Origin of the sequence: Corallococcus sp. CA047B (assembly GCF_003612065.1) — a bacterium.
In the GTDB taxonomy this organism is placed as follows: domain Bacteria; phylum Myxococcota; class Myxococcia; order Myxococcales; family Myxococcaceae; genus Corallococcus; species Corallococcus praedator.
In genome coordinates this window covers 1-51,631 of the sequence record NZ_RAWD01000023.1, presented here as the reverse complement: position 1 = coordinate 51,631, position 51,631 = coordinate 1, and the positions used below count along the sequence as shown (strand labels likewise).

41 protein-coding genes are annotated in these 51,631 nt (G+C 69.9%); 28 read left to right on the top strand and 13 right to left on the bottom strand.

What is annotated here, in order from left to right; all coding sequences use genetic code 11:
- Window positions 1-810, bottom strand: an 810-nt coding sequence (locus tag D7X74_RS06485; protein WP_147446487.1) for a triacylglycerol lipase, incomplete at its 3' end; no start/stop codon positions are given.
- Window positions 811-921: 111 nt separating this feature from the next.
- Window positions 922-1,683, bottom strand: coding sequence for a glutamine amidotransferase (locus D7X74_RS06480; RefSeq protein ID WP_233595404.1), 762 nt, complete (start codon window positions 1,681-1,683; stop codon window positions 922-924).
- A gap of 89 nt (window positions 1,684-1,772) precedes the next feature.
- Between D7X74_RS06480 and D7X74_RS06475 the strand changes: the two genes are divergently transcribed.
- The 4 genes from D7X74_RS06475 (at window position 1,773) to D7X74_RS06460 (ending at window position 6,559) form a co-directional block, all read left to right on the top strand.
- Window positions 1,773-3,260, top strand: a complete 1,488-nt coding sequence (locus tag D7X74_RS06475; RefSeq protein WP_120532039.1) for an aldehyde dehydrogenase family protein — start codon at window positions 1,773-1,775, stop codon at window positions 3,258-3,260.
- 66 nt (window positions 3,261-3,326) lie between these two features.
- Window positions 3,327-4,790: a glutamine synthetase family protein gene (locus D7X74_RS06470; protein WP_199741778.1), complete on the top strand. Its 1,464-nt coding sequence runs from the start codon at window positions 3,327-3,329 to the stop codon at window positions 4,788-4,790.
- Between the two features lie 14 nt (window positions 4,791-4,804).
- On the top strand, window positions 4,805-5,989 hold the full coding sequence (locus D7X74_RS06465; protein ID WP_120532038.1) for an iron-containing alcohol dehydrogenase: 1,185 nt from the start codon (window positions 4,805-4,807) through the stop codon (window positions 5,987-5,989).
- Between the two features lie 156 nt (window positions 5,990-6,145).
- Window positions 6,146-6,559: an ATP-dependent DNA helicase gene (locus D7X74_RS06460; protein WP_120532037.1), complete on the top strand. Its 414-nt coding sequence runs from the start codon at window positions 6,146-6,148 to the stop codon at window positions 6,557-6,559.
- A 95-nt stretch (window positions 6,560-6,654) separates the two neighbouring features.
- Here the strand turns inward: D7X74_RS06460 and D7X74_RS06455 are convergent, their stop codons facing one another.
- The 7 genes from D7X74_RS06455 to D7X74_RS06425 all read right to left on the bottom strand — a co-directional run bounded on the left by D7X74_RS06455 (window position 6,655) and on the right by D7X74_RS06425 (window position 14,245).
- Window positions 6,655-7,215: a hypothetical protein gene (locus D7X74_RS06455; RefSeq protein ID WP_120532036.1), complete on the bottom strand. Its 561-nt coding sequence runs from the start codon at window positions 7,213-7,215 to the stop codon at window positions 6,655-6,657.
- A 135-nt stretch (window positions 7,216-7,350) separates the two neighbouring features.
- Window positions 7,351-9,204 carry a glycosyltransferase family 39 protein gene (locus D7X74_RS06450; protein WP_120532035.1) on the bottom strand — a complete coding sequence of 618 codons (1,854 nt, stop codon included), beginning with the start codon at window positions 9,202-9,204 and terminating at the stop codon, window positions 7,351-7,353.
- Window positions 9,201-10,151, bottom strand: coding sequence for a hypothetical protein (locus tag D7X74_RS06445; protein WP_120532034.1), 951 nt, complete (start codon window positions 10,149-10,151; stop codon window positions 9,201-9,203). The genes D7X74_RS06450 and D7X74_RS06445 overlap by 4 nt, the downstream gene beginning before the upstream one ends.
- Complete coding sequence (locus D7X74_RS06440) at window positions 10,138-10,650, bottom strand: hypothetical protein (RefSeq protein ID WP_120532033.1); 513 nt, start codon at window positions 10,648-10,650, stop codon at window positions 10,138-10,140. The genes D7X74_RS06445 and D7X74_RS06440 overlap by 14 nt, the downstream gene beginning before the upstream one ends.
- 91 nt (window positions 10,651-10,741) lie before the next feature.
- Entirely contained in the window at window positions 10,742-11,641 is a 900-nt protein-coding gene (locus tag D7X74_RS06435; protein WP_120532032.1) for a CarD family transcriptional regulator, read from the bottom strand.
- Between the two features lie 78 nt (window positions 11,642-11,719).
- Window positions 11,720-11,935, bottom strand: coding sequence for a hypothetical protein (locus tag D7X74_RS06430; protein ID WP_120532031.1), 216 nt, complete (start codon window positions 11,933-11,935; stop codon window positions 11,720-11,722).
- Window positions 11,936-12,031: 96 nt separating this feature from the next.
- Window positions 12,032-14,245 carry a serine/threonine-protein kinase gene (locus D7X74_RS06425; RefSeq protein WP_120532030.1) on the bottom strand — a complete coding sequence of 738 codons (2,214 nt, stop codon included), beginning with the start codon at window positions 14,243-14,245 and terminating at the stop codon, window positions 12,032-12,034.
- 52 nt (window positions 14,246-14,297) lie between these two features.
- On the opposite strand from D7X74_RS06425, the gene D7X74_RS06420 reads away from it, so the two are divergent.
- Both D7X74_RS06420 and D7X74_RS06415 read left to right on the top strand, forming a co-directional pair.
- Window positions 14,298-15,203 carry a hypothetical protein gene (locus D7X74_RS06420; RefSeq protein WP_120532029.1) on the top strand — a complete coding sequence of 302 codons (906 nt, stop codon included), beginning with the start codon at window positions 14,298-14,300 and terminating at the stop codon, window positions 15,201-15,203.
- 185 nt (window positions 15,204-15,388) lie between these two features.
- Window positions 15,389-17,197: an acyl-CoA dehydrogenase family protein gene (locus D7X74_RS06415; RefSeq protein ID WP_120532028.1), complete on the top strand. Its 1,809-nt coding sequence runs from the start codon at window positions 15,389-15,391 to the stop codon at window positions 17,195-17,197.
- A gap of 27 nt (window positions 17,198-17,224) precedes the next feature.
- Here D7X74_RS06415 and D7X74_RS06410 read toward each other — a convergent pair whose 3' ends face one another.
- Complete coding sequence (locus D7X74_RS06410; RefSeq protein ID WP_120532027.1) at window positions 17,225-17,935, bottom strand: PilZ domain-containing protein; 711 nt, start codon at window positions 17,933-17,935, stop codon at window positions 17,225-17,227.
- Window positions 17,936-18,171: 236 nt separating this feature from the next.
- On the opposite strand from D7X74_RS06410, the gene mraZ reads away from it, so the two are divergent.
- The 18 genes from mraZ to ftsZ all read left to right on the top strand — a co-directional run bounded on the left by mraZ (window position 18,172) and on the right by ftsZ (window position 45,540).
- On the top strand, window positions 18,172-18,624 hold the full coding sequence (mraZ, locus tag D7X74_RS06405) for a division/cell wall cluster transcriptional repressor MraZ (protein WP_120532026.1): 453 nt from the start codon (window positions 18,172-18,174) through the stop codon (window positions 18,622-18,624).
- A 61-nt stretch (window positions 18,625-18,685) separates the two neighbouring features.
- Window positions 18,686-19,069 carry an STAS domain-containing protein gene (locus D7X74_RS06400; protein WP_120532025.1) on the top strand — a complete coding sequence of 128 codons (384 nt, stop codon included), beginning with the start codon at window positions 18,686-18,688 and terminating at the stop codon, window positions 19,067-19,069.
- A gap of 7 nt (window positions 19,070-19,076) precedes the next feature.
- Complete coding sequence (rsmH, locus tag D7X74_RS06395) at window positions 19,077-19,991, top strand: 16S rRNA (cytosine(1402)-N(4))-methyltransferase RsmH (protein WP_120532044.1); 915 nt, start codon at window positions 19,077-19,079, stop codon at window positions 19,989-19,991.
- Window positions 19,988-20,380, top strand: a complete 393-nt coding sequence (gene ftsL / locus D7X74_RS06390) for a cell division protein FtsL (protein WP_120532024.1) — start codon at window positions 19,988-19,990, stop codon at window positions 20,378-20,380. Before rsmH ends, ftsL begins: the two co-directional genes overlap by 4 nt.
- Window positions 20,377-22,398: a penicillin-binding protein gene (locus D7X74_RS06385; protein ID WP_120532023.1), complete on the top strand. Its 2,022-nt coding sequence runs from the start codon at window positions 20,377-20,379 to the stop codon at window positions 22,396-22,398. The genes ftsL and D7X74_RS06385 overlap by 4 nt, the downstream gene beginning before the upstream one ends.
- A 51-nt stretch (window positions 22,399-22,449) precedes the next feature.
- Window positions 22,450-23,988, top strand: a complete 1,539-nt coding sequence (locus D7X74_RS06380; RefSeq protein WP_120532022.1) for a UDP-N-acetylmuramoyl-L-alanyl-D-glutamate--2,6-diaminopimelate ligase — start codon at window positions 22,450-22,452, stop codon at window positions 23,986-23,988.
- A 30-nt stretch (window positions 23,989-24,018) separates the two neighbouring features.
- Complete coding sequence (gene murF / locus D7X74_RS06375) at window positions 24,019-25,419, top strand: UDP-N-acetylmuramoyl-tripeptide--D-alanyl-D-alanine ligase (RefSeq protein ID WP_120532021.1); 1,401 nt, start codon at window positions 24,019-24,021, stop codon at window positions 25,417-25,419.
- Complete coding sequence (gene mraY / locus D7X74_RS06370; protein WP_120532020.1) at window positions 25,420-26,598, top strand: phospho-N-acetylmuramoyl-pentapeptide-transferase; 1,179 nt, start codon at window positions 25,420-25,422, stop codon at window positions 26,596-26,598. It begins immediately after the preceding gene.
- A gap of 24 nt (window positions 26,599-26,622) precedes the next feature.
- Entirely contained in the window at window positions 26,623-28,002 is a 1,380-nt protein-coding gene (murD, locus tag D7X74_RS06365; protein ID WP_120532019.1) for a UDP-N-acetylmuramoyl-L-alanine--D-glutamate ligase, read from the top strand.
- A 5-nt stretch (window positions 28,003-28,007) separates the two neighbouring features.
- Window positions 28,008-29,171, top strand: a complete 1,164-nt coding sequence (gene ftsW / locus D7X74_RS06360) for a putative lipid II flippase FtsW (protein WP_120532018.1) — start codon at window positions 28,008-28,010, stop codon at window positions 29,169-29,171.
- Window positions 29,168-30,337, top strand: a complete 1,170-nt coding sequence (gene murG, locus D7X74_RS06355; protein ID WP_120532017.1) for an undecaprenyldiphospho-muramoylpentapeptide beta-N-acetylglucosaminyltransferase — start codon at window positions 29,168-29,170, stop codon at window positions 30,335-30,337. Before ftsW ends, murG begins: the two co-directional genes overlap by 4 nt.
- A complete protein-coding gene (gene murC / locus D7X74_RS06350; RefSeq protein WP_120532016.1) occupies window positions 30,334-31,755 on the top strand; it encodes a UDP-N-acetylmuramate--L-alanine ligase in 1,422 nt (473 codons plus the stop codon). The genes murG and murC overlap by 4 nt, the downstream gene beginning before the upstream one ends.
- Before the next feature lie 3 nt (window positions 31,756-31,758).
- A complete protein-coding gene (murB, locus tag D7X74_RS06345; RefSeq protein WP_120532015.1) occupies window positions 31,759-32,691 on the top strand; it encodes a UDP-N-acetylmuramate dehydrogenase in 933 nt (310 codons plus the stop codon).
- Window positions 32,688-33,644 (top strand): D-alanine--D-alanine ligase, encoded by a 957-nt coding sequence (locus tag D7X74_RS06340; RefSeq protein ID WP_120532014.1) that lies wholly within the window; start codon window positions 32,688-32,690, stop codon window positions 33,642-33,644. The genes murB and D7X74_RS06340 overlap by 4 nt, the downstream gene beginning before the upstream one ends.
- Before the next feature lie 132 nt (window positions 33,645-33,776).
- Window positions 33,777-34,634, top strand: coding sequence for a cell division protein FtsQ/DivIB (locus tag D7X74_RS06335; RefSeq protein WP_120532013.1), 858 nt, complete (start codon window positions 33,777-33,779; stop codon window positions 34,632-34,634).
- A 41-nt stretch (window positions 34,635-34,675) separates the two neighbouring features.
- On the top strand, window positions 34,676-35,911 hold the full coding sequence (gene ftsA / locus D7X74_RS06330; protein WP_120532012.1) for a cell division protein FtsA: 1,236 nt from the start codon (window positions 34,676-34,678) through the stop codon (window positions 35,909-35,911).
- A 405-nt stretch (window positions 35,912-36,316) separates the two neighbouring features.
- Entirely contained in the window at window positions 36,317-43,972 is a 7,656-nt protein-coding gene (locus tag D7X74_RS06325; RefSeq protein ID WP_233601998.1) for an Ig-like domain-containing protein, read from the top strand.
- A gap of 338 nt (window positions 43,973-44,310) precedes the next feature.
- Window positions 44,311-45,540, top strand: a complete 1,230-nt coding sequence (gene ftsZ, locus D7X74_RS06320) for a cell division protein FtsZ (protein ID WP_120532011.1) — start codon at window positions 44,311-44,313, stop codon at window positions 45,538-45,540.
- Window positions 45,541-45,548: 8 nt separating this feature from the next.
- Here the strand turns inward: ftsZ and D7X74_RS06315 are convergent, their stop codons facing one another.
- Window positions 45,549-45,893, bottom strand: a complete 345-nt coding sequence (locus D7X74_RS06315) for a hypothetical protein (RefSeq protein ID WP_233595403.1) — start codon at window positions 45,891-45,893, stop codon at window positions 45,549-45,551.
- A 173-nt stretch (window positions 45,894-46,066) separates the two neighbouring features.
- On the opposite strand from D7X74_RS06315, the gene D7X74_RS06310 reads away from it, so the two are divergent.
- The 3 genes from D7X74_RS06310 to D7X74_RS06300 are packed head-to-tail and all read left to right on the top strand — an operon-like array spanning window position 46,067 to window position 48,471.
- Window positions 46,067-47,416, top strand: coding sequence for an acetyl/propionyl/methylcrotonyl-CoA carboxylase subunit alpha (locus D7X74_RS06310; protein ID WP_120532009.1), 1,350 nt, complete (start codon window positions 46,067-46,069; stop codon window positions 47,414-47,416).
- Window positions 47,417-47,466: 50 nt separating this feature from the next.
- Window positions 47,467-47,679 (top strand): biotin/lipoyl-binding carrier protein, encoded by a 213-nt coding sequence (locus D7X74_RS06305; protein WP_120532008.1) that lies wholly within the window; start codon window positions 47,467-47,469, stop codon window positions 47,677-47,679.
- A gap of 27 nt (window positions 47,680-47,706) precedes the next feature.
- Window positions 47,707-48,471, top strand: coding sequence for an enoyl-CoA hydratase/isomerase family protein (locus tag D7X74_RS06300; protein ID WP_120532007.1), 765 nt, complete (start codon window positions 47,707-47,709; stop codon window positions 48,469-48,471).
- Here the strand turns inward: D7X74_RS06300 and D7X74_RS06295 are convergent.
- Together D7X74_RS06295 and D7X74_RS06290 are read right to left on the bottom strand one after the other, a co-directional pair.
- Complete coding sequence (locus tag D7X74_RS06295) at window positions 48,468-49,061, bottom strand: response regulator (RefSeq protein ID WP_014398871.1); 594 nt, start codon at window positions 49,059-49,061, stop codon at window positions 48,468-48,470. The genes D7X74_RS06300 and D7X74_RS06295 overlap by 4 nt on opposite strands.
- A 45-nt stretch (window positions 49,062-49,106) precedes the next feature.
- A complete protein-coding gene (locus tag D7X74_RS06290) occupies window positions 49,107-50,912 on the bottom strand; it encodes an FHA domain-containing protein (RefSeq protein ID WP_120532006.1) in 1,806 nt (601 codons plus the stop codon).
- Between the two features lie 240 nt (window positions 50,913-51,152).
- Here D7X74_RS06290 and D7X74_RS06285 point away from each other — a divergent pair.
- The coding region (locus tag D7X74_RS06285; RefSeq protein ID WP_304984908.1) for a rhomboid family intramembrane serine protease at window positions 51,153-51,631 on the top strand (479 nt) is incomplete at its 3' end.

Below are 51,631 nucleotides of genomic sequence, written 5' to 3'. Positions count from 1 at the left end.
GGGCAGGGCCACCGGAAGGGGAGGGGGCGGGGCCGTGGGAAGCGCGGTCACCGCGTCGGCGCCAGCATAGCCCAGGGCCAGCTCGCGCTGGATGACCTCCCACACGGAGCGGCGGGTGAGCAGCTCGCCGTGGGCCACGCCGGAGACCTCCACGTTGAAGACGTTGGGCTGGCCGTTCACGTCCAGCACGGAGGAGGGGAAGAGCGCCACCGCGTCGTCGCGCGAGTAGATGGACGTGAGGCGCACGTGGCGCGGGAAGGCGCCTTCACCCAGGCGCTTGATGAAGGGCGACACGGGCGTGAGCTGCCACATGCTGCGGCTGAACCAGCCGAGCGTCGCGCACCCCAGGTAGGCCATGCGCGTGCCCCGGTGCGGCGTGCCCAGCGTGATGAGGCTGCGCACACGGGTGTCTCCGCCCAGGCGCTTCACGTAGTACGTGCCGATGAGGCCGCCCTTCGAGTGCCCGATGATGGTGAGCGGCCCCATCTCCGGGTGGCGCTCGTAGAGCCGGTCCACCTTGCCCTGGACCTTGCGCGCCAGCTCGTCGATGCGGTGCGTGTTGAAGCGGTCCATCGTGCCGCCCAGGTGGATGGACCAGACGCAGTAGCCCTCGCGGCGCAGGCGGTGCTCCAGCACCTCCAGGACGCGGCGGGTGCTGAAGAAGCCGTGCAAGAGGAGCACCGGCCGGGGACAGCGCTTGAAGTCCGTGCGCCGCACCACCTGGTTGCCGCGCGGATCCAGGTCCAGGTAGCTGGTCAGGTACTTCAACTGACACTTCATCTTCCGGTACTGCATCACGAACGGATTCATGGCCGCCCCCGTCCCGCCCTGGCGGTGCGTGGATCGCCGCCCTCGACACGGGGCAAAGCTAGGGAGCGCTGGTCGCCCCGGCTTGGATCAGCCCGGGGCGTCTGTCCGCTTTCAGTCGGTGAAGTGCTGGAGGAAGTTGAGCAGCACCCGGTGCGCGAGCGGTGTGGGCGCGATGCCGGACAGGAGCCGGGGAACGAACTCCCCTGGGGCCGCCCCGCGCTCCTGGGCGAGCGCGTCCAGCTTCTCCTCCCGGGCCAGGATGACCGCGCGCATGGCGTCCGTGGGCATCTCCGGGTGGAACTGCACGCCGCGCACGTTGGGGCGGAACGCGATGGCTTGGTGCGCGGTGTTGGCGTTGCCCGCGAGCACCGTGGCGCCCTCGGGCAGCCGGGTGACGATGTCCTCGTGCGTGGCCTGGACGGCGAAGCGCTCCGGCAGGCCGGCGAAGAGCGGATCCGCGCGGCCTTCATCCGACAGCGTCACCTCCACGGTGCCCGTCTCGCGGCCCTGGGGATTGCGTGACACCTTGCCGCCGTACTGTTCAGCGAGCAGCTGTTGGCCAAAGCACACGCCGAGCACGGGGATGCCCTGCTCGCCCGCCTCCACCATGAAGGCGCCGGCGCGCTCCATCCACGGCTCGCGCTGCGTCACGGACAGGGGAGAGCCCGTCATCATCACCGCGTCATAGCCGCGCGCGTCCTTCGGCAGGGGCGCGCCCTGGTGCACGGGGAGGATGTCGAAGCGTTGGCCGGACAGTCCGATGGTTTGCAGAAACCACCGGTCGTAGTCGCCTACCGATAGCCGCACGGACTCCGCCGCGTCGCCGGCTTTCAGGAGCAGGACGTTCTTCATGGGGGCAGCTTGCCGCGTCATGGGGCCATTCCTACCGTGTCCTGCCGTCCGTGTCCGGTGCCCGCCATTCCAAAATCGCCCGCGCGCCGTGCTCACCCAAAGGCTTCGCCATGACCGACGCTCGTTCGCTCACTCCCAAGCTCCCTGTGCTCAAGCTGCTCATCGACGGGCAGCATGTGGACCCCATCGAAGGGGGCACCTTCGCGGTGACGAACCCCGCCACCGGCCAGAAGCTGTGTGACGTGCCCGCCGGCACCGCCGCGGACGTGGACCGCGCCGTGAAGGCCGCGCGCCGCGCCTTCGAGTCCGGCCCCTGGGGGAAGATGACCGGCCGCGAGCGCGGCAAGCTCATCCGCAAGCTGGCGGACCTGCTCTACGAGCGCCGCGAGGAGTTCGCGCTCGTCGAGTCGCTGAACAACGGAAAGACCTTCAAGGACGCCATCCGGGGCGACGTGGCACCGGGCGCCGCCACGCTCGCGAACTTCGCGGACATGGCCAGCACCATCATGGGCGAGGTGCTGCCCGTGGACGGCCCGTTCCACACCTACGCGCTCAAGGAGCCGGTGGGCGTGGTGGGCGCCATCATCCCGTGGAACTACCCCACGTGCATGCTCGGCTGGAAGCTGGGGCCCGCGCTGGCCTCCGGCTGCACGGTGGTGGTGAAGCCCTCTGAATACACGCCGCTCACCGCGCTGAAGCTGGGCGCGCTGGCGCTGGAGGCGGGCTTCCCGCCGGGCGTCATCAACATCGTGACGGGCCTGGGCGACCCCGCGGGTGAGGCGATTGCCCGGCACCCGGACGTGGACAAGATCTCCTTCACGGGCTCCGGCCGCACCGCGCGCCGGTTGCTCCAGGCGTCCGCCGCGAGCAACCTGAAGAAGCTGACGCTGGAGCTGGGCGGCAAGAGCCCGCAGATCATCTTCGCGGACGCGGACTTCGACCGCGCGGTGGAGGCGTGCTTCTGGGGCATCTTCGGCAACAAGGGGGAGACGTGCAACGCGGGCAGCCGCGTGCTCGTGCACGAGAACGCCTACGAGCCCTTCGTCGCGAAGCTCGCGGAGAAGGCGCGCGCGCTGAAGGTGGGCGATCCGCTGGATGCGTCCACGGAGATGGGCGCGCTGGTGAGCCAGAAGCAGATGGAGATGGTGCTGGGCTACATCGAGAGCGGCAAGCAGCAGGGCGCGAAGCTGCTCGCCGGTGGCTCCCGCGACACGGAGGGCTTCAAGGCGAAGGGCTGCTTCCTGAAGCCCACCATCTTCGGCGACGTGAAGCCGGACATGAAGATCGCCCAGGAGGAGATCTTCGGGCCGGTGCTGAGCTGCCTGCGCTTCCGCGACGACGCGGAGGCGATGGCGATTGCGAACAACACGCCCTACGGCCTGGCCGCGTCCATCTGGACGGGCGACGTGGCCAAGGCGCACGCGCTGGCGAAGCAGGTGAAGAGCGGCGTGGTGTGGATCAATTGCTTCAACGAGTTCGACGACGCGGCCCCCTTCGGTGGCTACAAGGAATCCGGCTGGGGCCGGGACCTGTCCCACTTCGCGCTGGATGGCTACCTCCAGACGAAGGCCGTGTGGACGAAGCTGCCGTCGCCCTGAAGCCCGCGCCGTCCTCTTGCGCTGCGTTCCACCGAAGCAATCCGAATGACGAAAAGGAAGGTCCCGATGGCGTCGCGTCCCAAGGCCAAGGTGCTCACCCATCCGGCGATGGCCCGCCGTGTCCGCGCGAAGGAGAAGGGCCCGGGCACGGAGCGCGCGGCGGCCGGTCAGCCGGGAGACCTGGAGTCCACGCGTCGGTGGATGGAGGAGCGCAACGTCCGCAAGGTGAAGGTGGGCGCGGTGGACGTGGATGGCGTCTGGCGCGGCAAGTACATCTCCCTGGAGAAGTTCTTCAGCGCCGCGAAGAGCAACATGGGCTTCTGCGACGTCGTCTTCGGGTGGGACCTGGGCGATGAGCTGCTCGACAACACCAAGGTGACGGGCTGGCACACGGGCTACCCGGACACGCCCGCGAAGGTGGACCTGTCCACCGCGCGCATCATCCCGTGGGAGCCGGACACCGCGGCGTTCCTGCTCGACTTCGTGAACCCGGACGGCACGCCCTTCGAGGCGAGCCCCCGCCAGTTGCTCCAGAAGATGGGGCAGCGCGCGCGCAAGCTGGGCTTCCTGCCGAAGTTCGGCTCCGAGTACGAGTTCTTCCTCTTCAAGGAGAGCCCGCAGAGCCTGCACGACAAGGGCTTCCAGGGGCTCACGCCGCTGACGCCGGGCATGTTCGGCTACTCGTGGCTGCGCACGTCCATGAACGCGCCGCTGGTGCACGCCATCATCGACGGCTGCAACGCGTACGGGCTCAACATCGAGGGCTTCCACACGGAGACGGGCCCCGGCGTCTTCGAGGCCGCCATCCGCTACGACACGCTGGAGCTGGCCGCGGACCGCGCCGCGCTGTTCAAGACGGTGGTGAAGGAGATCTGCGCGCGCCACGGCGTGGCCGCGTGCTTCATGGCGAAGGTGGACCCCAAGCTGCCCGGCTGCTCGGGCCACGTGCACCAGTCGCTGTGGAACCTGAAGGGTGAGGACAACCTCTTCCACGACCCGTCCCAGAAGCACGGGATGAGCAAGCTGATGCGGCACTACATCGGCGGGCAGGTGGCGCTGATGCCGGAGCTCACCGCGCTCTACTGGCCCACCATCAACAGCTACAAGCGCAGCGTGGAGAACACCTGGGCGCCCACCACCGCGACGTGGGGCCTGGAGAACCGCACCTGCGCCATCCGCGTCATCGGCGACAGCGGCAAGTCCATGCGCATCGAGTACCGCCAGCTGGGCGCGGACATGAACGCGTACATCGGCATGGCGGCCAGCCTGGCCGCGGGCCTGTGGGGCATCGAGAATGAAATCGAGCCGCCGGCGCCCGTGCTGTCCAACGCCTACGAGGCGAAGAACACGAAGCCGCTGCCCCGCACGCTCAAGGACGCGGTGGCGCTCCTGAAGAACAGCGAGCGCGCGAAGGAGTTGCTGGGCGAGGGCTTCGTCGACCACTTCGTGCGCACCCGCGAGTGGGAGGTGCGCCAGTACGAGCGGGCGGTCACCTCCTGGGAGCTGCAGCGCTACCTGGAGCTCATCTGAAGGAGGACCTTTCCATGAAGCCTTTCGACATTCCCACGGAGCCTCGCGTCACCGAGATGTCCTGGCCCACGCGCATCGTGTTCGGCGCGGGCGCGCTCCAGCGACTGCCCGCGCACGCGGCGCGGTTGAGCATGAAGCGCCCCCTGCTGGTGACGGACGGGGGCGTGGTGAAGGCGGGGCTCGCCGCGCGCGTGACGGACGTGCTCAAGGCCGCGGGCCTGGACTGCGCCGTCTACGACCGCGTGGAGCCCAACCCCACCGAGCGTGACGTCTTCGCCGGCCTGGAGGCGTACCGCGCCCACAAGAGCGACGGCATCATCGCGCTGGGTGGTGGCAGCGCGCTGGACGCGGGCAAGCTGGTGCAACTGCTCACGACGCACGAGCCGCCGCTCAGCCGCTACGACGACGCGAAGGGCGGCGACCAGTACGTGCGCGACGACCTGCCGCCGCTCATCGCCATTCCGACGACCGCGGGCACGGGTTCCGAGGTGGGGCGCTCCGGCGTGGTGACGCTGGCGGACACGGGCCGCAAGACGGTCATCTTCAGCCCGTACCTGCTGCCGAAGGCGGCCATCATCGACCCGGAGCTGACGCTGGGCCTGCCCCCGTCCGTGACGGCGGCCACGGGCATGGACGCGCTCACGCACTGCATCGAGGCGTACCTGGCCAACGGCTTCCATCCGCTCGCGGACGCGGTGGCCATCGACGGGGTGATGCGCGTGGGCCGCTCGCTGGAGACGGCGGTGAAGGAAGGCCGCGACCTGGTGGCGCGCACGGACATGATGGCGGCGGCGATGGAGGGCGCGATGGCCTTCCAGAAGGGCCTGGGCGCGAGCCACGCGCTGGCGCACGCGCTCACGCCCATCTCCGGGGTGCCGCATGGGCTCGCGAACGCCATCGTCCTGCCGGTGGTGATGGAGTTCAACCGCGCGGCATGCACAGCGCGGCTGGCACGCATCTCCACCGCGCTGGGGGACACGTCCAACGCGCGGGAGGAAGTGCTCGCGGGCAACGCCATCGAGCGCGTGCGCAAGCTGGCGGCGGCCATCGGGATTCCCACGCGGCTGCGCGACGCGGGCGTGCAGGAGAAGGACCTGGAGCACATCGCGCAGAAGGCGTTCCTGGATGCTTCACACCAGGGCAATCCGCGCGCTGTCACGGAAGCGGACCTGCTGGCCATGGCCCGCGAGGCGTACTGAAGCCGTCTTCACGCCGCGCGCATTTCAGATTGTTTTCTGCGGGGCCGCTCCGAGGGGAATCGGGGTGGCCCCGCGTGCTTGGGGCCGTTGAATCAACCGGGCCCCCCTGCGTCAGAAGGTTCAGAACGCAGCACAACGCGGTTCACGGAGGCGGTCATGAAGGCGATGCTCAAGAAGGTGATGGTGGTGGTGGCGCTCGTTGCCAGCAGCCCGGTGATGGCCCAGAACGTCCACGGAGCCTCTTCTCTCGTGAGCCGCCAGGCCCAGAGCCGCATGGAGCGCGAGCGTCAGGAGCGCGAGCGGGTGGCCCGGCTGGAGCGCGAGCGGCAGGAGCGTCAGCGTCAGGAGCGCGAGCGTCAGGCCCGCATGGAGCGCGAGCGTCAGGAGCGGGAACGGCAGGCGCGGTTGGAGCGGGAACGCCAGGAGCGCGAGCGGGTGGCCCGGCTGGAGCGCGAGCGTCAGGAGCGCGAGCGGCAGGCGCGGATGGAGCGGGAGCGGCAGCAGCGCGAGCGTCTGGCTCAGCGCGGCGGCTGGAGCAGCTCGAAGTCCAACGGCGGCTGGCTGAACTGATCCGGTACGAGGACCTCTCACCGGATGCCACGCACTGAAGCGGTACCGAAGCCCGGGGGCGGGTCATCCACCCTCGGGCTTCGTCGCGTCCGGGGTCAGTCGTCCACGGGCTCCACGAGCTCCATGCTGCCACCGCCACTCACGGGGCCGGTGCCTCCGTCGGACGTCACCACACCGCCCGCGCCAACCACGCCGCCGGTCATCTCCGGCTCGCCCGTCTCGGGGACGAACTCCAGCGTCTCCACGAAGACGCGTCCCGGCAGGCGCATGTCCATGGCGGTGACGCGCTCCTTGTCGCGCAAGTCGTAGAGCTGCTGCGCCACCGGGCCCGCCTGCACGCGCTCGTCGGAGAAGAAGACGTAGACGCGCACCTTCCCCTCCTGCACGGGGATGCGGAAGCTGGTGTTCGCGACGGGCCTGTTCGCGTCACAGCGGATGGAGCGGTTCTCCCGCGTGAGCGTGAGCTGCCGGATGACGCCCTTCTCGGACATCGTGTACAGCAGGCAGTAGGGCAGCTGGCCCGCGGAGGGGATGACCTCCATGGTCGCCGCGCCCGTCTTCTTCAACTGGACCCGCGCGGATTTGTCGGGCGTCTTCGCCTCGTTGCAGGCCGCGCCCAACGCGAGCACCGCCACCAAGACCGTCCAGCGCGTCATGTGTCCCTCCTCAGGGAGCTTGGATTGGCGCAACGTCCCCAATCCTACCCCGGGCCTACGCCCTCCAGTCCGTCGCGGTGTTCGCGAACGCACGTGCGCCCGCCGAGTGCACGGTCGTGCACATGGCTGCCTGCGTCATCGCGGCGCGGAGGCCTGGTCGGGGCGCTGGTAGACGATGACCTGTGGGGTCTCGTCCAGGTACAGCCCGGTGACGGGCGTGCGCGTGCCGAAGGCCTGCCACGTGAGGAACTCGTGCTCGCGGAACTCCTGGTGGTACTGGTACGCGACGATGTCCGCGTCGAACGGGCTGTTCACCGCTCGCACGTCGGGACGCAGCATCCCGTTGCGCTGGTAGTCGCGGAACGAGAAGCCGTTCACCTCGTGCAGGTAGATGCGCGCGCCCGGCTTCGCGTGTTCGTTGATCCACGGCAGCACGCCGGTGACGTGGCTGGACCAGAACTGCCGCTGCATGCCGAGCGTCGCGGCGCCTGCCTGTCCCCCCGCCAGCTCCGAGTACGCCGCCGTCCCATAGGGGAACACGTGCACCAGGGCCAGCAGCGCGGGCAGGAGCAGCAGCGCGAACACCGGCACCGTCACGGCGAAGGACGGCAGGGAAGGGCGCCGCGTCTTCAGCACCTCCCAGAGCGCGAAGCAGCCCCGCGCCACTGCCGCGCCCGCGAGGATGCCCAGGAAGGGCATGGACGGGAACCAGTGCTTCACGCCGCCGAAGTGCGGCACCTGCGGGTGGCTGATGACCAGGATGGACGTCACCGCGTTGACGCCCACCAGGGCCTCGGTGGCGGTGGGCATCCGCACCCAGTCGCGCGTGCGAGCGCTCAGGCTCAACAGCGCGCGGCCCACGAGCGCGAGGAACCCCGTCACCATGGGCGCGAAGAGGCTGGTGGGTACCGTCAGTGCCGTCTTCACGAGGACGTAGGTGAGCGGGAAGGGCGGCCCGCGCATCAGCGTGCCCAGGTAGAACCAGGCGTAGTGGTTGTGCGTCGCGTGGAAGGCCAGGTACCACGCCGTGCGGTCCACCGGCGCGTGCCACAGGTAGGGCCAGTGCAGGTAGAAGAGCACGGGGCCCAGCACCGCCATCGCCGCCACCGGCACCAGCGCCCGCGTCACGGGCGCGCTCACCGGGGCCAGGTCGCGCAGCAGCCACACACTGCCCACCGCGAGCCCCACGAAGAACAGCGTGTGCGGGCTCAAGAGCAGGAACTTCTTCTGGAAGGCCTCGCCTCCGCCCAGCGCGACGACGAGCAGGCCGTAGAGCACCGCCACCGCCGCGAACAGGCCCACGAAGCGCCCCAGCCGCACGCGGGCCTCCGGCACGCCGTCGCTCACGGTCCACGCGCGCCACAGCGCGAAGGGCGTCAGCACGAACGGCAGGAACAGGGCGTTGTGCTTCGTCGCCAGCGCCAGCCCGAACGCCACGCCGCACGCGATGCCCCAGCGGGTGTCCTCCAGCGCGCGCCAGAAGCAGTACACGACGAGCAGCCACATCGCGGCCACCGGCATGTCGAAGCACGCCAGCTCCGCGTTGAAGTACTGCCGGGGCACCAGCAGGAAGGAGAGGGCGGCGAACAGCCCCGCGGCGCGGCCGTACAGCGCGCTGCCAAAGAGGAAGCACAGCGCGGGCACCAGCGCCGCCATGGCGAACGCGGGGATGCGGAAGGCCAGCGCGTCGCGCAGGCCCAGGCCGTCGTGGAAGAGCAGGTGGCTCAGCCCGAACAGCGTCTTCATCAGCACCGGGTGCTCGTGGTTGTAGTCCCACGCGCGCACGATGGCGCTGTCGGTGAACGCCTGCGCGGGCGCTCGCACCAGCAGCCGGAACCAGCTTGAGTAGCCCTCCGCCGCCGCGAAGTAGACGCTCTCGTCGCGCGTGAAGCCCACCGCGGCCTCGGTGCTCCACAGCGCCGCGAAGGCCAGCGCCCACAGCACCCAGGCCACGAGCTTCTCATCGCGCGTCGCTGCCCGGCCTGTCATGGACGCACCCCCACTGCCGGCTCCAGCGCCATCACGTCCAGGCACACCTGCCGCGACTCCGCGTTGTCCGCCTGCACCCAGACCTTCACCGTGCGCGCGGGGCCGGGCGGCAACACCACCTCCGCCTTCTGCACGCCCTCACGGCCCGGGGGAATGGGCACGTCCAGCAGCCGCTGGCCGCTGGCCGCGTCGTCCACGCCCAGGTGCGCGGTGCTCAGGCGCGGGTCCTTCGGGTGCGCGAACTCGAAGATGATGCCGCCCTCCATCCGCAGGCCCAGGCCGGAGGGGACGCCGTCGAACTCCGCCACCAGCCGCTGCGGCCCACCGGGCGCGTGCATCCAGAGGCAGTTCCGGGGCTCGTAGAGGATTTCGTGCCACTCCCGCGCGACGTACAGGTGCGGCGGCCCCGGGCAGCGGTGCACGCGCCCGTCGAAGGGGCAGTCCGTGCGCGCTCCGTCCGGCTGCTCCAGGTACACGCGCGCGCGGCTCACGACTTCGGACGCCACCCAGTGCCGGGGGCGGTGGTGGCCGTTCTCATAGAGGCGCAGCGACAGCGTGCCCAGGCGCGCTTCGGGCCCCAGCGCCTTGCGTCCGGGGAGGAAGGCCGCCTCGAACGCGCCGACATCCGAGCGGGGCAGCTCCGGCTGGCCCAGCACCCAGAGGCGCGGGTGTTCGCTCAGGTCCGCCTTGTCGGAGTCGAGCCACCCATGCACGGGCAGGTTGGACGGCACGAAGAGCCGGGCGCGCTCGGTCCACCAGGGGAACAGCAGCACGCCGTCCCCGGGGCGTGCGTCGCGGGCCAGCACTTCCGCCACGGCGCGCTCATCCGCGTCCGTGGGGAGCCGGCCCGGCAGCCTCAACTGGAAGGCGAGGCACAGGAGCGCGACGAGCAGCAGGCCCCCCAGCTCCACGAGGGGCAGGGCGCGCAGGAGCCTAGGACTTGGCAAGACGGATCTTCTGCTCGCTCTTTTCGCGGCAGAAGGTGCAGAAGATGTGGTCGCCCTGGTTGAAGGACGGCGTCCAGGGTGGATACATCGAGCAGCGCGGATCCAGGCAGTGGTGCAGCTCCCAGAGCGTGCCCAACTGGTGCAGCGCGTGGCGCGCGATGGGCTTGAAGTCCTTCTCCAGGTCCTTGAAGGGCGCGATGGTGAGCACCGCCCGGTCCTTGCCGTAGCGCGCAAAGCCCGTCGTCGGGGCCTTGCCGCTGAGCAGCTCGCGGTCCTTCAGCTTGCGCGAGGTGAGCAGCAGCACCTTGTCGTCCTTGTAGGCCCGGACGCCCTTCACCTCGTCCAGCAGCTTCTCGGCGTCCAGGGGCTCGGACATGCCCGCGGGTGCCTCCGCGGGGCCGCTGTGCTCGCTGCCCACGCCGAAGGCCGTGTAGAGCGTGCGGTTGAACTTGGCGAGCTGCTTGTCGTCGAAAGGGTCCAGCGTCACGACGCGAATCACGGGGCGTCACCTCGGCGGGAAGGCCCTCGCGGTGCCGGGCGCGCGGACTGACGCGACGCGGGCGGCCGGGAGGGCCGGAAGGTCCTGCGGTTCACTCGTCCTCGGCCGGCTTGGCCTTGGGCGGACGACCCCGCTTCTTCGGGGCGGCGGGTTCAGCGCTCTCCGCCGCCACCTCGGGCTTCGGCTTGGGCGGGCGGCCGCGCTTCTTCGGGGCGGCGGGCTCGCCACCTTCGTCGGCGGGCTTGGCCTTGGGCGGACGGCCGCGCTTCTTGGGCGCCTCGTCGGAGCCCTCCTCGCTGGCTTCGCCTTCCTCTTCCGAACCTTCCTCGGCGGACTCCTCCTCGGGCTCGGCCGGCGGCTCCTCGTCCGAGGGCAGGTCCAGCTCTCCGCCCTCCAAGCCCATGAGGTCGCCGTCGAGGTCCATGTCGTCCTCGTCGCCTCCGGGCCGGGCGAACTCGGCGGCGGTGCGCTTGGGGCGCTCGCGGCCGGGCGGGAAGAGGACGATGTCGATGGAGTCCTCGGCGTTGGCCTCGGCGGTGCCCAGCGCGGCGGCGACCTCCGACACCAAGAGGTGCCGGGCGTTGTCGTAGAGCTCACGCTCCTTGGTGGGCAGTGGACGCAGCTCGCTCAGGACCTGGAGGCCCTTGACGACCTCCGCCAGGCCCAGGATTCCGCCCTGGGTCATGCGGTCCAGGTTGGTGCGCGCGCGTTGCTTCCAATCCAGGTCGGCCTTGTCGCTGTCCGAGCGCAGGAAGGAATAGATCTCCTCCACGTCGGCGACGCTCGCGACCTTGCGCACGCCAATGGAGACGATCTTGCCTTCCGGCACCATGACGACGGCGCCGTCTTCCTCCCGGCGCATGGTGACGAACGTGAGCTTCTGCCCCGCCACCTCCTTCACATCGATGGCGGCGACGCGACAGACCCCCTGGTTGGGGTAGACGACCCGGTCTCCAACCTGGAGCTGGAGTGCAGCGGACCCTTCTGGCATGGCCCCCTCGTGGGCGGGTGTGATGAGCACCGAAGCGAGCGCCGGTCGTAGCACCGTGCCCCGCCGGATGCCACGAGATTACCGGGGAAGCTTTGTCATCCGTGCGGCATTGCGCTGTGCTTCCAACAACCGGCCCATGACCTCGTGTGCCTGGGCGTCCAGGACAGCGTCGATCTGGGCATCGGTCGGTCCCTCGTCCGCCATGCCTCCAGGTTGGGCATCCACGCGGGCGGAAAGTCCCACCGTCCCCACCACCGCGATTCCCAGCGCCAGCACCGCCGTCAGCTTCTTCATGAGCGTCCTCCGTTGCGGCGCAAGGGTAGGGGCGACGCCCGGATGATCAATTTTTCGGCAACAGGTCGCTTGCGCCCTGTAGCGGCCCGTGGCGCGCTACTGGTGCAGCGGCGCCACCGGCGTGACCTCCAGCGTGAGGCCGCCGGTGTTGTCGTCCGGGTCGTCGTCAGGGAACGCGAGCCGCAGCCAGCGCGCGCCCCGAATCACCGTGGGCCGGTTGACCTCCAGCACCTCCAGCGTGCCGGGCGCGGTGAGCGGGGAGTCCCCCTCGCCGTGCAGCGCGAGCACCTGATCCACCGCGCCGCCGCTGAAGCCCCGCGTGCGCGCCGGATCCGCGGCGGCCCGCACGACGACGCGGTAGGTGGTGGAGGCATCCAGCTCCCGCAGCGTGAAGCCTTCGTGGGGCGGGAGCGAGACAGCGTGGCGACGCGCGTCCAGCAGCAGGGTGGTGATGGCGCCGCTGGCCTGCTCGCGCACGTGCACCTGGAGGGCGCCGCGGTTGTCGTAGGCGCGCCCGTCCCACAGGAACACGTAGAGGACGGAGGCGTTCTGCACCAGCACCTCGTCCGTGCCCACCACGCCGAAGCTGTCGCGCGCGGGCAGGGCCGCGCCTCCTTCCAGGAAGTACGCCGCCTGGGTCACCGGCATCGGTCCCCCCAGCGACACGTGCCCGTTGGCGCGCAGGCCGTACGTGCGGGAGGGATCCAACCGCATGCGCGCCGCGGCGGACGGGGGCACGCGGAAGGCATGCGCGTCCGCGCTGAGCATGAAGGGCCCGCCGGAGCGATAGAGGGCGTCGGGGGACTCGAGGCGGGTGAGGGCTCGCGCCGCCGCCGGGCGCTTCGGCGTCAGGCGGGCATGGACCGCGAGCGTGGTGCCGCGCTCGGCCTTCACGCGCTGGTTCCAGGGCACCATGCCCGGCAGCGACACCTCCAGCATGTGTTCGGTGTCCGCCTGGAGCTGGGTGACGAGCGTGGGCGTCGTCTCCTTCAGCTCCCGGCCGTCCACGCGGATGGTGGCGCCCGCGGGCGAGGAGCTGAGCTCCACCGCGAAGGAGTTCGTGCCTCCCACGAGCAGGCCCATCCACATGGCCAGCAGCGCGGCCACCACCGGAGCGCCGCGCAGCGCCCAGCCTCGCAGCGTGCGGGGCCACGCGGGTTGCAGGGGCGACGACGGGGCCTGTGTGGGCAACGGCTGCGGCGGCAGGGGCTGCGTGATGACGTCGCCCCGGGGCTCTCCGTGCGGCACCGGCGTGGGGTGTCGGGGCGAGTCCGGCGGCGTCTGCACCGGGGGCGGCTCCGCCACGCCGCTCCAGCGGCCCACCTTGGCGATGAACTCCCGGGGCAGCTGCACGGGCCGGCCGGCGTCCACCAGCTCCGGCTCGAAGAGGTAGCCCATGAAGTGGCCCAGCTCGCTCTGGGACACGTCCGGCGCGGTGACGTGGAGCTGCCGCGCCAGGGCCTCCGCGAAGGCCTGCGCGGTGGGGTAGCGCTGCTCCGGGCTGGTGGCCATCGCGGTGAGCAGGATGCGCTCCAGCGCGGCGGGGATGCCCGGCGTCCACTCGCGCGGACGGGGGAAGTCACCTTGCGAGATTTTTCGCAGCACGTCCGGCAGCGCGCCCTCGAAGGGCCGGCGCCCGCAGAGCATCTCGTAGAGGACCGTGCCGGCGGCGAACACGTCGGTGCGCGCGTCCAGCGGCTGGCCCCGGGCCTGCTCCGGCGCGAAGTAGACGTACTTGCCCTTGGCCGCGTCGTTCTTCGTCTCGCTGCGTCCGGCGAGCCGGGCCCGGGCGATGCCGAAGTCCACCAGCTTCACCTGCCCCTCGTAGGACAGGAGCACGTTCTGCGGGCTGACGTCGCGGTGGACGATGTGCAGCGGCCGGCCGTTGTCGTCCAGCCGCGTGTGCGCGTACGCAAGGCCGCGCAGCATGTCGATGGCGACGAGCACCGCCAACGGCGGCGGCAGCGCGGTAAGGCCCTTGTCCCGGGCCCGGCGCATCACGTGCGAGAGCGGATGGCCGTCCACCCACTCCATCGCGAGGAAGTACTCGCCCTCCACCTCGCCGAAGTCGAAGATCTGCGCGATGTTGCCGTGCGACAACCCCAGCGCGATGCGCGCCTCGTTGATGAACATCGACACGAACGCGCTGTCGTCCGCGTAGCCGGGAAGGATCTTCTTGATGACCACCGGCTTCGTGATGCCCGCCACCGCCGTCATCCGGGCGCGGTAGATCTCCGCCATGCCGCCCGTCGCGATGCGCTCGAGCAACTTGTACTTTCCGAACTGGAGGCCCGCGGAAGGCTGCGGCACGTTCGAATCGGCTCCTGCTGGGAGTCCACCGGGAAAATCGCGAGAAGCTATCATGAGCCCATTCAGCCGCCCGGAGTGGAACTTTCCGCTGCGCTCGCCAGCCTCCTCTCAACGCGTCATCTGGTTGCTGCTCATCCTTTGTGGCCTGGCGCTGGGCGCCTGCCGCGATACGCCGCCGGCCCCGTCGCCGGCTCCCGTGCCTCCCCCTCCTCCTGGAGAGGCCGCCCGCCCGGTGGCGTCCCCCGTGGCGCCCAGGGATGCGGGGACGTGGGCGGACGCGGTCATCGCGCCCGTGTCCGCGCCGGTCTTCGGGGAGCCCCTGCCTGAAGACGTCCTCCGGCTGGAAATGTCGGGAGACGCGGTGCGACTGGGCGCGGAATCCTTCGTTCCCGCCAGTGAAGTGGACGCCGCGCGGCTGGCGCAACGCGTGGGCGGCAAGGGCGTGCTGCTCGTCATCGGCGACGCCGACACGTTCCTCGCGCAGGTGTCCGAACTCCTGGCGGTGCTCCAGACCAAGGCCGCCTCCGTGTGGCTCCAGCACCCGGACGCGCCGGTGGCCTACCGCGTGGTGCTGCGCGACGAGGACGGCTTCCGGGCGTGGCTCCAGGAGGTGGCGCCCGGGAAGCTGCGCATCATCCAGCGCGCGGACGGCTTCGAATTGACGACGAGCGTGGGCAAGCTGCCGGGGCCGGACCGCAACGGCCCCACGGTGCCGGTGCGCGGCGGGCGTCAGGACATCGCCACGCTCCGTCGGGAGCTTGCCCGGCTCAAGGGGCGCTTCACCACGTCGGACGACCTGTGCCTCGTGCCCTCCTTCGGCACGGAGGTGGCGCAGGTGGCGCGGGCGCTCGGGGGCACGTACGTCGCGCCGGAGGAGCCCCTCTTCGACACGCTCTGCCTCGTCTATCCGCTGCCCCGGCCATCACCCGCGGGCGCGCGGGACGCGGGTTCCCCGTAATCACGGACAGCGAAGCCTCCCGCCCACCGGCCGGGCGCGCGCGGATGGGGGCGGGGGAAGGAAGCGCATCCGCTTGAGGTGTCGCGCCCGTGTCGCTACTACCCCCGGCGTGTCGCGCGCTCTACAGTGCCGCGCCTTGGTTTTTCGCTGGATACGGAGGGCGCTGTCCCTCCCGGAGGTCGTAGATGGTCGCCGCAACCGAGCCCGCTGCCCGTCCCCAGGATGTTCTCGCTGGTGGGACGTTCCTCTTCCAGGAGGTGGGCGCCACCCGCATCCTCACGCCGGAGGGTTTCTCCGAGGAGCAGCGACTCTTCTTCAAGACGGCGCTCCAGTTCTGCCGCGAGCAGGTGCTGCCGCAGGCCGCGCGCATCGAGGGCAAGGACAACGCGCTCCTGCGCGACCTGCTGCGCCGCGCGGGTGAGCTGGGCCTGTTGAGCGTGGACATCGCGGAGACCTACGGCGGCACCGGGCTGGACAAGACGACGTCGCTCTTGCTCGCGGAGGCGATGAGCCTCTTGGGCTCCTGGTCGGTGACGTCCAGCGCGCACACCGGCATCGGCACGCTGCCCATCGTCTGGTTCGGCAACGAGGCCCAGAAGGCGAAGTACCTGCCGAAGCTCGCCACGGGTGAGTGGGTGGCGGCCTACGCGCTGACGGAGCAGGGCAGCGGCAGCGACGCGCGCGGGGCGAAGACGAAGGCGGTGCGCACGGCGGACGGCCAGCACTACGTGCTCAACGGCTCCAAGCTGTACATCACCAACGCGGCCTTCGCGGACGTGTTCGTCGTCTTCGCGCAGGTGGACGGCGACAAGTTCACCGGCTTCATCGTGGAGAAGGACACCCCCGGCCTCACCGTGGGCCCCGAAGAGCACAAGATGGGCATTCGCGGCTCGTCCACCTGTCCGCTCTATTTCGAGGACGCGAAGGTGCCCGCGGAGAACCTGCTGGGAGAGCTGGGCAAGGGCCACCGCATCGCCTTCAACATCCTCAACTACGGCCGCCTCAAGCTGGGCGCGGGCGTCATCGGCAGCATGAAGCTGCAGCTGCAGAACGCGCTCAAGTTCGCGCAGGAGCGCAAGCAGTTCAAGGCGCCCATCGCCACGTTCCCGCTCATCCGCGAGAAGCTGGCGCGCATGGCGACGCTCGTCTACGCGGTGGAGAGCATGACGTACCGCACCGCGGGGCTCGTGGACGGACGGCTCGCCGCGAAGGAGCGCTCGGACGCGGACTACGACGCGCACGTCATCGCCGCGATGGAGGAGTTCGCCACGGAGGCCTCCATCATGAAGGTCTTCGGTTCGGAGGCCCTGAACTTCCTGGTGGATGACGCGGTGCAGGTGCACGGCGGCGCGGGCTACATCGAGGAGTACCCGGTGGAGCGCGCCTACCGCGACGCGCGCATCAACCGCATCTTCGAGGGCACCAATGAGATCAACCGCATGCTCATCACCGGCATGCTGCTCAAGCGCGCGGTGAAGGGCGACCTGCCGCTGTTCGCCCAGGCCCGCTCCGTGTCGGAGGAGCTGAACCGGGGCGAGCGTCCCCGCGCGGGCCGTCAGGACGCGCTGGCCAACGAAGAGGTCGCCGCCGAGTGCGCCAAGCACCTGGCCATCCACGGCATGCGCCTGGCCGCGGAGACGTTCGGCACGGAGCTGGACAAGCACCAGGAGGTCATGGCCGCGCTGGCGGACGTGGTGATGGACGCCTACGCGCTGGACTCCATGGTGACGCGCACCCGGCAGTCCGCCGCCAGCGGCGTGCAGGATCCGCTGCGCGTGGCGCTGGTGAAGCTGTACGCGATGGAGTCCACCACGCGCGCCTTCGAGCGCACCCGCCGCGCGCTGTGCGCCACGCTCAAGGGCGACGTGCTCGCGCTGGAGCTCAAGCGGCTCTCCGCCCTGGACGCCTTCACGGCGTACGACCCGGCGGAGCTGCGCGAGACCATCGTCGCGGGCCTGGAAGACGCGGGCGGCTACCCCTACAACCCGCTGTAGTCCCTGCTGGAAGCGGATGCCCTGTGTTCAGGGCATCCGCGACACGGCATCCAGCCCGAAGCTGACCCGCGCCCGCCAGGGGCCGGGCGGCAGGTGCTCCAGCGCCATCAGCGCTTCCAGCCGCTGGAGCATGTCCGGCCGCAGCCGGCCGAACGTCGCGCCGAAGCCCGGGGTGACGGCCTCCGTCGTCCCCTTGCGCGGCAGCGATGACGTCCAAGCCACCTCTCCGTGCAGGAGCAGGGGGCCCTCCTTCATGTCCATCTCCAGGAGGAAGGGCGCGCCCACCTGGACCTCGCGGGGCAGGGCAGGGGCCTCCACCTCCAGGCCCACGCCTCCGCGCGAGATGTCCCGCACGAAGTAGTTCGGGGCCCGGGGGTCGCCTTCCTTCGCGCGCACGTGCAGCGGCAGGCGCGGGAAGCGGCGCAGGCCGTTCTGCTCCTCCTGGGCGAAGATGTGCTGGAGCACCGCGTCCAGGCCGCTGCGATCCTCCGAGCCGTCGTAGCGGATGGTGAGCTGGAAGCGCTCGCCGGGGCGGGGCTCCACCTTGACGACCTCGCCCAGCACCTCCACCGGACGGGGCATGCCGCCCGCGTGCAGTTCAAAGGTGAAGCGCGTGCCCAGGGGCAGCGCCTTGCGCGTCTCCAGGGTGACGCCTCCCAGGCCCACGCTGCGGGTGTACTCGCCGACCAGCGACTGCGGCGTCTTGTAGGCCACCTTCAGTCGAACGTTCGTGCTCACGCGGCCACCACTCTCAGCCTGGGAGCGGAAAAACTCAAGTTTGCCCCACCTCCAGGGGTAGGCCGCCCCGCATGTGCCCTCCGGGATGTCCGGCGGCGGGCGCGCGGTGTTCCAACCTGTTGCGGTTTCTTGACCCCCCTGGGGGGGGCGCGTATGTATGCCGGCCGCAGAGGGGTAAGAAGTGGGAAGGAGTGGTGGTCCGACCCGTGCTGGGCTGAAAAGGTGGATCGTCCCGCGTGTTCCGAGGCGTCTATGAGCACCAGATCGACGCGAAGGGGCGCACCAGCCTCCCGGCGAAGCTCCGGGAGACGTTGGTGGGCGCCTACGACGAGCGGCTCATCGTCACCACGGCCCTGGACCCCTGCCTCCACGCCTACCCGGTGCGGGAGTGGGAGGCGTTGGAGACCGCGCTCGCCCGGCGCAACCCCATGGAGCCGGGGGTCAAGACGTTGATGCGGCTGTACGTGGCCAGCGCGCAGGAGTGCCCGTTGGACAAGCTGGGCCGGCTGCTCATCCCGCCGTCGCTCAGGACGTACGCGAAGCTGGAGAAGGACGTGGTGTGGGCGGGGATGGTGAAGGTGATCGAACTTTGGAGCCTGGACGGTTGGGCGAAGGCGCAGGCGGATGCGCGCCAGGAAGCCACCTCCCAGGACGTGTTGAGGGTGCTGGGCGAACTGCGCCAGCCGTAGCCAGGAAGTCGACAGCAGCCGGTAGTTCTCGCCAAGTAGTCCTCCGGAAGGATGGCAGCGCATGGACCAGGTGCAGGAGGTTCGACGGAACAGGGCGGCGCTGGCCGCCTCCGAGCGCGTGGAGACCCTCATGCTCGAGGGTGAGCTGGGCGAGGAGGAACTCACCCAGCTGTGCGAGGACCTGATGCACAAGCTGCACCGGGGCATCCGCCAGGTGGTGGTGGACTTCGCGGACGTGTCGCACCTGAACTACCGGGGCGTGCGTCCGCTGATGGCCCGCACGGAGGCGTTCCGCCGCGCCGGTGGGGACGTGAAGCTGTCCGGGCTGTCGCCGTACCTGGCCGCCATCTTCCGCGCGGCCGGCGCCCACGACACCTTCGAGCTGTACCCGCACATGAACGATGCCCGGGCCGCCTTCTCGCTCGCGCGCGCTCCCTTCGTCTGAGCACCCCCTGACCCCCGTGGACTTCCACCACCAGACCGTCCTGCTCCACGAGACGGTGGACGTCCTGCTCCCGAAAGAGGGCAAGGTCATCCTCGACGGCACCCTCGGGGGCGGCGGCCACACCGAAGCGCTCCTCGCCCGGGGCGCCACGGTGGTGGGCGTGGACCGGGACCCCGTGGCGCTCGCGGCGGCCACCGCCCGCATGGGCGGCAACGCGCGCTTCCAGGCCCGGCAGGGCAACTTCGCGGAGCTGTCGAGCGTCGCGCAGGACCTGCTGCCCGTGGATGGCGTGCTGGTGGACCTGGGCGTGTCCTCGCCCCAGCTGGACGTGGCCGAGCGCGGCTTCTCCTTCATGAAGGACGGCCCGCTGGACATGCGCATGGGCGACACCGGCCCCACCGCCGCGGAGCTCATCGCCATCACCGACGAGCGCGACCTGGCGCAGATCCTCCGCGACTACGGGGAAGAGCCCTTCGCGCGGCCCATCGCCCGGGAGCTCAAGCGCGCGCTGCCCCAGCGCACGCTGGAGGCCGCGGAGGTGGTGAAGCGCGCGGTGCCCCGCAAGGCGTGGCCCGACCGCATCCACGTGGCCACCCGCACGTTCCAGGCGCTGCGCATGGCGGTGAACGGGGAGCTGGAGGCGCTGGACGCGCTCCTGGCGTCCCTGCCGTCGCTGCTCAAGGTGGGCGGCCGCGCGGCGGTCATCTCCTTCCACTCCCTGGAGGACCGCAAGGTGAAGGAAGCCTTCAAGGCCCTGGTGGGAGGGTGCACGTGTCCGCCGGGCTTCCCGGTGTGCGTGTGCAACAGCCAGGGCAACTTCGCCCTCGTGTCCAAGAAGGCCGTCGCGGCTTCCGACGCGGAAGTCGAGGCCAACCCCCGCTCTCGTAGCGCGCACCTGCGCGCGGTGGAGAAAGTCCGATGAGCAAGGCCCTCTCGCGCAACACCGTGTCCGTGGCGGGCGTGCTGATGCACCTGTTGCCCGCGGTGTTCCTCTTCACGCTGTTCGCCGCCGTGGGCATCCTCCACGTCACCAGCCGCGTGCTGGTGGTGGACATGGGCTACCGGCTGTCCAACGCGGAGGGCGAAAGCCGCTCGCTGACCCGGGAGAACGACCGGCTCAAGCTGGAGCTGGCCACGCTCAAGGCGCCGGGCCGCCTGGAGCGCGTGGCGCGCGAGCAGCTGGGCATGGCGATGCCCCGCGGCGGCGCGGTGGTCTCCGTGGGCGATGACCGCGTGAAGGACTCGCGCACCGCGCAGGCCCGTTCGTCGGCGCCGGCCGTGCGCGTGGCGGAGCGGGGTGCGCAGCGGTGAGGGACTTCAAGAGCGCGCGGGCACCCGAATCCAACGCGAAGTGGCTCAAGCTGCGGGTCCAGCTGCTGTTCGGGCTGTTCCTCGTGCTCTTGGGCACCGCGTTCGCCCGCGCGGTCTACCTCCAGGTCTTCCAGCAGGAGAAGCTGCGCGGCCTGGCGCAGGACCAGTACGTCCGGCAGATCGACATCCCGGCCCGCCGGGGCGACATCTTCGACCGTCGCGGCACGCCCCTGGCCCAGAGCGTGGAGGTGGACTCCATCTGGGTGGACCCGTCCATGCTCCCCGACGTGCGGCAGGCGGCGCGGCTGCTCGCGAAGGCCGTGCACCTGGACCCCAACGACGTCGCCTCGCGCATCAGCCGCGCCCGGCGCTTCGCGTGGGTGAAGCGTCAGGCGAAGCCGCAGGAGGTGGAGGCGGTGAAGGCGCTGGGGCTTCCGGGCCTGGGCTTCACCAAGGAGCCCAAGCGCTTCTACCCGCAGCGCGAGCTGGGCGCGCACATCGTCGGCATGGTGGGCACCGACGGCCACGGCCTGGAAGGCCTGGAGCTGGCGTTCGAGGACGAGCTGTCCGGCCAGAACGCGCGCACCTCCGGCTTCCGCGACGCCAAGGGCCGCAAGCTGATGGTGCAGGGCGCGTTGGATCCGCTGGAGCGCCAGGGCGCCGCGGTGACGCTGACGCTGGACCGCCACCTCCAGTACGTCGCGGAGAAGGCGCTCGCGAAGGCGGTGGATGACTCCAAGGCCATCGCCGGCATGGCGGTGGTGTTGGACCCGCGCACCGGGGAGCTGCTGGCGCTGGCCAACAACCCGCGCTTCAACCCCAACACGCCGGAGGACGGCGTGAAGAACGCCATCCGCAACCGCGCCGCGCTGGACGCCTTCGAACCCGGCTCCACGATGAAGGCCTTCGTGGTGGCCGCCGCGCTGGAAGAGAAGGTCATCACCCCGGAGACGCTGACCTTCTGTGAGAACGGCGCCTTCCGCATTGGCCGCCACACCATCAACGACACCCACCCGCACGGGTGGCTGACGCCGCAGGGCATCCTCCAGGTGTCCTCCAACATCGGCGCCGCGAAGGTCGCCGACGCCCTGGGCCGCGAGAAGATGGTCGCCGCCTACCACGCGTTCGGCTTCGCGGAGCGCACGGGCCTGGCGCTGACCGGGGAGAGCCGGGGCGTCATCCCGTTTCCGAAATCGGACATCTCCCTGGCCACCCAATCCTTCGGCCAGGGAATGACTTCCACCGCCGTGCAGCTGGCGGCGGCGTACGGGGCGCTGGCCAACGACGGCGTGCTGATGCGCCCGTACCTGGTTTCCCGGGTGGTGGACCCGGACGGCGTGGTGCTGCTGGAGAACCAGCCCACGGAGCTGCGCCGGGTCGTTTCCCAGAGGGTGGCGCGGCAGGTCGTGGGCATGCTTGAGAGCGTGATGGTCAAGGGAGGAACCGCTCCCAAGGGCGCCATGGACGACTACCGCGTGGCCGGAAAGACGGGCACCGCCCAGAAGGCGGACCCCGTCGCGCGTGGATATTCCGACAAACGCATCGCGTCTTTTGCGGGCATGGTGCCGGCCGAGGCCCCGCGCGCGGTGATTCTCGTGGTAGTGGACGAACCGAAGACGGACGTATACGGGGGGAACGTGGCTGCCCCCGCCTTCAAGGAAATCGCTACCGCCGCCATGGCCCACCTGGCCGTGCCCCCGTCTCGTACGGTGGCACCCGCCGAGGTGGCCGCGGCCGCCGCGCCTCCGGTGCCCCCTCCGGCATCGAAGGCACTGGCGAAGGCCGTCCCGGTACGGGCCGTCCTGGCGGAAGCGGTGACCGAGACCCCGGAGCCCGGCACGGTGCGTGTGCCGGACGTCCAGGGTCAGGCGGGACGCGAAGCCGTGGTGAAGTTGCTTGCCGCGGCGTTGGAGCCACAGCTGCAAGGCAGTGGACGAGTGGTGTCTCAGACCCCCCCCGCCGGTGCGCTGGTGGAGAAGGGGGCCCGGGTGACGCTGGAACTGGCGACGCGGCAATGAGGCCGTGTCCTTTCCAGGCCCCGCATCAGCAATGCGTGTGAAGGGGAAGAGATGAAGCTGACGGATGTCCTCGCAGGGTGTGGAGCCGAGCAGACCTCGGGCGGCCGTTCCGCGGTTGACGTCACGGGAGTGACGCAGGATTCGCGGCGCGTGAAGCCGGGGGACCTCTTCATCGCCGTGCCCGGCCTGAAGGAAGACGGGGCCCAGTTCATTGGTGAAGCCGTGTCACGCGGCGCCGTGGCGGTGGTGTCCGAGAAGCAGGGGCAGTCCTCGCAGGTGCCGTTCTTCAAGGTGAGCAGCGCGCGCAAGGCGCTGGCCCTCATCGCGGCGAACTTCTACGGCCGCCCCGCCGACAAGCTGACGCTCCTGGGCGTCACCGGGACGAACGGGAAGACGACGACGACGTACCTCCTGGAGGCCATCCTCGCGACGGCCGCCATGTACTCCGGCTCTCCGGCCCCGGGCGTCATCGGGACGCTGGGCTACAAGTTCGGCGGCAAGACGACGGAGCTGGCCAACACCACGCCGGACCCGTTGGAGCTGCACCGCATCTTCCGCGAGATGGTGGATGCCGGCGTGGAGACCGTGGTGATGGAGGTGTCCAGCCACGCGCTCGCGCAGGAGCGCGTGCACGGGCTCACCTTCAAGGCCGTGGGCTTCAGCAACCTGTCGCGCGACCACCTGGACTACCACAAGGACCTGGAGGAGTACTTCCAGGTGAAGCGCAAGCTCTTCGCGGAGAACCTGGCCGCCACGGGCACCGCGGTGGTCAACGGCGACGACACCTTCGCCAGCCGCATCTACAACGAGCTGCGCGGCCAGAAGCGCATGGCGTGGAAGTTCAGCCGCCTGGGGCCCGGTGAAATCTCCGCCTCGGACGCGACCTTCTCGCTCAAGGGCATCGAGGCCACCGTGAAGACGCCCGCGGGCGACATCAAGGTGAAGAGCAAGCTGCTCGGGCCCCACAACCTGGAGAACATCCTCCTGGCGGCGGGCATCGCGCTGGGCGCGGGCATCTCGCGCGCGGACGTGAAGAGCGGCATCGAGCTGGTCTCCAAGGTGTCCGGCCGCATGGACCGCGCGGAGAACCACCGGGGCGGTCCCGCTCCGGCCGTGCTGGTGGACTACGCGCACACGGATGACGCGCTCAAGCGCTCCATCGAAGCGGCGCGCACGCTGGCCAAGGGCCGCGTCATCGTCGTCTTCGGCTGCGGTGGCGACCGCGACAAGGGCAAGCGCCCGCTGATGGGCACGGTGGCCGCGGAGGGCGCCGACCTGGTGATGGTGACCAGCGACAACCCCCGCACGGAGGACCCGGAGGCCATCATCTCCGAGGTGACTCCGGGCCTGGAGAAAGGCGGCCTGCGCCGCATCTCCGCGGGCAAGGCGAAGGTCGGGGAGAAGGGCTACCTCGTGGACGCGGACCGCCGCGCCGCCATCGAGCAGGCCATCAACCTGGCCAAGGACGACGACGTCGTCCTCATCGCCGGCAAGGGCCATGAGACCTACCAGACGGTGGGCTCCGAGAAGCACGCCTTCGACGACCGCGAGGTCGCCGCGAAGGCGCTGGCCAACCGCATCCCGGGCTGACCTCCACCAGGCCGAACGCCACCCCCCTTCATGGCCGCTCGATTCTCCGACGATGAGGTGGTGCAGGCGACCGGGGCGACCCGCCGCGGGGACGCTGTTCCTGCGGGGTTTCCCGACGTCCGCACCGACACGCGGTCGCTCACCCCGGGGTGCCTGTTCGTGGCGCTCCAGGGCGAGCGTTTCGACGCCCACGACTTCGTGGACGGCGCCATGCGCGCCGGGGCCGCGGGGGCGGTGGTGAAGAAGGGCAGGGCGCTTCCAGCCCTGCCCGCCCACTTCCCGCTGTACGAAGTGGAGGACACCCTGGCCGCGCTCGGCGGCCTGGGCGCGCTGCACCGCCGCCGCTTCCGCATCCCGGTGGCGGCGGTGGGGGGCTCCAACGGGAAGACGACCACCAAGGAGATGGTGGGCGCCATCCTGGCCACGCGAGGCCCGGCGCTGAAGACGGAGGGCAACTTCAACAACGAGATTGGCGTCCCGCTGACGCTCTTCCGGCTGGAGCCGTCCCACGTGGCGGCGGTCATCGAAGTGGGGATGAACCAGCCGGGGGAGATCGAGCGGCTGACGCGCCGGGTGCAGCCCGACGCGGGCGTCATCACCGTCGTCCAACCGGAGCACCTGGAAGGGCTGGGCAGCCTCCAGGGCGTGGCCGAGGCGGAGGGCGAGCTGTTCCGCGAGCTGCTTCCCCAGGCGACCGCGGTGGTGAACCTGGACGATGAGCACATCGTGCACCAGGCCGCGCGCAGTGGCGCGAAGCACCTGACGTTTGGCCGCGCGGAGGCCGCCGACGTGCGGCTCACAGGCATCCAGACGCTGGGCCGCGACGGCATGGTGGCCACGGTCCGCTACGCCCAGCAGGACTGGCCGGTGCGCCTGCACTTCGTGGGACCGCACAACGCGCAGAACGCGACGGCGGCGTTCGCGACGGCGCTGGCCCTGGGCTACTCCCCCGAGGAGTGCGTGCGGGGCCTGGAGTCAGCGCGGCCGTACGCGCGGCGGCTCAACATCCTGGACGGGCAGGCCGGCGTGACGGTGGTGGATGACTGCTACAACGCCAACCCCGCTTCGATGGAGGCGGCGCTCGTCACGCTGGGCACGCTGGTGCCCCAGGGGGGACGCGCGGTGGCGGTGCTGGGCGACATGCTGGAACTGGGCGCGGGCGAGGCGGAGGAGCATGCGAAGCTGGGCACGCTCGTCGCGAAGCACGCGTCGCTGGTGGCGTTCTTCGGGCCCCGGTCCGAGGACGGTCACCAGAGCGCGAAGCTGGGAGCATCCGCCGCGCACTTCACCGAAGTGGAGCCCCTGGTCGCGTGGTTGACGCCCCGGCTCAACCCCGGTGACGTGGTGCTGGTGAAGGCCAGTCGCGGCATGCGACTGGAGCGCGTGGTGGCCGCCCTGACGGGCACGGCCGCCCCCAAAGGGAGTCACTAAGTGCTGTACCTCCTGTACGAGCTCATCCAGAACACCGAGGCCGGGCGCGTCCTCAACTTCCTGCGCTACCCGACCTTCCGCATCATCGCCGCGGGCGTCTTCGCCCTGCTCCTGGGGATGCTCATCGGTCCGCGCCTCATCGCGCGGCTGCGCCTGAAGCAGCACGGGCAGAGCAACGTGCGCGAGGACACGCCGGACTCGCACCAGAAGAAGAAGGGCACGCCCACCATGGGTGGCGCGCTCATCCTCCTGTGCATCGCGGCGGGCACGCTCTTGTTCGCGGACCTGAAGAGCCGCGGCGTCTGGGTGATGATCCTCCTCACCTTCGGCTACGGCTTCATCGGCTTCCTGGACGACTGGCTCAAGCTGTCCAAGCGCAACTCCAAGGGCCTCGCCGGGCGCAAGAAGATGGTGCTGCAGACCGTCTTCTTCCTCATCGCCATCTTCGGCCTCATGTGCACGTGGACGAAGGCGGACGGCTCCTTCGGGCCCACGCTGCTCATCGACACGCGGCTGACCCTGCCGTTCGTGCCGTCGCATTGGTTCAACCCGGACCTGGGCTGGTTCTACGTCGTGTTCGCGTGGATCGTCATCGTGGGCACGTCCAACGCGGTGAACCTCACGGACGGCCTGGACGGCCTGGCCATCGTGCCGACCATCGTGTCGGCGGTGACCTTCTGCGTGCTCTGCTACGTGGCGGGCACCACGCTGCACATCGCGGACACGGAGACGGTGAACGGCGTCGCGCGCCTCACCGCCACGCCGCTGTACCGCTACCTGGGCATCCTCCAGGTGCCGGGCGGCGCGGAGCTGGCCGTGTTCTGCGCGAGCATCGTGGGCGCGGGCATCTCCTTCCTCTGGTTCAACACCTACCCGGCGTCCGTGTTCATGGGCGACATCGGCTCGCTCGCGCTGGGTGGCGCGCTGGGGGCGCTGGCGGTGTTCTCGAAGAACGAGGTGGTCTCCGCCATCATCCACGGCATCTTCTTCGCGGAAGCGCTGAGCGTGATGATCCAGGTGGCGTCGTTCAAGATGACGGGCCGCCGGGTGTTCAAGATGGCGCCGGTGCACCACCACTTCGAGCTCAAGGGCATGGCCGAGCCGAAGATCATCGTGCGTTTCTGGATTGTCGCCATCCTCTGTGGTGGCGTGGCCCTGCTGTCCCTGAAACTGCGCTAGTCCCCAAAGGGGTCGGTCCCGCCCATGAACGCTTCGCTGTCCGGTCGGAAGGTCGCGGTGTTCGGGCTGGCCAAGAGTGGCGTCGCGGCGCTGCGCCTGCTGCTCCAGCACGGCGCGAAGGTGACGGCGCTGGATGCCCGCTCCGCGGACGCTCTGGGCGACGTGGTGAAGGAGCTTCACGCGAAGGGCGTGACGCTCGTCACCGGCGCCACGCCGGAGGGCCTGCTCACCCGCCAGGACCTGGTGGTGGTGAGCCCGGGCGTGCCGCTGTCGCTGCCGGAGCTGGAGGCCGCGCGCACGTCGGGTGTCCCGGTGTGGGGTGAGGTCGAGCTGGCGGGGCGCGTCCTGGAGCAGGCCCGCGTCACGCGGCTGTTGGGCATCACCGGCACCAACGGAAAGAGCACCACCACGGCGCTCACCGGGGAGCTGTACGCCCGGGGCGGCCAGCGGACCTTCGTGGGGGGCAACCTGGGCCGTCCGCTGGCGGAGGCCGCCATGTCCCCCGGAGACTGGGACGCGCTGGTGGTGGAGCTGTCCAGCTTCCAGTTGGAGGGCATCCACGCGCTGCGCCCCTACGGCGCGGCCATCCTCAACCTCACGCCGGACCACCTGGACCGCTACGCGAACCAGGGCGAGTACGGGGCGGCGAAGGCGCGCATCTTCATGAACCAGCACGCCGGCAGCGACTTCGCGGTGGTGAACGCGGACGACGCGGCGGTGATGCAACTGGCGGCCTCCGCGCGCGTGCCGGTGTACGGCTTCAGCGTCACGGGCCGCCCTGCGGCGGACGCGCCCCGACTGGCGGGGCTCGCGGTGGCCCAGGAGGGCGGCTTCCGGCTGGAGTTCTCCGGCGAGGACTTCGTCCTGCGCAACCGCGCGCTCCGGGGCGCCCACAACGCGCAGAACGCGATGGCGGCCACGCTGCTCGCGCGGCTGGGCGGCGTGTCCCGGGACGCGGTGCAGGCGGGGCTGGATGGCTACCCGGGCCTGCCGCACCGGCTGGAGAGCGTGCGCGTACTGGACGGCGTGGAGTGGGTGAACGACTCCAAGGCCACCAACGTGGACTCGGTGCTGGTGGCGCTCAAGGCCTTCGCGGGCGGGGTGTGGCTCATCGCGGGCGGCAAGGGCAAGGGCGCTCCGTATGCGCCCATGGTGGAGGCGGGGCAGGGGAAGGTGAAGGGGGTGCTCACCATCGGCCAGGACGCGGACGCGCTCGCGCGGGCCTACGCCAACGAGGCCCCGGTGCACGCCTGCGGCACGCTGGACGCGGCGGTGGCCAAGGCGCGTGGGCTCGCGGTGGAGGGGGACACGGTCCTCCTGTCGCCAGCGTGCGCGTCGTACGACCAGTTCAAGAACTTCGAGGACCGGGGCGACACGTTCAAGCGCCTCGTCGGAGCGCTCTGACCTTCATGAAGACCTCGCCTCCAACCGCCCCCGTGCGGTTCGATCCAATCCTGCTGTGCGCCGTGCTGGCGCTCGTCTCGCTGGGCCTCGTCATGACGTACTCGGCCAGCGCGGTGCTCGCCCAGGACAAGCTGGGGGACAGCCTGTACTTCCTCAAGCGCCAACTGGCGGCCGCGGGCCTGGGCGTCGTGGGCATGGCGGTGATGATGAAGCTGGGCTGGCGGCGGCTGGCGCGGCTGGCGTACCCGCTGCTGCTGGTGGCCATCGTGCTGATGGTGCTGGTGGCGATTCCGGGCATCGGCACGACGGCGGGCGGCGCGCGGCGGTGGATCCGCCTGCCGGGCTTCAGCCTCCAGCCGGCGGAGGTCGCCAAGTTCGCGTGGCTCGTCTACCTGTCCTATTCGCTCGCGAAGAAGCGGGAGAAGGTGGCCACGTTCTCCATCGGCTTCCTGCCGCACCTCGCGCTGTGCGGCATCCTGGTGTTCCTGTGCATGCTCCAGCCGGACTTCGGCAGCAGCGTGCTGCTGGTGTTCATGCTCTTCGTGCTGCTGTTCGCGGCGGGTACGAAGCTCAGCTACCTGGTGGGGTCGGTGCTGCTGGCGCTGCCCCTGGCCTTCGTGGCCATCGCGACCAGCCCCTACCGCATGAAGCGCATCCTCGCGTTCATGGACCCGTGGGCCCACCGGCATGACGTGGGCTACCAGGTGGCGGAGTCGCTGATGTCCATTGGCTCCGGCGGCATCACCGGCCTGGGCCTGGGCGACGGCCGGCAGAAGCTGTTCTTCCTGCCGGAGGCGCACACGGACTTCATCTTCTCCATCCTGGGGGAGGAACTGGGGCTCATCGGCGTGGGCCTGCTCGTGTCCCTGTACGCCATCGTCCTCTGGCGCGGCATCCGCGCGAGCCTCGCGGCGGGGGAGACCTTCGGCACCTACCTGGGGCTGGGCATCAGCTCCATCATCGCGTTCCAGGCCACGGTGAACATGTGCGTGGCCATGGGTCTGTTGCCCACGAAGGGGCTGACGCTGCCGTTCGTGTCCTACGGCGGCACGTCGCTGGTGGTGCTGATGGGCTCCGCGGGCGTGCTGCTGTCGCTGAGCGCGAACACGCAGGGCGCCTCGCGGCCGGTGCGGACGGGGACGACGGACCTGCGGGAGGTGACGGCGTGAAGGTGCTCATCGCGGGTGGCGGCACCGGGGGACACCTGTTTCCCGGCATCGCGCTGGCGGAGGAAGTCGTCACGCGCCACCATGCCAACGAGGTCGTCTTCGTGGGCACCGAGCGGGGCCTGGAGGCCCGGGTGGTTCCCAAGGAGGGCTACCCGCTGGAGTTCGTGAAGGTGCAGGGCCTCAAGGGCAAGGGCTTCATCGGCCTGCTCAAGGGCCTCATCGCATTGCCGCTGGCGTTCCTCGCGTCGTTCCGCATCCTGTCGCGCCAGAAGCCGGACGTGGTGGTGGGCGTGGGCGGCTACGCGAGCGGGCCGGTGGTGCTGGCCGCGTGGATGATGGGGATTCCCACCGCCATCCAGGAGCAGAACGCGCTGCCCGGCCTCACCAACAAGATTCTGGGCCGCATCGTGAAGGTCGTCTTCACCGCCTTCGAGGAAGCCAAAGCGTTCTTCCCCGAGGCCAAGGTGCAGATGATTGGCAACCCCATCCGCCGCAAGCTGATGGACAACTACCTGCGCAGCAGCGCGGCGCACGAGAAGTTCTCCGTGCTCGTGTTCGGCGGCAGCCTGGGCGCGCGCGGCCTCAACAACCGCATGCTGGACGCGCTGGATTCGCTGGGCGACCTGAAGGATCAGGTGTCCATCGTCCACCAGACGGGCAAGAACGACCTGGAGACGGTGAAGAAGGGCTACGCGGACAAGGGCTTCGGCGCGCAGGCCACGGTGGTGGAGTTCATCGACGACATGTCCTCCGCCTATGCCCAGGCGGACCTGGTCATCTGTCGCGCGGGCGCGACGTCCCTGGCGGAGCTGACGGTGTGCAAGAAGGCCAGCATCCTGGTGCCCTTCCCGCACGCGACGGACAACCACCAGGAGGTGAATGCCCGGGCGCTGGTGGACGCGGGCGCGGCGCTGATGTTCCGTGAGTCGGAGCTCACCGGCCAGAAGCTGGCGGAGACGCTGCGCGGGCTGATGACGGACCCGGCGAAGCTCAAGCAGATGGCGAAGAAGGCCGGCATCCTGGGCCGGCCCGCGGCCGCGAAGGAATTGGCGGACGTGTGCGTGGACCTGACGACGCAGGCGTGGGGGCCCCAGGGGCGCGACCGAGGCCCCAAGGAGTCGAAGGACGCGAAGGACTCGAAGAAGGCACCCGGGAGCAAGGCATGAGCAAGTCCGTCAGCAACAAGCCCGGCAGCCTCTACAAGACGCGCCACGCGGCGCACGTGCACTTCGTGGGCGTGGGCGGCATCGGCATGAGCGGCATCGCGGAGGTGCTGCTCAACCTGGGCTACCGCGTGTCCGGCTCCGACCTGCGCGAGAGCGACATCACCCGCCGGCTCGCGAAGCTGGGCGCCACGCTGTACGAGGGCCACCGCGCGGCGAACCTGGTGCACGCGGACGTGGTGGTCATCTCCTCCGCGGTGCGCAAGGACAACCCGGAGGTGGTGGCGGCGCGCCAGCGCAAGATTCCCGTCATCCCGCGCGCGGAGATGCTCGCGGAGCTGATGCGCCTGAAGTACGCGGTCGCCGTCGCCGGAAGCCACGGCAAGACGACGACGACGTCCATGGTGGCCACGGTGCTGTCCGCGGCGGGCCTGGACCCGACGGCGGTGGTGGGCGGCAAGGTGAACGTGCTCGACTCCAACGCCAAGCTGGGCAAGAGCGAGCTGATGGTGGTGGAGGCCGACGAGTCCGACGGCAGCTTCCTCAAGCTGCACCCGTCCATCGCGGTCGTCACCAACATCGACCCGGAGCACATGGACCACTACGGCGACCTGGAGACGCTCCAGTCCGCCTTCGTGGAGTTCTGCAACCGCGTTCCCTTCTACGGCCTCAACGTGCTGTGCCTGGACAACCCCAACGTCCAGGCGCTGCTGCCGCGCATCGAGAAGCGCTTCGTCACCTACGGCAGCTCGCACATGGCGGACTACCGGCTGGAGGGCATCACGCTGGATGGCTTCACCACGACCTTCCGCGCGTTCCGCCGCGAAGAGGACCTGGGGGAGTTCCGCGTGCGCATGGTGGGCGCGCACAACGCCTTCAACGCGCTGGCCGTCGTCGCCATCGCGGAGGAGATGGACATCCCGCTGGAGACGGTGCGCGGCGCCCTGGCGGAGTTCGGCGGGGTGCAGCGCCGCTTCACCGTGCGCGGTGAAGTGGGTGGCATCACCGTGGTGGACGACTACGGGCACCACCCCACGGAGGTGATGGCCACGCTGTCGGGTGCGCGCCGGGCCTTCGGGCGCCGCGTGGTGGCCGCCTTCCAGCCGCACCGCTACACGCGCACGCACGACCTGATGAAGGAGTTCGCCACGTCGTTCAACGACGCGGACGTGCTCTTCGTCACCAGCGTGTACGCGGCGGGCGAGGAGCCCATCGCGGGCGCCACCGGGGACGCGCTGGCGGAGGCCATCCGCGCGCACGGTCACCGCGACGTGACGTTCGTGGAGAAGCGCGCGGACGTGGCGAAGGCGCTCCAGGAGCGCGTGCGCGAAGGCGACCTGGTGCTGACGCTGGGCGCCGGGGACATCACCCAGGTGGGCCCGGACCTCTTGAACCTGATGGGCGCGGCGAAGGGCGGGTAGGGGATGGAGGCGGGTGTCGTCACACCGCTCGCGGCGCGCCTGGCGCGGCTGCCGGGCCTGGACGTGAAGCCGGGCGAACCCCTGGCGCCGCTCATCAGCGTGCGCGTGGGCGGCCCGGCCGAGGCCCTGGTGCGTCCCCGTTCCGCGGACGCGCTGGTGGACCTCTTGCGCTTCGCCCGCGACGAGGGCGTCCCCGTCACGGTGCTGGGCGGCGGCGCCAACACGCTGGTGGGCGACGGCGGCGTGCCCGGCATCACGCTCAAGCTGCCCTCGGATTTGTTCCCGGAAGAGTTGGACGTCGGCCCGGCCGAGGGGCGGGTGACGCTGGGGACGGGCGCGGCCATTGCCCGGCTGGTCAACGTGATGCGGGCGCAGGGGCTGGTGGGCGCGGAGTTCCTCGCGGGCATTCCCGGCACCCTGGGCGGCGCGGTGACCATGAACGCGGGCACCAAGAACGGCGAGTGCTTCCGCGTGGTGGAGGCCATCGAGGTCGCCACGGCGGACGGCGTGGGGTGGTTGACGAAAGCGCAGGTGCCCCACACCTACCGTCACGCCACGCTGCCGCCTGGAGGTATCGTCACCCGCGTGCGCTTCGTGCTTCCCAAAGGTGACGTCGTGGCCAGCAAGGCGGCGATGGACGCGGACCTGGGGTACAGGAAGCGCACGCAGCCCTTGAGTCAGCCCAACTTCGGCAGTGTGTTCACCAACCCGCCGGGCGACGCCGCCGGGCGGCTGATTGAACTTGTCGGCCTGAAGGGGCACACCCTGGGACGCGCGCAGGTGTCCACGCTGCACGCCAATTGGATCGTCAACCTGGGCGGCGCGGCCGCTCGCGACGTGCGGGGCCTCATCACCCTGATGCAGCAGCGGGTGTTGGAGGCCTCGGGCGTTTCCATGCAACCCGAAGTCAAGTTCGTCGGAGCGTTCCTTCCATGACCCTCGGTTCCCGTGGCTTCACCCCGGAAGAGTTGAAGGCCAAGCGCGTGGGCGTGCTGTACGGCGGCCTCTCCTCCGAGCGCGAAGTCTCCCTGCGCACCGGCGCCGCGGTGGCGGGCGCCCTCCGGGGCCTGGGCTACGACGTGGTGGACATCGACGTGGGCAAGGACCTGCCCGCACGCCTCATCGCGGAGAAGGTGGACGTGGCGTGGCTCGCGCTGCACGGCCGCTTCGGCGAGGACGGCTGCATCCAGGGCCTGCTGGAAGCCATGTTCATCCCCTACACCGGCAGCGGCGTGATGGCCTCCGCGGTGGGCATGGACAAGGTGTACGCGAAGGAGATCTTCGTCTCGCGCGGCATCCCCACGCCCCCCTACCGCGCCTTCCCCTCGGCGGAGGCGGCGCTGGCCCAGGCGGACCGGCTGCCCTTCCCCTTCCCGGTGGTGGTGAAGCCCAGCCGCGAGGGCAGCAGCGTGGGCGTGCACATCTGCAAGACGCGCGAGGACTACGCGGCCGCCGTCGAGGACGCCGCGAAGCACGCGGGCACCCTGCTGGTGGAGCAGTTCATCAAGGGTCGCGAGGTGCAGGGCGGCGTGCTGGACAACGAGGCCCTGGGCGTCATCGAGGTGAAGGCGGCCCGCGAGTTCTACGACTACGAGGCCAAGTACAAGGCCGGCAGCGGCACCCAGTACCTGTTCCCCGCGCCCCTGCCGCCGGACCTCTATGCCCGCGTCAACGAGGTGTCGCTCGCCGCGCACGTGGCGCTGGGGTGTTCGGGCGGCTCGCGCTCGGACGTCATCGTCACGGAAGCGGGCGACGTCTTCCTGCTGGAAATCAACACGCTGCCCGGAATGACGGCCTCCAGCCTGCTGCCGAAAATCGCGGCGGGGCGGGGCATCGACTTCCCGGCGCTGTGTGAGCGGTTGCTCCGGGGCGCGTCGCTCAAGGCCTGAGCCGGCGACGTGTCCCCTGGAGTTCCGGCCCCTTGCAGGGCCGGGGTGTCCGTCCGGGCCGCTACAGCGACGTGCCTGTAGCCAAAAACTGGCGTCAAGCAGTGTCCGCACGCAGCATGCGCATCCCTCCCCATGGCCTTCGGTAAGAACAAGAAACGCCGGCACCAGGACGCCGCAACGCGCAACACCGCGGTGAAGGGCGCCGTGCGCTCGCATGGGCCCCGGGTGGCGAAGGCGTTGGGGCTGACGGTGGCGACGGCGGCGCTGGTGTGGGGCGGCATCGAACTGCGCGCCTGGGCGCGGGTGTCTCCGCGCTTCGCGCTGGAGTCGGTGACGTTCACCGGGCTGGAGCGGGCGTCGCGCCCGGAGCTGCTCAAGCTGTCGGGGCTGGCGGCGGGGCAGAACCTGTGGTCGCTGGAGCCGGCGGCGCTGGCCAAGGCCATGGGGCAGCACCCGTGGGTCCGCACGGTGGAGGTGACGCGGCGGTTTCCGCGCGGGGTGTCGGTGGAGGTGTCGGAGCACGCGCCGGCGGCACTGGCGGTGTTGGGCGACCTGTACGTGCTGGACGAGGAGGGCGAGCCCTTCAAGCGCGTCACCCCTGGGGACGGGCTGGACCTGCCGCTCGTCACGGGGTTGGAGCGCGATGCGTACGTCGCGGACGCGGACGCGGTGCGTGCGCGCTTCCGCGAGGCTTTGGATGTAACCCGTGCTTATGCACGGCTGTTGCCGGGGCGATCCGAGCGGTTGTCCGAGGTGCGCCTGGAGAACAGCGGGCTTGCGCTGGTGACGGCGACGGGGCAGGAGGTGCGCCTCGGCGCGGGCGATACGGAAGTCAAGCTCCAGCGGCTGGCGCGCGTTCGTCGCGAGCTCAGCACAAGGGGGCTTGCGGCCGAGATCATTCGCCTGGATAACCGTGCCCGACCGGGTTGGGTGGCGGTGAGGCTTTCGAGCGGGTCCGACTCCGTGAGGAGCGGGGGCTCGACGCAGTGAGGATGCTTCCTTCACGAGAGTGAAGGGGCCTGGGAGGTTTCATGGCGAAGCAGAAGTCGGGGGAGATCATCGTCGGCCTCGACATCGGCACGACGAAGATCTGCGCCATCGTCGGCGAGCTGACCGATAGCGGGATCGACATCATCGGCATCGGCACGCATCCGTCGAAGGGATTGCGCAAGGGCGTCGTGGTGAACATCGAGGCCACGGTGTCGTCCATCCGGCGCGCCGTGGAGGAAGCCGAGTTGATGGCCGGGGCGGAGATCTCCCACGTGTACACGGGGATCGCCGGCGGCCACATCAAGGGCTTCAACTCCCAGGGCATCGTCGCGGTGAAGGACAAGGAGGTCCGCGAGGCGGACATCGCGCGCGTCATCGATGCCGCGAAGGCGGTGGCCATCCCCCTGGACCGGGAGGTCATCCACGTCCTGCCCCAGGAGTTCATCATCGACGACCAGGGCGGCATCAAGGAGCCCCTGGGCATGGCGGGCGTGCGCCTGGAGGCCAAGGTGCACATCGTCACGGGCGCCGTCTCCAGCGCGCAGAACATCGTCAAGTGCGCGAACCGCACCGGGCTCAATGTCTCCGACATCGTGCTGCAGCCGCTGGCGTCCGCGGAGGCGGTGCTGAGCGAGGACGAGAAGGAGCTGGGCGTGTGCCTCGTCGACATCGGCGGCGGCACCACGGACATCGCCATCTTCTCTGGCGGCTCCATCGTCCACACGGCCGTGATTGCCCTGGGCGGCAACAACCTGACGAGCGACATCGCCATCGGGCTGCGCACCCCCGCGCACGAGGCCGAGCGCATCAAGCAGAAGTACGGCTGCGCGCTCGCGTCCATGATCAACAAGGACGAGACGATCGAGGTCCCCAGCGTGGGCGGCCGTCAGCCGCGCGTCCTGGGCCGGCAGATCCTCTCCGAGATTCTGGAGCCGCGCGTGGAGGAGATCTTCCAACTCGTGCACCGGGAGATCCAGAAGTGCGGCTACGAGGACCTGCTCGCTTCCGGCATCGTCATCACGGGCGGCTCCACACTGCTCGCGGGCATGCCGGAGCTGGCCGAAGAGGTGCTGGGCCTGCCGGTGCGCCGGGGCATGCCGCGCGGCATTGGCGGTCTGGTGGACGTGGTGAAGAGCCCCATGTACGCCACGGGCGTGGGCCTGGTCGTCTACGGCGCGCGTCACATGGACCGCCGCATGTTCCGCAACCGCGAGGACAGCAACGTCTACAAGAAGGTGAAGGGCCGGATGCGCGAGTGGCTGGAAGAGATCTTCTAGCGACACCCGGGGTGGTGACACGCTGAGTCAGGGCTCCCTTCGGGGGGCCCTTTCGCGTTTCTGGGGGGGACGCGCGGGGTAGGGCTGACGCGTCAACGGCGCACGCTGACGCGTCAGCCGGAGACGCTGGAGGCCTTCCAGATTCTGGAAACTGGATCCACCTTCCGGACGCCGCTCGTAAGGACGCTGGGCAAGCCGCGCAAGTGCCCGGATTTGGTGGGAATGAAAATCCGACAGAGGATGGCGCCCGGCTTGCTAGGGGGGCTTCAGGCCCTCGGAACCATCCCGCTGTTCGCGCGAGCCCCTGACCTTATGACTCCACAAAAGAAGACGCGGTTGCTGACGCCCTTGCCGGGAGTTCGCCGCTCCGCCGCGGGCCTCCTGGCCCTGCTGTGCGCCGTGTTCATGGCGCCGCCGGCCATGGCCGAACCGGACACCTTCGGCCTTGGCAACGGCCACAACGGAGCGTTGACCGTCGCTGGCCCCAACACGGTCATCAACACGTACACGCGGTTGACGGCGACCGCGAACGCGGGCGCCACCTTCGTGACGGTGACGTCCACGACGGGCTTCGCCGTGGGCGATCTGGTGATGGTGTTCCAGACCACCGGCTGGAATGGAACCACGCCGGTGTCTGGCACAGCGGGCCCGTTCAACTTCACGGCGGAGAATGTGGGCCGCTGGCAGTTCGCGCGGGTGACGTCGCTCACCGCGACCCGTCTGAACTTCGCCACCGGGACGACGCTCACGCAGCAGTTCCTGGGCGGTACGTCGGCGACAGCGATTCGTACCTCCGCGCAGGTCATCCGCGTGCCGGAGTACACGACTGTGACCATCAACGCGGGCGCGAGCATCGTCGCGAAGGTCTGGTCCAACGACGACGACTCCACGGACAACCTGGGTGGCGTCGTCGTGTTCCTGGCCCAGGGCGCGGTCATCAACAACGGCACCATCTCCGCCAACGGCACGGGCTTCCGGGGAGGCGAGAAGACCAATGGTGGTGGCGACCTGTGCACGGCCAACGACGAGCCGTACCCGGGCGGTGCCGTCAAGGGCGAGAGCGTCTTCCCGGCCAAGTTCAAGGTGCCGCTGTCGCCCCCCCCGGCCGCGACCGCCCTGGGTCGTGGCAACGTTCTCAACGGTGGCGGTGGTGGCATCTGTCACAACTCGGGTGGTGGCGGTGGTGGTAATGGCGGCGCGGGCGGTATCGGCGGTCGAACCTGGACGGGGGACCAAGGCCCCGCGCGACCCGTGGGCGGTATGGGGGGCGGCAGGATGCTCTTCGATCCGACGACCCGGCTCCTGTTCGGCGGTGGTGGCGGTGGTGGCCATGGCAACGACGACACCAGCGGCGCGGGAGGCAATGCCGGTGGCATCGTGTTCATTCGTGGTGGCTCGCTCGCGGGCGCTGGCTCCATCAGCGCGGATGGCACTGCTGGCGGAAGCTCTGACAATGACGCCGCGGGTGGTGGTGGGGCGGGTGGTACGGTGTCGCTGCGGTTCAATGGCGCGCTGAGCTGCAACGCTGGCAACGTCTCCGCGAAGGGTGGCAGCGGCGGCAGCAGCACTGCCGTGGAGCACGGCACGGGCGGCGGCGCCGGCGGTGGCAACATCTTCCTCCAGGGCGCGACCCTCAACTGCACGACGACGCCCGCCACTGCGACCTCGGGTGGCGCGGCGGGTACGCAGGCGCTCGCGAGTTCCATCTATGATGGTGCGTCGTACGGGGCGGCACCTGGCAACGTCGGCGTCGTCAACACGCTCACGTCTCCGCTGACCACGCCCGCTGCGCCGGTTGTCGTCACGCCGGCCAATGGCTCCACCACGACCAACCGGACGCCCGCCTTCACCGGCACGGGCCCGGCGAACACGACCATCGTCGTCGTCGTGGACAACCAGGAGATTGGTCGGACGATGTCCGATGCCTCGGGCAACTGGACCTTCACGCCCACCGTCCAGCTCTCCGTCGCGGCCCACTCCGTCTACGCGTACGCGGAGAGCAACGGCCTGGCGAGTCCCAAGAGCAACACCAACACCTTCACCATCGTCGCCGGGCCGACGGTGGCCATCACCGCGCCGGCCAACGGCTCCACGGTGACGAACCCCACCGTGACGGTGACGGGCACGGCCACGAACGCCACGTCCGTGACGGTGACGTTCCAGGGCACGAACTACGGTCCCGCTACAGTGACGGGCGGCAATTGGAGTCAGGCGCTGCCCGGCCCGCTGGCCAACGGCACGTACACCGTGACGGCGGTGTCCACGAACGGCACGACGAACAGCACCACGGCGACCTCCACCTTCACGGTGGCCGTGCCGGCCCCGACGGTGGCCATCACCACGCCGGCCAACGGCTCGACGGTGACCAATCCCACCAACGTGACGGTCGCGGGCACGGCCGCGAACGCGACGTCTGTCTCGTTCACGCTGAACGGGACGAACTACGGCCCCTACACGGTGACGGGCGGTAACTGGACCGCCACGGTCCCGGGCCCCCTGGCCAACGGCAGCTACACCGTGAATGCGGTGTCCACCAACGGCACCACGAACAGCACGGCCGCGACCTCCACCTTCACGGTGGCGGGCCCGACGGTGGCCATCACGGCGCCCGCCAACGGCTCGACGGTGACGAATCCCAACGTGACGGTGACGGGCTCGGCCGCGAACGCGACCAGCGTCACGGTGACCTTCCAGGGCACGGACTACCCGGCCACACTGAGCGGCGGCACCTGGAGCGTGGCCCTGCCGGGCCCGCTGACCAACGGTAGCTACACCGTGACGGCGGTGTCCTCGAACGGCACGACGAACAGCACCCAGGCCTCGTCCACCTTCACGGTGGCCGTGCCGGCCCCGACGGTGGCCATCACCACGCCGGCCAACGGCGCCACGGTGACCAATCCCGCCAACGTGACGGTGTCTGGCACGGCCGCGAACGCCACGACGGTGAACCTCACCGTCAACGGCACCAACTACGGGCCCATCACGGTGACGGGCGGTAACTGGAGCCAGGTGCTCACCCCGAACCCGCTGCCCAACGGCACGTACAACGTGACGGCGGTGTCCACGAATGCGTACGGCACCAACAGCGCGCAGGCGACCTCCACCTTCACGGTGAACGTGGCGGCGCCGACGGTGGCCATCAGCACGCCGGCCAATGGCTCCACGACGGCCAATCCGAGCGTGACGGTGACCGGTACGTCCGCGAACGCGACGCGCGTGACGGTCACCTTCCAGGGCATCGACTACGGCCCCATCACGGTGGACGCCTCGGGCAACTGGAGCCAGGCGCTGCCCGGCCCCCTGGCCGATGGCTCGTACACGGTGACGGCGGTGTCCACGAACGCTGGTGGCACCAACAGCACCACGGCGTCCTCCACCTTCACGGTGGACCAGACCGCCCCGGTGGTCGCCATCACCACGCCGGCCAACGGCTCCACGACGAACACCCCCAACGTCACGGTGACGGGCACCGCCACGGACGCGGACTTCGTGACGCTCACCTTCGACGGCGCCAGCTACGGCCCCATCACGGTGACGGGCGGTAACTGGAGCTTCGCGCTGCCCGGCCCCCTCTCGGATGGGGACTACACGGTGACGGCCACGGCCACGGACGGGGCGGGCAACACCAGCACGCCCGCGACCTCCACCTTCACGGTGGACCAGACCGCTCCGACGGTGGCCATCGGCTCTCCGGCGGACGGCTCCACGGTGGGCACCAGCACGGTGACCGTGACGGGCACCTCCACGGGTGCGACGTTCGTGACGGTCACCTTCCAGGGCACCGACTCCGGTCCCATCACGGTGGATGCTTCCGGCAACTGGAGCTACCTGCTGCCGGTCACCCTGACCGAAGGCGCGTACACCGTGACGGCGGTGTCCACGGACGCGGCGGGCAATGACAGCACCCCCGCGACCTCCAACTTCGACGTGGACCTGACCGGCCCGCAGGTGGCCATCAGCACCCCGGCCAACGGCACCTCGGTGGGAACCGATACCGTGACGGTGACGGGTACGTCCTCGGGCGCGACGTCCGTAACGCTCACCTTCGACGGCGCCAGCCACGGCCCCATCACGGTGGATGCCTCCGGCAACTGGAGCTACACGCTGCCCGGCCCCCTGGCCGAAGACACGTACACCGTGACCGCGGTGGCCGTGGACAGCGTGGGCAACACCAGCTCCACCGCGACCTCCACCTTCACGGTGGACCTGACCGATCCGACGGTCGCCATCAGCACGCCGGCCGACGGCTCCACGATTGGCACCGACACGGTGACGGTGACGGGGACGTCCACGGGCGCCACGTCCGTGACGCTCACCTTCCAGGGCACCAACCATGGCCCCATCCCGGTGGATGGCGCGGGCAACTGGAACTACACGCTGCCGGTGACCCTGACGGATGGCGACTACACCGTGACGGCCGTGTCCACGGACGCCGCGGGCAACACCAGCACGCCCGACCAGACCTCCTTCACGGTGGACCTGACGGGCCCGGAGGTCGACATCACCACGCCGGCCGACGGCGCGTTCGTCAACACCTCCACGGTGACGGTGACCGGTACCTCCGTGGACGCGACGTCCGTGACGCTGAGCTTCGAAGGCACGGACTACGGCCCCATCACGGTGGATGCCTCCGGCAACTGGAGCTACACGCTGCCGGGTCCGCTGGATGAGGACACGTACACCGTGACCGTCGTGGCCGTGGACGGGGCGGGCAACACCAGCCCCACCGCGACCACCACCTTCACGGTGGACCTGACCGCTCCGACCGTGGCCATCACCACGCCGGCCAACGGTTCGACGGTGACCAACCCGAACGTGACGGCGACGGGTACGTCCACGGGCGCCACGTCCGTGACGGTCACCTTCCGGGGCACCAACTACGGCCCCATCGCCGTGGATGCCTCGGGCAACTGGAGCCAGGCGCTCCCGGGCCCGCTGACCAACGGCTCGTACACCGTGACCGCGGTGGCCGAGGACGCGGCGGGCAACACCAGCCCCATCGCGACCTCCACCTTCACGGTGAACGTGACGGCGCCGACGGTGGCCATCACCGCTCCGGCCAACGGCTCGACCGTCGCCTCCACCTCGGTGACGGTGACGGGCACGACCGCGAACGCGACGAGCGTGACGGTGACGTTCCAGGGCACGAACTACGGCCCCATCGCGGTGGATGCTTCTGGCAACTGGAGTCAGGCGCTGCCCGGTCCGCTGGCCAATGGCACGTACACGGTGACGGCGGTGTCCACGGACGGTACGGCCACGAGCTCGACCGCGTCCTCCACCTTCACGGTGGATTCGACGGGAATGGCGGACTCGGACAACGACGGTCTGCCGGACGTGGAAGAGGCCATCATCGGCACGGATCCGAACAACCCGGACACCGACGGCGACGGCATCCCCGACGGCGTCGAGGTCAAGGTCGGCGGCACGGATCCGCTGGACGACGACTCGGATGACGACGGCATCCTGGACGGCAACGAGGACAAGGACCACGACGGCATCGTGGACGCGGATGAGACGGACCCGAACGAGGCGGACACCGACGGCGATGGCCTGACGGACGGTCTGGAGCTGGGCCTCACCGAGCCCCAGGGCGACGACACCGACCCGACGAAGTTCGTCGCGGACCAGGATCCCGCCACGAAGACCAACCCGCTCAACAAGGACACCGACGGTGGCAGCGTGTTCGACGGCATCGAAGACGCGAACCACAACGGCCGCGTGGACGTGCTGGAGACGGATCCGAACAACCCCGCGGACGACAACGACGCGGACGGCGACGGCATCAGCAACCAGCGTGAAATCGAAGCCGGTACGGATCCGTTCGACTCCGACACCGACGACGACGGCGTGGCGGACGGCATCGACGGGCTGACCGACACGGACGGCGACGGCACCCTCGACGCGCTGGACCCGGACAGCGACAACGACGGCATCAACGACGGCACGGAGCTGGGCGTCACCGCCGAGACCGCGCCTCCGGGCACCGACAAGTCCTCTCCGAACTTCAAGCCGGACGCCGATCCGACGACGAAGACGGATCCGAAGAACCCGGACACGGACGGTGACAGCCTGAAGGACGGCGCGGAAGACGCCAACCACGACGGCCGCCGCGACGCCACGGAGACGGATCCGAACAAGAAGGACACCGACGAGGGCGGCATCGACGACGGCGTGGAGGTGCAGGGCGGCTCCAACCCGCTCGACGCCAACGACGACTTCCTCGTCGTGGGCCACGGCTGCAGCACGGGTGGGACGGGCTCGCTGGCGCCCTTCGCGCTGATGCTGCTGGCCCTGCCCCTGGTGGGCCGCCGCTTCCGCAAGGCCGGGCAGCTCCTGGCCCGCGCGGGTGGGGCTGTCGCGATGTTCGTGGCCGCGCTCTTCGCGGCCCCGGCCGCGCTGGCGCAGGCCGGCGCGGTGTCGCAGGCCATCGACGTGCAGCAGTACAAGCCGGGTCCGGGCGTGTCGGACGTGCTCGGCCTGCACGGCGCGAAGGTGCAGCGGCACCTGGGGTGGAACGTGGGGCTTTCGGTCAACTACGCCGACAAGCCGCTCAACTTCTTCGACCCCCGCAAGGACGAGTACGTCACCTCCCTGGTGAAGAGCCAGGTGGGCGTGGACCTGATGGGCGCGGTGGGCTTCCTCGACCGGTTCGAAATCGGCGTCGTGCTGCCCATCACCATCCAGGGCTCGGAGAACTCGCCGGCCGTGGACCCCTCCTTCGCCAACGGGGTGAGCGGCGGCGGCATCGGCGACCTGCGGTTCATCCCGAAGGCGCGGCTGCTGGACGGTGAGAGCTACGGCCTGTCGCTGGCGGTGCCCGTGTCGCTGCCCACCGGCGGCGCCTCGGACTTCCTCGGCGGGTCGGGCGTGTCCGTGAACCCGCGCCTGGTGGCCGAGTACGGCCGTCGCTTCCGGGTGCTGGCCAACGTGGGCGTGGACCTGCGCAAGTCGCAGCAGCTGCGCAACCTGAACACCGGCAGCGCGCTGGCGTACGGGTTGGGCGCGCAGGTGCCCTTCGAACTGGGCAAGGTGCCCCTGGCCGTGGAGGCCACGCTGGCGGGCGCGCTGGGCTTCAAGCAGCAGGATGAAGAGGAGATCCCCCTGGAGCTGCTCGCGGCGCTGAAGTACCGCGCCACCAGCGGGCTCGCCGCCCACGTGGGCGCGGGCCCGGGCCTGACGCACGGCTACGGCACGCCCACCTTCCGCGTGCTCGCCGGCCTCAGCTACAGCACCCCCGAGCGTGCCCCGGCGCCTCCCCGGCCGGTGTGCCCGGAAGGGCCGGAGGACTTCGACGGCTTCCAGGACGCGGACGGCTGCGCGGACCCGGACAACGACAACGACGGAATCCCGGACACGGCGGACAAGTGCCCGAACGAGCCGGAGACGGTCAACGAGTTCGAGGACACCGACGGCTGCCCGGACACCAAGCCCGCTCCGCCTCCGCCCGCCCCGGTGGACTCCGACGGCGACGGCCTGATGGACCCGGACGACAAGTGCCCGAACGCGCCCGAGGACAAGGACGGCTTCCAGGACGAGGACGGCTGCCCGGATCCGGACAACGACAAGGACGGCATCCCGGACACGGCGGACAAGTGCCCGCTGGAGCCGGAGACCATCAACGGCGTCACCGACGAGGACGGCTGCCCGGACAAGGGCAAGGTCAAGGTGCTCGTCGAGGGCGAGCGCATCCTCATCCTGGAGAAGGTCTACTTCGCCACGGGCAAGGACGTCATCCTGCCGCGCTCGTTCCCGCTGCTGAAGCAGGTGGCCGCGGTGCTGCGCGCCAACCCGCAGGTGGAGCTGTTGAGCGTCGAGGGCCACACGGACGACCAGGGTAAGGACGCCGCCAACCTGGACCTGTCCAAGCGCCGCGCCGCCAACGTGCGCACGTTCCTGGTGAACGACGGCATCGCGCAGGAGCGCCTCACCTCCGAGGGCTTCGGCGAGACGAAGCCGGTGGACTCCAACAAGACGGCCGCGGGCCGGGAGAACAACCGCCGCGTGGAGTTCAACATCGTGAAGATGGGCAAGGTCGAAATCGAGCGTCCGGCCCCGTAGTCCTTCACCGTCGTGCTTGAGCGCGAAGGCCCGGTTCCCGTAGAGGGAGCCGGGCCTTTTCGTCATCCGGACCCCGTCTCCACACGTCCCCAGGCGTGCGAGGCGCGCACAACCGACCACGGCGAGTCATGCGCGCGAGTCAAGAGGGCGTTTCACCCACCGACGCGCACGCATGACTGCTGACGCCGCGCGCGTAAGTGGGCGTCAGGACTCGACACCGCAGCAGGGCGCTACAGGCTGGTAGCGGAATACTTGCCAAAGCGCCCGACTTCCTGATGATTGTCGAAGGCGGCAGTCATCGCGGACGGCGCTGGGGTGCTTCCGCCAAGAGGAACGACATGGACCAGTTCGAGCAGAACAAGCAGGCCGCGAAGATTCGTGTCGTGGGCGCGGGCGGGGCGGGCTGCAACGCGGTCAACACGATGATTCTGTCGAAGCTGGATCGCGTCGATTTCATCGCCGCCAACACCGATGTTCAGGCGCTCGCCGCCAGCAAGGCGCCCACCCGACTGCAACTGGGCCAGGCCCTCACCAAGGGGCTGGGCGCCGGCGCCAACCCGGAGATGGGCCGCGAGGCCGCGCTGGAGTCGCGCGATCAGATCGCCGCGGTGCTGGAAGGCGCCGACATGGTTTTCGTGACGGCCGGCATGGGCGGTGGCACTGGAACTGGCGCCGCGCCCATCATCGCGGACATCGCCAAGAGCCTGGGCTGCCTCACCGTCGGCGTCGTCACCAAGCCGTTCCTCTTCGAGGGCAACAAGCGCCGCAAGCAGGCCGAGCAGGGCATCGTGGAGCTCAAGGCCGCGGTGGACACGCTCATCACCATCCCCAACCAGCGCCTGCTGTCACTCTCCAACGAGCCCATGCCGCTCCTGGAGACCTTCAAGCGCGCGGACGAGGTCCTGCTCAACGCCGTGCAGGGCATCAGCGACCTCATCCAGTACCACGGCTACATCAACGTGGACTTCGCGGACGTGAAGACCATCATGAGCGACAAGGGCCTGGCGCTCATGGGCACGGGCAACGCCTGCGGCGACCGGCGCGCGGTCATCGCCATGCAGCAGGCCATCTCCAGCCCGCTGCTGGAGGACGTCTCCATCGACGGCGCCACCGGCCTGCTCATCAACATCACGGGCGGCCGCGACATGACCCTGCAGGAGGTCAACGAGGCGCTGACGCTGGTGCACGACGCGGCGGACGGCGAGGCGGAGATCATCTTCGGGTCGCTCATCGACGAGCAGATCCAGGACGAGGTGAAGATCACCATCATCGCCACGGGCTTCGTGCACCGCGAGGCGGCGAAGGTGCGGCCCATGGCGCAGGTGGTCCAGGTCCCGCTGCCCAGCCGTCCCGCGCCGTCGGTGCTGTCCTCCTCCCGCGAGGAGGTGGCCAGCCTGGTGCCCGCGAAGAGCACGCCCCGTCCGAGCATGTCCACGGTGGAGAACCCGAAGTCCTCCATGCAGAGCGCGCGCACGTCGGTGGTGAAGGACGCGGCGCTTCCCCTGGACGAGGATCAGTTCGACATCCCGACGTTCCTGCGCCGTCAGGGCCAGACGGAACTGCCGTAGGGCAGGGCTTAACGGCGGGGGAGGCGGGCGACGCTCGCCGTGCCCCGGCCGGTGAGGCGGTCACAGCGGGTGAACAGGCCGTCCACCTCGTCGTAGAGCGCGTCGATGCGCTCCGACGCACGGGGGGCGGGCAGGACGCCACTGCCGGCCAGCTCTTCCAGCTTGGGGCCAACGCGCTGCAACAGCTGGAGGGCCTTGAGCAGCGAGCGGCCCTGCTTCGTGCCGTCGGGCGTGAAGAGGGTGCCGCCCTGGTAGAGCGTCACCAGATTGGCGCGAGTGTCCTGTACCCGCTCATTGAGCCGGGTGCGGTACAAATCCAGACGGCGAGCGCGACGGGCACCATGCAGGTCCACGACGCCTTCCGTTCCTGTCGAGGGAGGCTTCACGTCGGGCAAGGTACGCCAGGGGTCCTCAACCCCGCAAATTTACGGGACTGTACGGACCTGTTGCGCGCCTGTCCGAGCGCTTGTCAGGCAGGGGGGTGGGGGTTAGTTTGGCCGCCCTTCGCAACGCCGGGGTTTCCGCCATGTTCCAGAAGCTGCTCATCGCCAACCGGGGTGAAATCGCGCGCCGCATCGGGACGGTGGCCCGAGGCATGGGCGTCAAGACGGTCGCCGTGTACTCGGACGCGGACGCGACGCTGCCCTTCGTGAAGGAAGCGGACGAAGCGGTGCGCATCGGTCCCGCGCCGGCGAAGGACAGCTACCTGAGCATCCCCGCCATCCTGGAGGCGGCGAAGAAGACGGGCGCGCAGGCCGTGCACCCCGGGTACGGCTTCCTGTCGGAGAACGGCGAGTTCGCGCAGGCGTGCGCGGACGCGGGCCTGGTGTTCGTGGGGCCACCGCCGGAGGCCATGGCGCGGATGAAGGACAAGAGCCAGGCGCGCAAGCTGGTGTCCGCCGCGGGCGTGCCCGTGGTGCCCGGCAGCGACGGCGTGCTGCCGGACGTGCAGAGCGCCCTGGAGGCCGCGGAGCGCATCGGCTACCCGGTGCTGTGCAAGGCCGCCAGCGGCGGTGGCGGCATCGGCATGGCGGCGGCGAACACCCCCGCGGAGCTGGAGAAGGTCTACCGCCAGTGCACGGACCGCGCGAAGGCCGCCTTTGGCCGCGAGGGCGTGTACCTGGAGCGCTACTTCCCGGCGCCCCGCCACATCGAGGTCCAGATCCTGGGCGACACCCACGGCCACCTCATCCACGGCCTGGAGCGCGAGTGCTCCATCCAGCGCCGGCACCAGAAGGTGGTGGAGGAGGCCCCGTCGGTGCTGTTCGCGAACGGGAAGAACGCCGGGCTGTCGGAGAAGCTCTTCACGGCGGCCGTCACCGCGGCGAAGGCGTTCGGCTACGCGAACGCGGGCACGGTGGAGTTCCTGTACTCGGACGGGCAGGTGTACTTCATCGAGATGAACGCCCGGCTCCAGGTGGAGCACCCGGTGACGGAGCTGACCACGGGCCTGGACCTCATCGGCTGGCAGCTGCGGATCGCCGCGGGTGAGAAGCTGACGGTGAAGCAGGAGGACGTGAAGCGGAAGGGCGCGGCGCTGGAGTTCCGCATCTACGCGGAAGACCCGGTGAAGTACTTCCCGTCCCCTGGCCCGCTGAAGGTGTACCAGCCGCCCACGGGCGAGGGCGTGCGCCTGGACTCGGGCTATGCCGAGGGCGACGTGGTGACGCCGAACTACGACCCGATGATCGCGAAGCTCATCATCACCGGCGCCACGCGCGACGAGGCGATTGCCCGCGCGGTGAAGGCGCTGGAGAACTTCCGCATCGAGGGCATCAAGACGAACATCCCGCTGCACCTGCGCATCCTGAAGGACCCTGCCTTCAGCGCGGGCGAGCTGGACACGCATTTCCTGGATCATCACGCGAAGCCGTAGGAGCGCGGGCAGGCCGCGCATCGTTTTCACACCCGAGGAGGGACTGGTTCATGGCGGACGTTGCGGCGCACATCACGGGCACGGTGTGGAAGATCGAGGTGAAGGTCGGCGACAAGGTGGAGCCCGGCACCACGCTCGTCATCCTCGAGTCGATGAAGATGGAGATGCCGGTGGAGACCGACGAAGGCGGCACGGTGAAGGAGATCCGCTGCAAGGAAGCGCAGCCGGTCAACGAGGGCGACGTCCTCGTGGTGCTCGGCTAGTCCGGGCCCGTGTTCCAGGAGACGGCGATGGAGCCCACGCTGGAAGTGGAGGACCGCGAGGGCGGCGTCCGGGTGCTCACCGTCTCCAACCCCTCGCGGCGCAATGCCCTCAACGACGCGCTGCTGGCCCGCCTGGACGCGGCGCTGGAGCCCGCCCCCCACGTGCGCGTGCTGCTGGTGCGCGGGCAGGGAGGGCACTTCTGCGCGGGCTACGATTTGACGCACCTGGGGCCTCCCGGCGCGGACGGGCGGCTGCCGGATGACCCCCTGGTGGCGTGCCTGCTGAAGCTGGAGCGGCACCCGGTGCCGTCGGTGGCGCTGGTGCAGGGCGGCGCGGTGGGCGCGGGCTTCGACCTGGCGGCCTCGTGCGACTTCCGCGTGGGCGCCCAGGACGCGTTCTTCCTCATGCCCCCGGCCCGGCTGGGCATCGTGTACTCGCCGGAGGGCCTGGCGCGGGCGGTGCGGCTCGTGGGGCTGTCCCGGGCCAAGCAGCTGTTCCTCACCGCGCGCAGGCTGCCGGCGGCGGAGGCCCTGGCGTGGGGGCTGCTGGACGAGTGCCTGGAGGACGCGGAGGGGCGCGCGCTGGCGCTGTGCGCGACGCTGGCCGCGCAGGCCCCGAAGGCGGTGACGGGGATGAAGGAGGCGTTCGGGCTGCTGGCGCGCTCCGGATTGGCTCCGGAGGACGTCGCGCGGCTGCGTCAGGTGCGCGGCGAGGCGTTCGGCAGCGAGGATGCGAAGGAGGGGCGCGCGGCCTTCTTGGAGAAGCGCGCGCCCCTGTTCAACGGGCGCTAGGTGTCGCCGAACAGCTCGCCCATGCGCAGCTGGAGCGCGGAGGCGATCTTGTAGAGCGACGAGATGGACGCGGAGGATTCCGCGCGTTCAATCTGCGACAGCAGGGACACGGACAGGCCGGTGCGGCGGGCAAGCTGCTTGAGCGTGAGCTCCTGCGTCTTGCGGGCGTCGCGGATGGTGCGGCCGATGGCGCGGTGAAGGTCCGCCTCCGGGTCCTGCGACAGACCCTTCTTCTGGAGGGCGTTGCGCACGGCGGCCGTGAACTGCTCCGGCTCCATGGGCTTCTTCACGTAGTCGGACGCCTGCGCCTTGAGCGAGGCGACCGCCGTGTCCACCGTGGGATAGGCCGTGGCGACGATGACCGCGATGTCCGTGTCGTACTTGCGGATGAGCTCCAACACTTCGGTGCCCGACATCTGCGGCATCATCATGTCGAGGATGACGAGGTGGAAGTCAGAGCCCCGGAGGATGTCCACCGTCTGGGTGGGGTCGGTGGTGGTGACCACCTCGTAGCCCTCACGGGTCAGCACCAGCTTGAGGTAGTCGCAGTTGTCCTGCTCGTCATCAACTACCAGGATGCGAATCTGCACAGCGTCTCCTCGCTGCAAGGTTGAGGGAAGTGCTGCGGGGGGGAATTACTGACTGGTCTTCTGGGCGGAAGGTTTGTCCTGGGGGGAGCCTGCCCCTTCGGCCTTGTTGACTTTCAGGATGTCGATCACCCGCGTCCGGCGGGGGTGATCCGGTGGGGCCAGGGTGAGGAAACGCTCGTAGTTTTCCTCACTCTTCTTGAAGTCCTTGACCTTGGCATACAGGTACCCCAGCAGCAGCGCACAATCCGGATTGCTGGCGGCGATGGCCGGGCACTGCTGGGCCACCTTGAGCGCCTCGTCGTACTTGCGCGCGGTCGCGAGGTCATAGGCCTGCTGGTTGATGACCTTGAACTTCTCCCGGGTCGCGTCGGTCTCCGCGGCGGCGACCGGGGCTTCCGGCGGAGGTTCCTCCGCGGCCTTCTTCTTCGCCTCGTCCACCCGGGCGCCCAGGTCGCTGTAGCGGCTGGCGAAGACCGTGTCCTTGGACACCTTCGCGAAGACGCGGATGGCCTCCGCGTCATTGCCCTGGTTCAGGGCGGTCTCCGTGTCGGTGAGGCCCTTGTCGGCCGCGGTCTCCCGCTTGAGGTCGTTCTCCAGCCCGTCCAGGGCCTTGGCGGACGCCGGCCCCTTCGCGGTCTCCCGCAGGCCCTTGAGGACCGCGGCGGCGTTCTGGAGGTTGCCGTCCTTGAGGGCCGCGTAGAAGTCGTCGCGGGTCACCGCGGGAGGCTTCGGGGCTTCAGGGGTCTTCGTGTCCGGCGGCGTCTCCGGCGTCGCGACCACGGTCTCAGGCTGCTGCGGGGGCGCGGTGTCGGGCGGGTTCGTCGGCGGGGGCTGATTGTCGGTGACGACGGGCGGCGGCTGCGGCGGACCGAACCACTCCTCGCCCTTCACCACGAAGATGGCGGCGCCCGCGGCGATGGACAGGAACGCGACGACCGCGGTCACGAGCATCTTCTTCGAGCCCGAGCGGCTCTGCGCGGCGATGTCCTCCGCCAGCGTGCCTGGGCCCACGAAGCGCAGCTTCACGTGGCCCATCTCGATGACGTCGCCGTGCGACAGCGTGGCCTGGGCGTAGCTTTCGCCGTTGACCGTCATCCCGTTGGCCGACTGCATGTCGATGACGCGCCACTCACCGGTCTCCTCGCGCACGATCTTCGCGTGCGTGCGGGACAGCGAGCGGTGGTCCAGGGCGATGTCGTTCTCCGACGTGCGACCGATCCGCAGCTCCGTGCGGTTGCAGTCGTACTCCTGGCCCTTGAATTCGGTGGGGGACAGCACCAGCAGCCGGGGCTGCTCGTCGTCCGGGACGCGCTCCACCTTGCGGGGGCGGTCCGCCTCCATCTGATCCATGCGGATGATGGAGGTGGCGTTGCGCCGCATCTCCGCCGACGGAGGCGTGTGGTCGTGTTCGTCGCCATCCTCGGCGCCGTCCTCGTCCTCCTCGTCGTCGTCCTGCGACGCGGCGGGCGCCGGGGCGTCGTCCTCGTCGTCGGGCTCCGCCCGGCGGGAGGCAGGCACCTTGGCGGTGATGGCGCCAGTAGGGGCGGCGGTGGCGGCCGCGCCTTCGACCTGCAGCGCCAGATCGTAGTCGCCGATCTGGATGAGGTCGCCCTCCTTGAGAGGGAGCTGGCCTGCGACGCGTTCACCGTTGATCCGGGTGCCGTTGTAGCTCCCCAGGTCTTCGAGCACGACGTGACCATTGAGGCGCACGAGTCGAGCGTGTCGACGTGACACGTTGCGCTCGGTCAGGCGGATCGTGTTGCCCTCCTGACGGCCAATGGTGATTTCGTCGCGCACGAAGGGAACAACGGTCTTGCGCCCCTCGTCGTCTTCGATGATGAGCTTCAGCACGGGTCCGGTCCGAGTACAGCTATAGCAGAATGCCCTTTGCCGAGACAAGCCATGTATCCCCCGGGAACAACAGGGTTTTTTGCCCATCCCAGGGTCAGGGAGGCAGTGTTGTCCATCGGTCGATTGGCCGGAAAGGGTGGGGAGTCGAGGCTACCGTGGCTCACGCTAGCACTGGTCGGGGCGCAGGCCATTCTGTACGTCGCGCTGGCGCCCGGTGGCCCCCCCGGAGTGGATGCGCTCGTGCGGTGGGGCGCCAAGGCCGGCCCCCTGGTGACGGACGTGGGGCAGGGCTGGCGGCTCCTGGCGGCCAACCTCCTGCACCGGGACGGGCTGCACCTGGGACTCAACCTGCTGGTGTTCGCGGTGGTGGGCTCGGCGGTGGAGCGGGCGTGCCGCTGGTGGGACTACCTGGCGCTCTTGGGGGTGTCCGGCCTGGCGACGATGGCGGGCTCGCTCTGGTGGTCGCCGACGGTGAGCGTGGGCGCCTCGGGGCTCGTGTTCGGCTGCGTGGGCGCGTTGCTGGTGCTGGGGCGGCGTTCGCGCAACGGGCCGAAGGCGCGCTTCGGGTGGTTCTCCGGGGAGAGCGCGCTGCCCACGGTGCTCGTCTTCCTGTGGCTCGGGTGGACGAGCGCGGGCGTGGACAACGCGGGGCACCTGGGCGGCCTGCTGGCGGGGCTCCTGGTGGGCGTCTTCCTGCGGTCGCGGACGCGGGGGGCTGG

Bases quoted from the DNA above. Each gene is read 5' to 3' on its own strand.
- D7X74_RS06480 (WP_233595404.1), bottom strand. From the start codon at position 1,683: ATGACGCGGCAAGCTGCCCCCATGAAGAACGTCCTGCTCCTGAAAGCC.
- D7X74_RS06475 (WP_120532039.1), top strand. From the start codon at position 1,773: ATGACCGACGCTCGTTCGCTCACTCCCAAGCTCCCTGTGCTCAAGCTG.
- D7X74_RS06470 (WP_199741778.1), top strand. From the start codon at position 3,327: ATGGCGTCGCGTCCCAAGGCCAAGGTGCTCACCCATCCGGCGATGGCC.
- D7X74_RS06465 (WP_120532038.1), top strand. From the start codon at position 4,805: ATGAAGCCTTTCGACATTCCCACGGAGCCTCGCGTCACCGAGATGTCC.
- D7X74_RS06460 (WP_120532037.1), top strand. From the start codon at position 6,146: ATGAAGGCGATGCTCAAGAAGGTGATGGTGGTGGTGGCGCTCGTTGCC.
- D7X74_RS06455 (WP_120532036.1), bottom strand. From the start codon at position 7,215: ATGACGCGCTGGACGGTCTTGGTGGCGGTGCTCGCGTTGGGCGCGGCC.
- D7X74_RS06450 (WP_120532035.1), bottom strand. From the start codon at position 9,204: ATGACAGGCCGGGCAGCGACGCGCGATGAGAAGCTCGTGGCCTGGGTG.
- D7X74_RS06435 (WP_120532032.1), bottom strand. From the start codon at position 11,641: ATGCCAGAAGGGTCCGCTGCACTCCAGCTCCAGGTTGGAGACCGGGTC.
- D7X74_RS06430 (WP_120532031.1), bottom strand. From the start codon at position 11,935: ATGAAGAAGCTGACGGCGGTGCTGGCGCTGGGAATCGCGGTGGTGGGG.
- D7X74_RS06420 (WP_120532029.1), top strand. From the start codon at position 14,298: ATGAGCCCATTCAGCCGCCCGGAGTGGAACTTTCCGCTGCGCTCGCCA.
- D7X74_RS06415 (WP_120532028.1), top strand. From the start codon at position 15,389: ATGGTCGCCGCAACCGAGCCCGCTGCCCGTCCCCAGGATGTTCTCGCT.
- D7X74_RS06400 (WP_120532025.1), top strand. From the start codon at position 18,686: ATGGACCAGGTGCAGGAGGTTCGACGGAACAGGGCGGCGCTGGCCGCC.
- ftsL (WP_120532024.1), top strand. From the start codon at position 19,988: ATGAGCAAGGCCCTCTCGCGCAACACCGTGTCCGTGGCGGGCGTGCTG.
- D7X74_RS06380 (WP_120532022.1), top strand. From the start codon at position 22,450: ATGAAGCTGACGGATGTCCTCGCAGGGTGTGGAGCCGAGCAGACCTCG.
- murF (WP_120532021.1), top strand. From the start codon at position 24,019: ATGGCCGCTCGATTCTCCGACGATGAGGTGGTGCAGGCGACCGGGGCG.
- murD (WP_120532019.1), top strand. From the start codon at position 26,623: ATGAACGCTTCGCTGTCCGGTCGGAAGGTCGCGGTGTTCGGGCTGGCC.
- ftsW (WP_120532018.1), top strand. From the start codon at position 28,008: ATGAAGACCTCGCCTCCAACCGCCCCCGTGCGGTTCGATCCAATCCTG.
- murC (WP_120532016.1), top strand. From the start codon at position 30,334: ATGAGCAAGTCCGTCAGCAACAAGCCCGGCAGCCTCTACAAGACGCGC.
- murB (WP_120532015.1), top strand. From the start codon at position 31,759: ATGGAGGCGGGTGTCGTCACACCGCTCGCGGCGCGCCTGGCGCGGCTG.
- D7X74_RS06340 (WP_120532014.1), top strand. From the start codon at position 32,688: ATGACCCTCGGTTCCCGTGGCTTCACCCCGGAAGAGTTGAAGGCCAAG.
- D7X74_RS06335 (WP_120532013.1), top strand. From the start codon at position 33,777: ATGGCCTTCGGTAAGAACAAGAAACGCCGGCACCAGGACGCCGCAACG.
- ftsA (WP_120532012.1), top strand. From the start codon at position 34,676: ATGGCGAAGCAGAAGTCGGGGGAGATCATCGTCGGCCTCGACATCGGC.
- D7X74_RS06325 (WP_233601998.1), top strand. From the start codon at position 36,317: ATGGCGCCGCCGGCCATGGCCGAACCGGACACCTTCGGCCTTGGCAAC.
- ftsZ (WP_120532011.1), top strand. From the start codon at position 44,311: ATGGACCAGTTCGAGCAGAACAAGCAGGCCGCGAAGATTCGTGTCGTG.
- D7X74_RS06310 (WP_120532009.1), top strand. From the start codon at position 46,067: ATGTTCCAGAAGCTGCTCATCGCCAACCGGGGTGAAATCGCGCGCCGC.
- D7X74_RS06305 (WP_120532008.1), top strand. From the start codon at position 47,467: ATGGCGGACGTTGCGGCGCACATCACGGGCACGGTGTGGAAGATCGAG.
- D7X74_RS06300 (WP_120532007.1), top strand. From the start codon at position 47,707: ATGGAGCCCACGCTGGAAGTGGAGGACCGCGAGGGCGGCGTCCGGGTG.